General features: G+C 67.9%; 55 protein-coding genes (2 of these 55 running past the window's edge). 22 read left to right on the forward strand and 33 right to left on the reverse strand.

What is annotated here, in order from left to right; all coding sequences use genetic code 11:
• From QTN24_RS03440 to purB, 5 genes are all read right to left on the reverse strand, one after another.
• Window positions 1–743 carry the 5' portion of a class I SAM-dependent methyltransferase gene (locus tag QTN24_RS03440; RefSeq protein ID WP_124683303.1) on the reverse strand. It extends 649 nt beyond the left edge of the window, so the window shows 743 of its 1,392 coding nt (coding positions 1–743); the start codon lies at window positions 741–743; its stop codon lies off the left edge, out of view.
• A 393-nt stretch (window positions 744–1,136) separates the two neighbouring features.
• Window positions 1,137–1,727, reverse strand: coding sequence for a YceI family protein (locus QTN24_RS03445; RefSeq protein WP_124683302.1), 591 nt, complete (start codon window positions 1,725–1,727; stop codon window positions 1,137–1,139).
• A gap of 78 nt (window positions 1,728–1,805) precedes the next feature.
• Window positions 1,806–2,381, reverse strand: coding sequence for a YceI family protein (locus QTN24_RS03450; RefSeq protein WP_313835304.1), 576 nt, complete (start codon window positions 2,379–2,381; stop codon window positions 1,806–1,808).
• A 73-nt stretch (window positions 2,382–2,454) separates the two neighbouring features.
• Window positions 2,455–3,018 (reverse strand): cytochrome b, encoded by a 564-nt coding sequence (locus QTN24_RS03455; RefSeq protein ID WP_313835305.1) that lies wholly within the window; start codon window positions 3,016–3,018, stop codon window positions 2,455–2,457.
• A gap of 295 nt (window positions 3,019–3,313) precedes the next feature.
• Window positions 3,314–4,690: an adenylosuccinate lyase gene (purB, locus tag QTN24_RS03460; RefSeq protein ID WP_313835306.1), complete on the reverse strand. Its 1,377-nt coding sequence runs from the start codon at window positions 4,688–4,690 to the stop codon at window positions 3,314–3,316.
• Between the two features lie 355 nt (window positions 4,691–5,045).
• Between purB and QTN24_RS03465 the strand changes: the two genes are divergently transcribed.
• A complete protein-coding gene (locus QTN24_RS03465; protein WP_124683298.1) occupies window positions 5,046–5,660 on the forward strand; it encodes a glutathione S-transferase C-terminal domain-containing protein in 615 nt (204 codons plus the stop codon).
• A gap of 55 nt (window positions 5,661–5,715) precedes the next feature.
• Here QTN24_RS03465 and mnmA read toward each other — a convergent pair whose 3' ends face one another.
• The 5 genes from mnmA to QTN24_RS03490 form a co-directional block, all read right to left on the reverse strand.
• Window positions 5,716–6,795 (reverse strand): tRNA 2-thiouridine(34) synthase MnmA, encoded by a 1,080-nt coding sequence (gene mnmA, locus QTN24_RS03470; protein ID WP_313835307.1) that lies wholly within the window; start codon window positions 6,793–6,795, stop codon window positions 5,716–5,718.
• A complete protein-coding gene (locus tag QTN24_RS03475; protein WP_124683296.1) occupies window positions 6,792–7,322 on the reverse strand; it encodes an NUDIX hydrolase in 531 nt (176 codons plus the stop codon). Before QTN24_RS03475 ends, mnmA begins: the two co-directional genes overlap by 4 nt.
• Before the next feature lie 58 nt (window positions 7,323–7,380).
• Window positions 7,381–8,289 carry a 4-hydroxy-tetrahydrodipicolinate synthase gene (gene dapA, locus QTN24_RS03480; RefSeq protein WP_313835308.1) on the reverse strand — a complete coding sequence of 303 codons (909 nt, stop codon included), beginning with the start codon at window positions 8,287–8,289 and terminating at the stop codon, window positions 7,381–7,383.
• Window positions 8,276–8,539, reverse strand: coding sequence for a hypothetical protein (locus QTN24_RS03485; RefSeq protein WP_253699999.1), 264 nt, complete (start codon window positions 8,537–8,539; stop codon window positions 8,276–8,278). The genes dapA and QTN24_RS03485 overlap by 14 nt, the downstream gene beginning before the upstream one ends.
• Before the next feature lie 187 nt (window positions 8,540–8,726).
• Entirely contained in the window at window positions 8,727–9,530 is an 804-nt protein-coding gene (locus QTN24_RS03490) for a TorF family putative porin (RefSeq protein ID WP_313835309.1), read from the reverse strand.
• 331 nt (window positions 9,531–9,861) lie between these two features.
• Here QTN24_RS03490 and QTN24_RS03495 point away from each other — a divergent pair, with 331 nt between their 5' ends.
• The 4 genes from QTN24_RS03495 (at window position 9,862) to QTN24_RS03510 (ending at window position 14,212) form a co-directional block, all read left to right on the forward strand.
• Complete coding sequence (locus tag QTN24_RS03495) at window positions 9,862–10,986, forward strand: Re/Si-specific NAD(P)(+) transhydrogenase subunit alpha (protein WP_124683292.1); 1,125 nt, start codon at window positions 9,862–9,864, stop codon at window positions 10,984–10,986.
• Between the two features lie 157 nt (window positions 10,987–11,143).
• Window positions 11,144–11,476: an NAD(P) transhydrogenase subunit alpha gene (locus tag QTN24_RS03500; RefSeq protein WP_124683291.1), complete on the forward strand. Its 333-nt coding sequence runs from the start codon at window positions 11,144–11,146 to the stop codon at window positions 11,474–11,476.
• Window positions 11,476–12,948, forward strand: a complete 1,473-nt coding sequence (locus QTN24_RS03505) for an NAD(P)(+) transhydrogenase (Re/Si-specific) subunit beta (protein ID WP_409558969.1) — start codon at window positions 11,476–11,478, stop codon at window positions 12,946–12,948. Before QTN24_RS03500 ends, QTN24_RS03505 begins: the two co-directional genes overlap by 1 nt.
• Before the next feature lie 214 nt (window positions 12,949–13,162).
• Window positions 13,163–14,212 (forward strand): two-component system response regulator, encoded by a 1,050-nt coding sequence (locus tag QTN24_RS03510; protein ID WP_313835310.1) that lies wholly within the window; start codon window positions 13,163–13,165, stop codon window positions 14,210–14,212.
• Window positions 14,213–14,265: 53 nt separating this feature from the next.
• Here QTN24_RS03510 and QTN24_RS03515 read toward each other — a convergent pair whose 3' ends face one another.
• The 9 genes from QTN24_RS03515 to QTN24_RS03555 all read right to left on the reverse strand — a co-directional run bounded on the left by QTN24_RS03515 (window position 14,266) and on the right by QTN24_RS03555 (window position 24,004).
• Complete coding sequence (locus QTN24_RS03515) at window positions 14,266–15,528, reverse strand: class I SAM-dependent RNA methyltransferase (protein ID WP_313835311.1); 1,263 nt, start codon at window positions 15,526–15,528, stop codon at window positions 14,266–14,268.
• Between the two features lie 68 nt (window positions 15,529–15,596).
• A complete protein-coding gene (locus QTN24_RS03520) occupies window positions 15,597–16,202 on the reverse strand; it encodes a 2-hydroxychromene-2-carboxylate isomerase (protein ID WP_313835312.1) in 606 nt (201 codons plus the stop codon).
• A gap of 35 nt (window positions 16,203–16,237) precedes the next feature.
• The gene (locus tag QTN24_RS03525) at window positions 16,238–16,660 is read right to left on the reverse strand and encodes a CopD family protein (RefSeq protein ID WP_313835313.1); all 423 of its coding nucleotides are present in this window, start codon (window positions 16,658–16,660) and stop codon (window positions 16,238–16,240) included.
• Window positions 16,661–16,679: 19 nt separating this feature from the next.
• Window positions 16,680–17,960: a glutamate-5-semialdehyde dehydrogenase gene (locus QTN24_RS03530; RefSeq protein WP_313835314.1), complete on the reverse strand. Its 1,281-nt coding sequence runs from the start codon at window positions 17,958–17,960 to the stop codon at window positions 16,680–16,682.
• 100 nt (window positions 17,961–18,060) lie between these two features.
• Complete coding sequence (gene holA, locus QTN24_RS03535) at window positions 18,061–19,131, reverse strand: DNA polymerase III subunit delta (RefSeq protein WP_313835315.1); 1,071 nt, start codon at window positions 19,129–19,131, stop codon at window positions 18,061–18,063.
• A gap of 16 nt (window positions 19,132–19,147) precedes the next feature.
• Complete coding sequence (gene lptE / locus QTN24_RS03540) at window positions 19,148–19,663, reverse strand: LPS assembly lipoprotein LptE (RefSeq protein ID WP_124685036.1); 516 nt, start codon at window positions 19,661–19,663, stop codon at window positions 19,148–19,150.
• 26 nt (window positions 19,664–19,689) lie between these two features.
• Window positions 19,690–22,311 carry a leucine--tRNA ligase gene (leuS, locus tag QTN24_RS03545; protein ID WP_313835316.1) on the reverse strand — a complete coding sequence of 874 codons (2,622 nt, stop codon included), beginning with the start codon at window positions 22,309–22,311 and terminating at the stop codon, window positions 19,690–19,692.
• Window positions 22,312–22,494: 183 nt separating this feature from the next.
• A complete protein-coding gene (dapB, locus tag QTN24_RS03550) occupies window positions 22,495–23,292 on the reverse strand; it encodes a 4-hydroxy-tetrahydrodipicolinate reductase (RefSeq protein ID WP_313835317.1) in 798 nt (265 codons plus the stop codon).
• Between the two features lie 91 nt (window positions 23,293–23,383).
• Window positions 23,384–24,004 carry an outer membrane protein assembly factor BamE gene (locus tag QTN24_RS03555; RefSeq protein WP_124683281.1) on the reverse strand — a complete coding sequence of 207 codons (621 nt, stop codon included), beginning with the start codon at window positions 24,002–24,004 and terminating at the stop codon, window positions 23,384–23,386.
• A 200-nt stretch (window positions 24,005–24,204) separates the two neighbouring features.
• Between QTN24_RS03555 and fur the strand changes: the two genes are divergently transcribed.
• Window positions 24,205–24,636, forward strand: coding sequence for a ferric iron uptake transcriptional regulator (gene fur / locus QTN24_RS03560; RefSeq protein WP_066732268.1), 432 nt, complete (start codon window positions 24,205–24,207; stop codon window positions 24,634–24,636).
• 100 nt (window positions 24,637–24,736) lie between these two features.
• Here the strand turns inward: fur and QTN24_RS03565 are convergent, their stop codons facing one another.
• The 3 genes from QTN24_RS03565 to tkt form a co-directional block, all read right to left on the reverse strand.
• A complete protein-coding gene (locus QTN24_RS03565; RefSeq protein ID WP_313835318.1) occupies window positions 24,737–25,741 on the reverse strand; it encodes a LysR family transcriptional regulator in 1,005 nt (334 codons plus the stop codon).
• Window positions 25,742–26,108: 367 nt separating this feature from the next.
• Window positions 26,109–27,107 carry a type I glyceraldehyde-3-phosphate dehydrogenase gene (gene gap / locus QTN24_RS03570; RefSeq protein WP_124683279.1) on the reverse strand — a complete coding sequence of 333 codons (999 nt, stop codon included), beginning with the start codon at window positions 27,105–27,107 and terminating at the stop codon, window positions 26,109–26,111.
• A gap of 85 nt (window positions 27,108–27,192) precedes the next feature.
• On the reverse strand, window positions 27,193–29,280 hold the full coding sequence (tkt, locus tag QTN24_RS03575) for a transketolase (protein WP_409558970.1): 2,088 nt from the start codon (window positions 29,278–29,280) through the stop codon (window positions 27,193–27,195).
• A gap of 64 nt (window positions 29,281–29,344) precedes the next feature.
• On the opposite strand from tkt, the gene QTN24_RS03580 reads away from it, so the two are divergent.
• The 4 genes from QTN24_RS03580 to QTN24_RS03595 are packed head-to-tail and all read left to right on the forward strand — an operon-like array spanning window position 29,345 to window position 32,086.
• Window positions 29,345–30,202: a spermidine synthase gene (locus tag QTN24_RS03580; RefSeq protein WP_313835320.1), complete on the forward strand. Its 858-nt coding sequence runs from the start codon at window positions 29,345–29,347 to the stop codon at window positions 30,200–30,202.
• A 60-nt stretch (window positions 30,203–30,262) separates the two neighbouring features.
• Window positions 30,263–30,697 (forward strand): VOC family protein, encoded by a 435-nt coding sequence (locus QTN24_RS03585; RefSeq protein ID WP_313835321.1) that lies wholly within the window; start codon window positions 30,263–30,265, stop codon window positions 30,695–30,697.
• On the forward strand, window positions 30,697–31,440 hold the full coding sequence (locus QTN24_RS03590; RefSeq protein ID WP_313835322.1) for a 16S rRNA (uracil(1498)-N(3))-methyltransferase: 744 nt from the start codon (window positions 30,697–30,699) through the stop codon (window positions 31,438–31,440). The genes QTN24_RS03585 and QTN24_RS03590 overlap by 1 nt, the downstream gene beginning before the upstream one ends.
• Window positions 31,441–31,453: 13 nt before the next feature.
• Window positions 31,454–32,086 (forward strand): YidB family protein, encoded by a 633-nt coding sequence (locus QTN24_RS03595; RefSeq protein WP_313835323.1) that lies wholly within the window; start codon window positions 31,454–31,456, stop codon window positions 32,084–32,086.
• Window positions 32,087–32,176: 90 nt separating this feature from the next.
• Here QTN24_RS03595 and QTN24_RS03600 read toward each other — a convergent pair whose 3' ends face one another.
• The 3 genes from QTN24_RS03600 to QTN24_RS03610 all read right to left on the reverse strand — a co-directional run bounded on the left by QTN24_RS03600 (window position 32,177) and on the right by QTN24_RS03610 (window position 35,887).
• Complete coding sequence (locus QTN24_RS03600) at window positions 32,177–32,785, reverse strand: barstar family protein (protein ID WP_313835324.1); 609 nt, start codon at window positions 32,783–32,785, stop codon at window positions 32,177–32,179.
• The gene (locus QTN24_RS03605; protein WP_124683272.1) at window positions 32,782–33,132 is read right to left on the reverse strand and encodes a ribonuclease domain-containing protein; all 351 of its coding nucleotides are present in this window, start codon (window positions 33,130–33,132) and stop codon (window positions 32,782–32,784) included. Before QTN24_RS03605 ends, QTN24_RS03600 begins: the two co-directional genes overlap by 4 nt.
• A gap of 430 nt (window positions 33,133–33,562) precedes the next feature.
• Entirely contained in the window at window positions 33,563–35,887 is a 2,325-nt protein-coding gene (locus tag QTN24_RS03610) for an NADP-dependent malic enzyme (protein WP_124683271.1), read from the reverse strand.
• Between the two features lie 221 nt (window positions 35,888–36,108).
• Here QTN24_RS03610 and thiL point away from each other — a divergent pair, with 221 nt between their 5' ends.
• From thiL to QTN24_RS03625, 3 genes are all read left to right on the forward strand, one after another.
• Window positions 36,109–37,104 (forward strand): thiamine-phosphate kinase, encoded by a 996-nt coding sequence (gene thiL, locus QTN24_RS03615; protein ID WP_409558971.1) that lies wholly within the window; start codon window positions 36,109–36,111, stop codon window positions 37,102–37,104.
• A 103-nt stretch (window positions 37,105–37,207) separates the two neighbouring features.
• Window positions 37,208–37,789 (forward strand): phosphatidylglycerophosphatase A, encoded by a 582-nt coding sequence (locus QTN24_RS03620; protein ID WP_124683270.1) that lies wholly within the window; start codon window positions 37,208–37,210, stop codon window positions 37,787–37,789.
• Window positions 37,790–37,831: 42 nt separating this feature from the next.
• Window positions 37,832–38,329, forward strand: a complete 498-nt coding sequence (locus QTN24_RS03625) for a CinA family protein (RefSeq protein WP_124683269.1) — start codon at window positions 37,832–37,834, stop codon at window positions 38,327–38,329.
• A 161-nt stretch (window positions 38,330–38,490) separates the two neighbouring features.
• Here the strand turns inward: QTN24_RS03625 and pyrF are convergent, their stop codons facing one another.
• Window positions 38,491–39,309 carry an orotidine-5'-phosphate decarboxylase gene (gene pyrF / locus QTN24_RS03630; RefSeq protein ID WP_124683268.1) on the reverse strand — a complete coding sequence of 273 codons (819 nt, stop codon included), beginning with the start codon at window positions 39,307–39,309 and terminating at the stop codon, window positions 38,491–38,493.
• Between the two features lie 220 nt (window positions 39,310–39,529).
• On the opposite strand from pyrF, the gene QTN24_RS03635 reads away from it, so the two are divergent.
• Entirely contained in the window at window positions 39,530–40,414 is an 885-nt protein-coding gene (locus QTN24_RS03635) for a DMT family transporter (protein ID WP_313835325.1), read from the forward strand.
• 470 nt (window positions 40,415–40,884) lie between these two features.
• Window positions 40,885–41,847: a magnesium/cobalt transporter CorA gene (gene corA, locus QTN24_RS03640; protein WP_124683266.1), complete on the forward strand. Its 963-nt coding sequence runs from the start codon at window positions 40,885–40,887 to the stop codon at window positions 41,845–41,847.
• A gap of 52 nt (window positions 41,848–41,899) precedes the next feature.
• On the opposite strand, the gene mtgA is transcribed toward corA, so the two are convergent.
• The 7 genes from mtgA to mpl form a co-directional block, all read right to left on the reverse strand.
• Window positions 41,900–42,601 (reverse strand): monofunctional biosynthetic peptidoglycan transglycosylase, encoded by a 702-nt coding sequence (gene mtgA / locus QTN24_RS03645; protein ID WP_124685034.1) that lies wholly within the window; start codon window positions 42,599–42,601, stop codon window positions 41,900–41,902.
• Between the two features lie 79 nt (window positions 42,602–42,680).
• Window positions 42,681–43,562: a shikimate dehydrogenase gene (aroE, locus tag QTN24_RS03650; protein WP_124683265.1), complete on the reverse strand. Its 882-nt coding sequence runs from the start codon at window positions 43,560–43,562 to the stop codon at window positions 42,681–42,683.
• Window positions 43,562–44,497: an energy transducer TonB gene (locus QTN24_RS03655; protein ID WP_124683264.1), complete on the reverse strand. Its 936-nt coding sequence runs from the start codon at window positions 44,495–44,497 to the stop codon at window positions 43,562–43,564. The genes aroE and QTN24_RS03655 overlap by 1 nt, the downstream gene beginning before the upstream one ends.
• Window positions 44,498–44,623: 126 nt before the next feature.
• A complete protein-coding gene (locus tag QTN24_RS03660) occupies window positions 44,624–46,768 on the reverse strand; it encodes a ribonuclease catalytic domain-containing protein (RefSeq protein ID WP_313835326.1) in 2,145 nt (714 codons plus the stop codon).
• Between the two features lie 229 nt (window positions 46,769–46,997).
• Window positions 46,998–47,657 carry a chorismate--pyruvate lyase family protein gene (locus QTN24_RS03665; RefSeq protein WP_124683262.1) on the reverse strand — a complete coding sequence of 220 codons (660 nt, stop codon included), beginning with the start codon at window positions 47,655–47,657 and terminating at the stop codon, window positions 46,998–47,000.
• Window positions 47,654–48,262 (reverse strand): YqiA/YcfP family alpha/beta fold hydrolase, encoded by a 609-nt coding sequence (locus QTN24_RS03670; RefSeq protein WP_313835327.1) that lies wholly within the window; start codon window positions 48,260–48,262, stop codon window positions 47,654–47,656. The genes QTN24_RS03665 and QTN24_RS03670 overlap by 4 nt, the downstream gene beginning before the upstream one ends.
• 32 nt (window positions 48,263–48,294) lie before the next feature.
• Window positions 48,295–49,674 carry a UDP-N-acetylmuramate:L-alanyl-gamma-D-glutamyl-meso-diaminopimelate ligase gene (gene mpl / locus QTN24_RS03675; RefSeq protein ID WP_124683260.1) on the reverse strand — a complete coding sequence of 460 codons (1,380 nt, stop codon included), beginning with the start codon at window positions 49,672–49,674 and terminating at the stop codon, window positions 48,295–48,297.
• A gap of 168 nt (window positions 49,675–49,842) precedes the next feature.
• Between mpl and QTN24_RS03680 the strand changes: the two genes are divergently transcribed.
• The 7 genes from QTN24_RS03680 to QTN24_RS03710 form a co-directional block, all read left to right on the forward strand.
• Complete coding sequence (locus tag QTN24_RS03680) at window positions 49,843–50,550, forward strand: UDP-N-acetylmuramate--alanine ligase (RefSeq protein ID WP_313835328.1); 708 nt, start codon at window positions 49,843–49,845, stop codon at window positions 50,548–50,550.
• Between the two features lie 23 nt (window positions 50,551–50,573).
• Window positions 50,574–51,128: a TlpA disulfide reductase family protein gene (locus QTN24_RS03685; RefSeq protein ID WP_313835329.1), complete on the forward strand. Its 555-nt coding sequence runs from the start codon at window positions 50,574–50,576 to the stop codon at window positions 51,126–51,128.
• Between the two features lie 240 nt (window positions 51,129–51,368).
• On the forward strand, window positions 51,369–51,857 hold the full coding sequence (gene aroQ / locus QTN24_RS03690; RefSeq protein WP_124683257.1) for a type II 3-dehydroquinate dehydratase: 489 nt from the start codon (window positions 51,369–51,371) through the stop codon (window positions 51,855–51,857).
• 135 nt (window positions 51,858–51,992) lie between these two features.
• The gene (gene accB, locus QTN24_RS03695) at window positions 51,993–52,457 is read left to right on the forward strand and encodes an acetyl-CoA carboxylase biotin carboxyl carrier protein (protein WP_313835330.1); all 465 of its coding nucleotides are present in this window, start codon (window positions 51,993–51,995) and stop codon (window positions 52,455–52,457) included.
• A gap of 112 nt (window positions 52,458–52,569) precedes the next feature.
• Window positions 52,570–53,937, forward strand: coding sequence for an acetyl-CoA carboxylase biotin carboxylase subunit (accC, locus tag QTN24_RS03700; protein WP_124683255.1), 1,368 nt, complete (start codon window positions 52,570–52,572; stop codon window positions 53,935–53,937).
• 38 nt (window positions 53,938–53,975) lie between these two features.
• Complete coding sequence (gene prmA / locus QTN24_RS03705) at window positions 53,976–54,893, forward strand: 50S ribosomal protein L11 methyltransferase (protein ID WP_124683254.1); 918 nt, start codon at window positions 53,976–53,978, stop codon at window positions 54,891–54,893.
• Window positions 54,894–54,902: 9 nt separating this feature from the next.
• Window positions 54,903–55,744, forward strand: partial view of a DUF3426 domain-containing protein gene (locus QTN24_RS03710; RefSeq protein WP_313835331.1) — the 5' portion only. The gene runs 868 nt beyond the window's last position; only the first 842 of its 1,710 coding nucleotides appear in the window; its start codon is at window positions 54,903–54,905; its stop codon lies beyond the right edge, outside the window.

Below are 55,744 nucleotides of genomic sequence, written 5' to 3' on the forward strand. Positions count from 1 at the left end.
ACGATCTGGAAGTAGGTGGTGGGACCCTGCTGCGGATCGCTCAGGATCTGGTTCACCATCTCGTAGTCGCCCGCGTAGCCAAGCGGCTTGGTGAACGTGCGGTAGACGAACGGCGCGCGCAGCAGCAGCGGGTGCAGCGCCGCCTGGGCGTAGGTACGGTGCACGGGCGCCAGTTCCTGGTCCACCCGCTTGGCCTCGTCCTCCAGCCAGTCGAGGTAAGTCTTCACCTTGCCCATCAGCGGCGTGGCCAGTTCGTAGAACACGTCCTCGCGCAGCCGGCCTTCCTTCTTGGGCAGCGATTCGGTCAGGTCCACCTGTTCCACCCAGCGCGAGACTTCGGACAGGAACGCCCGCATCTCGTTGACCACGATCTGGTAGTCGCGCCGGATGTTGAAGCGGGTGTCCCAGTCCTGGACGAACAGCTCGGCCTCACGCGCGACCGATTTCGGTGCATCGTTGACGTCTGTCAGTTCGCGCCACTCGTCGATCAGTGTCAGCGACACCACCGCGGTCAGGCCGGTGTTCACCAGGCTCATGACCACGGCCTTGCCCAGGTAGGCGTTCTTCGCGCCCATCCGCACGCTCAGCTCGCTCAATACTTCGCTGACCTGGACAATCGAGTAGGGATTGTAGATTTCCATCACCAGCGACTTGCGCTGGAGATTGATGATCGTGCCCCGCACCTGCTCGCCCTGCGAGTTGCGGAAGCTAACTACCGGATCGATTTGCGTTTTGGAGTACACGGTATCGCGCCAGGGAAATCCGAGAAACGCTGCGGGACACGGCGCCAGCAGGCGTCGGCCGGGTACAGCTCAAGGCAAGGGTCTTGCGGCGAAACTACCTGTCAGGGAATGCAGCCAATGCTCATATCGATGCGCGTGACCAGTTGCGGGGCGCGCGCCGCCAGGGGTGTTTCGGGGACGGAGCGACGCCGCCCCAGAGGGTGGGACTGCGGCGACCCATTGTACTGTGGCAATTCTTCACCGCACAACAGTGCACCTGCTGCATGAAGTGGGGTATGCAAAGCGCAAAAAAAATGAGCCAACAGGATAGTTGGCTCATTTTTCTACTTTGTATTGGAGAAATAACATTTCTCCATGACGGCATCCGCCGGCGGCGGATGCGTCGCGGCATGATCAATCGGCCTTGACCGCTTCCACCTGAATGGCCAGGCTCACGTCCTGCTTGAAGCCGTACTTCACGCCGTAGTCGATGCCGAAGTCGGCGCGGTTGAAGTGGGCCACGGCGTCGGCGCCGCAGGCTTCACGCTTGAGCATCGGGTGCTGCATGCACTTGAATTCCTTGATCTCCAGCTTCACCGGCTTCGACACGCCCTTCAGCGTCAGCACGCCGTCCACTTCGGTCGGCACGTCGCCCTTGAACTTCGAGAACTTGCCCTTGTACGTGGCATCCGGGAATGCCTGCACGTCGAACATTTCCGGGCCCTTGGCGTGCTCGTTGAGCTTGCCGTTGCCGAAGTCGATCGACGCGGCGTCGATCTTGATGTCGACCGTGCCGGCCTTGCCAGCGCGGTCCAGCGTCACCACGCCGCTGGACTTGTCGAACTTGCCGCGCCACTTGGACAGGCCGCCCATGTGGTCGGCCTCGAAGCTCGGGTACGTGTGGGTCGGGTCGATGTTGTACGTCGTGGCGGTCGCCATGGCGGCGCCGGCGGCGAACGTGGCGGAGGCAGCCGCGGCGGCGGCGATCAGGGTGCGCATCTTCATGTTGAGTCTCCCGTCAAAAAGTTGGAGAGGAAGGTCAGGAATAACGGCCAAGGAGCGTCGAGCGGGACAGTGCCCGCCTCAGCCCTTCTTCGCCGGGGTCACGAGGTGGAACTTGATCTGGACGTCGTCGGCCACGACGGAAGTATCCTTCCATTCGCCGTCGCCGATGTTGAACGTGGTGCGCTTGATGGGCAGCACGCCGTCGAACACCTGGGCGGCGCCGTCCTGGCGGTACGTGGCCGGGACGGTCACGTCCACGGTCTTGCCCTTGATGGTCAGCTTGCCGGCCACTTCGTACTTGCCGGCCGCGCCGGCCTTGATGCTGGTCGACTGGAACACCGCCTTCGGATACTTGGCGGCGTCGAACCAGTCGCGGCCCTTGACCTCCTTGGTGGTCTCGGCGTCGCCGATCTCGAACGACGACACGTCGATCTCGACCTTGGCCGACGACGTGGCCAGCTTGGCCGGATCGAAGTCCAGCGTGGCGTCGAACTTCCTGAACTTGCCTTCCATCGGCACGCCGATCTGCTTGGCGGTGGCCGTGACCGTGCTCTTGGCGGCGTCGATCTGCGCCCAGGCAAGGTTGGCGGCCAGTGCGGTGGCTGCCAGGGTGGCCGCCACGATCATCGTGCCGGGACGGGTCATGCGTTTCATCTGAGACTCCAGTGGTGGCTGGCCATCGCGGCCGGTTGGTCAGGCGGAAAGCAGGCAAACGGTGCGCTGCCGCTCAGCGCAGGAACGGGATCATGCGGCCCAGCGTGCCATCGCGGTCCACGATCTGGTGCTTGACGGCCGCGGCCGCGTGCACCACGACGATGGCCGCCATGCTGTAGTTCAGCCAGATATGCACCTGCTTCAGGATGGGCTTGAGCGTGTCGCTGGCGTCGATCAGCGCCGGCAGTTTCCACAGACCCAGGTACACCACCGGCACGCCGGCGGCCGAGCTGTAGAGGTAGCCGGTGATCGGCACGATCAGGATCAGCAGATAGAGCAGATGGTGCGCGGCGGCGGCGGCGCGGGCCTGCCAGGCCGGCGTGCCGGGCGCCACGGGCGGCGCGACGTGGGTGGCGCGCCAGATCACGCGCAGCACGGCCACGGCGAAGATCGTCACGCCCAGCCACTTGTGCCACGAGAACAGCTTGAGCTTGGTCGGCGTCAGCCCCGGGATGCTGGTCATGTACAGGCCCAGGCCGAACGCCGCGAAGATGCCGAATGCAATCAGCCAGTGCAGCCCGATGGCGGTGGCGGTGTACTGCGCCTGGCCCCCCGGCCCGGTTCCTTGGTAGCCCATCTCGGTGAATCCCTTCGATCCTTGTTGTTGATGCGGTCTGCTGGCGTCGCAGCGCGGTCTCGTCCCGGACCGGTCCCTCACGCGCCAGCAATTCTCGCATTATTGAGTGAGCGGCAGCGGCTGGGAAGGGTCGAAGTTCATGAAGTTATTCAAATGATTTGATGTGGTGACGTGTCGCACCCTGCGCCCGGGAACCCACGCGATGCCAGGCCAGCCCGCGCAAACGAAAAGGGCCGACCCGAAGGTCAGCCCTGTTGTCTGGCCGCCACGGCAACCGTGGCGCGGCAAGACGGCGTCAGATGCGGTTGGCCAGTTCCACGGCCTTGCCGATGTAGCTGGCCGGCGTCATCGCCAGCAGCAGCTGCTTGGCATCGTCGGGAATCGCCAGGCCCTGGACGAACGTCTGCAGCGCCTCGCGCGAGATACCCTTGCCGCGCGTCAGCTCCTTGAGCTGCTCGTACGGGTTGGGCACGCCGAAGCGGCGCATCACGGTCTGCACCGGCTCGGCCAGCACTTCCCAGCAGTTGTCCAGGTCTTCGTCCAGGCGTTCCGGATTGGTTTCCAGCTTGCCCAGGCCGCGCAGGCAGGCCTCGTAGGCCAGCAGGCTGTAGCCGAATGCCACGCCCATGTTGCGCAGCACGGTGGAATCGGTCAGGTCGCGCTGCCAGCGCGAGACGGGCAGCTTTTCCGACAGGTGGCGCAGCACGGCGTTGGCCAGGCCCACGTTGCCTTCGGAGTTCTCGAAGTCGATCGGGTTGACCTTGTGCGGCATCGTCGAAGAGCCAATTTCGCCGGCCTTGGTCTTCTGCTTGAAGTAGCCCAGCGCGATGTAGCCCCAGACGTCGCGGTTCAGGTCCAGCAGGATCGTGTTGGCACGGGCAATGGCGTCGAACAGCTCGGCCATGTAGTCATGCGGTTCGATCTGGATCGTGTACGGGTTGAACGTCAGGCCCAGGCGCTGCTCGATCACCTGTTTCGAGAACGACTCCCAGTCGAACGACGGGTAGGCCGACAGGTGCGCGTTGTAGTTGCCCACCGCGCCGTTCATCTTGCCCAGCAGTTCCACCCGCTGCACGCGCTCGATGGCACGGGCCAGACGGGCCGCCACGTTGGCGATTTCCTTGCCCAGCGTGGTCGGGCTGGCCGGCTGGCCGTGGGTGCGCGACAGCATCGGCTGGGTGGCGTTGAGCTTGGCCAGTTCCACCAGGCGGCCGTGCACGCGCTGCAGTGCCGGCACGATCACGCCGTCGCGGGCGCCCTTGAGCATCATGCCGTGCGACGTGTTGTTGATGTCTTCCGACGTGCAGGCGAAGTGGATGAACTCGCTTGCCGCTTCCAGCTCGGCGTTGCCCTTGACCTGCTCCTTGAGCCAGTACTCCACGGCCTTCACGTCGTGGTTCGTGACCGCCTCGATCTCCTTGATGCGGGCGGCATCGGCCTCGGTGAAGTTGTCGACCAGGGCCTGCAGGCGGGCTTCGGAATCGGCCGAGAACTTCGGCACGTCGGGCAGGCCGGCCTGGGCCAGCGCGATCAGCCAGTTGACCTCGACCTTGACGCGGTTGCGCATGAAGGCCGCTTCCGACAGCCACTCGCGCAGCGCGTCGGCCTTGGCGGCATAACGGCCATCGATGGGAGACAGGGCGGTGAGCGGCGAAAGGGACGACGTGGACATGCTGGCAACCGGAGAAAAGAGGATTCGGGGGGCTTGTGCGGGGGCGCGGAAAAGCGGCGGATGCGCCGCCCGGCACTGCCGTGCAGAAGCCGACAGGCAGCCGATGCAAGACGGCCGCCGAACGCGCAACGCGGGATTTTACCATCGCCCCCGGCCCCGTGCGCGCTCGCGGCGCGCCGGCGTTGGGCAGCGTGCGCAAGCCCGCATTGGCGCCGCAATCCCGGCACTCCGCATGTATACTCGCGCTCGCTCATCCGTTAGCCTGTTATGAAGTCCATCGGGCACGCCGACGCGCCTGCCAGCGCCACCGTGCCACGAGCGCCGATGCACTTCATAACAAGCTCAAGGGGAGAACATGAAGCTGTATGCGTCCCACACCAGCCCGTACGCGCGCAAGGTGCGTGTGGTGCTGGCCGAGAAGAAGATCGACTACCAGATGATCGAGGAAAACGTCTGGTCGCCCGACACCACCATCGGTCAGTTCAATCCGCTCGGCAAGGTCCCGTGCCTGATCATGGAAGACGGCGGCGCGGTCTTCGATTCCCGCGTGATCGCGGAATATGCCGATACCCTGTCGCCCGTCAGCCGCCTGATCCCGCAGGGCGGCCGTGAACGCCTGGAAGTGCGCTGCTGGGAAGCACTGGCCGACGGCCTGCTGGACGCCGCGCTGCTGGTGCGGCTGGAAGTCACGCAGCGCGAACCGTCCGAACGCAGCGAAAGCTGGGTGGCCCGCCAGCGCGGCAAGATCGACGCCGCCCTGGCCGCCATGTCGAAGGGCCTGGCCGACAAGCCGTGGTGCACCGGCATCCACTACACGCTGGCCGACGTGGCCGTGGGCTGCGCGCTGGCCTACCTCGATTTCCGCTTCCCGGACATCGCCTGGCGCGACCAGTACGAGAACCTTGTCGCCTTCCAGGACAAGATCGAAAAGCGCCAGTCGTTCATCGACACCGCGCCGCCGCAGGGCTGACCGCCCCGCCGCACCATGAGAAAAGGGGCCGTCTGGCCCCTTTTTTCCATCGCAGCTACTGGATGATGCCCCCGCCCAGGCATATCTCGCCGTCGTACAGCACGGCCGACTGCCCGGGCGTCACGGCCCATTGCGCCTCGGGGAACGACAGACGCAGCGCATCGCCCTCCGCCTTCACCACCGTGCACGCCGAATCGCTCTGGCGATAGCGGGTCTTGGCGGCCATCGTCGCGCCGGCGGCGGGCGGCTCGCCGGCCACCCAGGACAGGTCCGCGGCATCCAGCTCCGGCTGGAGCAGCCACGGATGGTCGTGCCCCTGCACCACGTACAGCGTGTTGGCCGCCATGTCCTTGCGCGCCACGTACCACGCATCGCCGTTGCCATCCCGGCTGCCGCCCAGGCCGATGCCCTTGCGCTGGCCCAGCGTGTAGAACGCCAGGCCGATGTGTTCGCCGACGACCTTGCCTTCGTCGGTCAGCATCGGGCCCGGTCTGGTCGGCAGGTAGCGGTTCAGGAAGTCCCGGAACGGCCGTTCGCCGATGAAGCAGATGCCGGTCGAATCCTTCTTGCGCGCGTTCGGCAGGCCGATCTCGGCGGCAATCTCGCGCACGCGGGTCTTCGGCATCTCGCCCAGCGGGAACATGGTGCGCGACAACTGCGCCTGGTTCAGCCGGTGCAGGAAGTAGCTCTGGTCCTTGGTGTGGTCGAACGCCTTCAGCAGCTCGAACCTGCCGCTGGCGGCCTGGCGCACGCGCGCGTAGTGGCCCGTGGCGATCAGGTCGGCGCCCAGCGACATCGCGTGGTCCAGGAACGCCTTGAACTTGATCTCGGCGTTGCACAGCACGTCGGGGTTCGGCGTGCGGCCGGCCGAGTACTCGCGCAGGAAATCGGCGAACACGCGGTCCTTGTATTCGGCGGCAAAGTTCACGGCCTCCACATCCACGCCGATCACGTCGGCCACGGACGCCACGTCCAGCCAGTCCTGCCGCGTGGAGCAGTACTCGCTGTCGTCGTCATCCTCCCAGTTCTTCATGAACAGGCCGATGACCTCGTAGCCCTGCTGCTTGAGCAGCCATGCCGTGACCGACGAATCGACGCCGCCCGACATGCCCACCACTACCCGCTTGCCGCTCACGATGCCACCTCCGGCGCCGCGCCCGTGGCCGTGGCGGCCGGCGTGGCGATGGCCGTGGGATGCGCATGCAGCACATCGAGCGCAAAGCGCTTGCCGGCCAGGTAGTCGTCGACCACGACCATCACCAGCGGCGAGCGGTGCTGGCTGGCGCACGCGCGGATTTCCTCGGCGGTCATCCAGACCGTGCGGACGATGCCGGTATCGAGCTGCCGGCCGGCGTCGAGCGCGCCCAGGTCGCCCGTGAAGGCAAAGCGGATGTAGGTGGTGTCGCCGCCGTCGCGCGACGAGCGGCCCCGACTCATGTAGCAGCCGATCAGCGCGCGCGGCTCGAACGTGTGGGCCGTCTCTTCGAGCGTTTCGCGGATCACGGCGCGCACCAGGCTCTCGCCCGGTTCCAAGTGGCCGGCCGGCTGGTTGAAGCGCAGGCCGTCCGCCGTTTCTTCTTCCACCAGCAGGAAGCGGCCGCCCCGTTCGATCACGGCCGCAACCGTGACGCTGGCATTCCATTCACGTGACATGATGCACATTTTTTAAGCAATCCGGCATTCTACCGGTTGCCGTCGGAACGTGCATGGCCGGACGGGCTCAGGCGGCCGCGGCGTCGACCATTGGCGGCAACTGGGCCAGTACCGCGTCGATCTGGGCGACCAGGGCCTGCGACGCCGGCATCAGCGGCCGGCGCACCTCGGCCGTGGTCAGGCCGATCCGCTGCAGCGCGGCCTTGACCGGCGCGGGATTGGGCTCGGCAAACATCAGCGCGATCAGCGGCGACAACTGCTCGAACAGCGCGCGGGCCGCCGCCTCGCGCCCGCCGCGCGCATCGTGCAGCAGGCGCACGAACAGGTCCGGCCGCACATGGGCCGCCGCCGGCACGATGCCCTGCCCACCCCGCAGCAGGTGGTCGAGCATCGACGCGTCGTCGCCACAGAACACGTCGATGCGGTCCTGCAGCGCCAGCGTGCGCAGGCCCGACGGCTCGCACTCCTTGATCGCGACGATCTGGGGATGGGCGGCCAGCCGCCACGCCAGATCGGGCGAGATCGTGCAGCCGGTGCGGCGCGGCACGTTGTAGAGCATCAGCGGCTTGCCGGTGCGCGCGGCCACGCTGCGCAGGTGCCAGGCGATGCCTTCGTCGGACACGCGCAGGTAGTACGGCGGCGGCACCAGGAATCCGCCCAGCGGCAGGCGGTCCAGGCGGCGCACCTGCTCGCACACCGCGTGCGTGGCCACGCCGCCGACGCCGGCCATCACCGGCAGCCGGCCCCCGGCTGCCTCGCACACGGCGGCGGCCAGCATGAAGCGCTCGGCATCGGTCAGCAGGCCGCCCTCGCCCGTCGTGCCGAGCACGATCAGGCCGTCCACGCCGGCGGCGGCGTAGTGGGCCGCCAGCCGCTGCGCGGCGTCGAGGTCGATCTGGTCGTCGCGCAGCGGCGTCACCATCGGCAGCCAGAGCCCGTCCGCGATGGCGCCGCGCCGGGCGTCAGTGCGTGCCATGGTCGTCCCCGAGGATCGACGCCACGCCGAACTGGGCCGCCGGCAGCGCCTGCATGATCGCGTGCATGGCGGCGTCGCGCTCGGCGCGTTCCACCTCCACATGCAGCGTGGTCTCGCCATGGCGATGATCGACCTCGACCACGTAGATGCGCGCCATGCCCCCGATGGCCCGATGCAGCGTCTGGCGCAGCGCGAACACCTGCGCGGAAGACACGGCCAGGCGCAGGCGGATCCATGCCTCCTGGGGCACGGCGCGGCGCCGCGGGACCGAGGCAAACGCCACGGCGAGACTCGATGACTGTCGCATGAAGCGCGGACCCGCGCGGGGCGGGTCGTCTGTTGGAGATGGGTTCATGCTAGGGAGACCGGCGTCAATTTGATGCAGCGTTTGGGCCGGCGGGCATCAACAACGCATCAAAATGGCCGGCCGGCGCGGGTCAGAACGTCTTGGTGATCGACGCAAACGCGGTGGCCTTGCCCAGGTAGCGTCCGCGCGTGTTGGTGTACGCGGTGCGGCTGGCATTGGTGTCGAGATAGGCCACGGCCAGCGCGAACCCGTTGCCCAGGTCCTTCGTCACGCCGATCTTCCAGTCGGTGTAGGACGCGTCGCCAAAGTGCCGCACGCCCTGGTAGCCGACGTGGGCGTTCAGCGTCAGGCCCCAGACGTTCAGCGGCACGTTGGCGGTCAGGTCGACGTAGTAGCTGTTGCGGCTGTCGGCAAACCCGAACAGGTTGGTCAGCGCGTGCGAGTACTTCAGCGACAGCGGGCCCCAGCCCACGCCGGCATAGATTTCGGTCGTGTACGGGCGCGTGGCCGTGTAGCCGCCCGGGTAGTAGTACTCCAGCACGCCGACGTCGTAGCTGATGTCCTGCCCGCCGAGCCGGACCGCGTTGCGGAAGCCGCCGTAGAAGTCCATCTCGACCGGCGCCGAGACCGATGCGTCGGCATCGCCCAGCCAGCTGATGCTGGAATTCCAGTTGCCCAGATAGAAGCCGCTGGCATGGGCGTAGTCGAAGCCGCCCTGCACGGCCGGCCGCAGGTTGGTCTGGCTGATGCCGCGGTAGCGATAGTCGGATACCACGGACACGTTGGCGGTGAAGCTGTGCGGCGACGCGGGCGCGGCGGCGTCGGCCGCATCGGCGGGCGCCTGCTGGGCGAAGGCTTGGGAAAACGGTGCGGCAAGCAGGATGGCGGCGGCCAGCGTGGCCGGCGCCGAGGTCATCAGGCGGGTTGCGATCATGAGTGGGAATCGTGGAAAAGGACGCCTCGAATGAGACGTTGGCGCCACGATACGCAGCCGGCCGTCAAATCGGCATCAAGATTGGCGGCCTCGCTGAAGCCTTCCGATAAAGACGACTCGCGGCGTCAATTCGATGTGCATCAAAAGCGCCATTTCATGAGCCGCAAAAATAAGTCGCGCCCCCCGCAAAAACACTGACCGCCCGGTCACCATCGAACGTAAGTTTCGGGTAAGCTGCGCAAAAATTGGTGCAGTCTTTTGCATTGCACCAACGGGCGAGGACGTTGGCCCGACCACGATTACGAACGACGCCAGACAGGAGAAATTGACGATGCATATCGGTATCCCGCTCGAGACGCGGGCAGGTGAGACGCGTGTCGCCGCCACCCCGGAGACCGTCAAGAAGTATGTCGCCCAGGGCCATCAGGTTACGGTGCAGGCGGGCGCAGGGGTACGCGCCAGCATTCCCGATGCGGCATTCGAGGCGGCCGGCGCCCGTATCGGCGGCCCGGCCGACGCGCTGGGTGCCGAACTCGTCCTCAAGGTCCGCGCCCCCGACGACGCCGAACGCGCCCAGTTCAGGCCCGGCGCGGTGCTGGTGGGCATGCTCAACCCGTTCGATATCGAGAACAACGCCCGCATGGCCAGCGCCGCGATCACCGCGTTCGCGCTGGAAGCCGCGCCGCGCACCACGCGCGCGCAGAGCATGGACGTGCTGTCGTCGCAGGCCAACATCGCCGGCTACAAGGCCGTGCTGGTGGCCGCCCATCATTACCAGCGCTTCATGCCGATGCTGATGACCGCCGCGGGCACCGTCAAGGCGGCGCGCGTGCTGATCCTGGGCGCCGGCGTGGCCGGGCTGCAGGCCATCGCCACGGCCAAGCGGCTGGGCGCCGTGATCGAGGCGTCAGACGTGCGCCCGGCCGTGAAGGAGCAGATCGAATCGCTGGGCGCCAAGTTCCTGGACGTGCCGTTCGTGACCGACGAGGAGCGCGAGATTGCCCAGGGCGTGGGTGGCTACGCCCGCCCGATGCCGCCCGACTGGATGCGCCGCCAGGCCGAACTCGTGCACCAGCGCGCCATCCAGGCCGACATCGTCATCACCACCGCGCTGATCCCGGGCCGCCGGGCCCCCGTGCTGCTGGCCGAGGACACCGTCAAGCAGATGAAACCCGGCTCGGTCGTGGTGGACCTGGCCGCCGCGCAAGGCGGCAACTGCCCGCTGACCGTGGCCGACGAGGTGGTGGAACGCCATGGCGTGACGCTGATCGGTCACACCAACCTGGCCAGCATGGTGGCCGCCGATGCGTCGGCACTCTACGCGCGCAACGTGCTGGACTTCCTGAAGCTGATCGTCGACAAGGACGGCCGCTACACGCTGAACCTGGAAGACGACATCGTCGCCGCCTGTCTGATGTGCAAGGACGGCCAAGTCGTCAGGCAGCAGGCCGCCTGACATCCCGCCCCAACAGTGTCCGTGACGCGGCCCGAGCCGGCCGCGCCACGGCGGCCGCATCCCGGCGTGCCCGATCCCGCAGTGCTGAAACTTGCAGTTCCCTGGACAGCCGGGCGCACCGCAGCGCAAGTATTCAAAAGCAACGGAGGAGAAGTCGATGGAGATGGTGAACCACACGGTGATCAACCTGATCATCTTCGTGCTGGCAATCTACGTGGGGTACCACGTGGTGTGGACGGTCACGCCCGCGCTGCACACCCCGCTGATGGCCGTGACCAATGCGATCTCGGCCATCATCATCGTCGGCGCCATGCTGGCGGCCGGCCTGACCGAAGGCGGCGTGGGCCGCGTGATGGGCACGCTGGCCGTGGCGCTGGCCGCGGTGAACGTGTTCGGGGGCTTCCTGGTAACCCAGCGCATGCTGGAGATGTTCAAGAAGAAGGAGCCGCGCGCCAAGGCCGGCGCTGAAGCCGCCAGGGAGGGTGCGTGATGGAAGCCATCAGCATGAACCTCGTGACGCTGCTGTACCTGGTGGCGTCGGTCTGCTTCATCCAGGCGCTCAAGGGCCTGTCGCACCCGGCATCGGCCCGCAAGGGCAATGCGTTCGGCATGATCGGCATGGCGGTGGCCGTGGTGACCACGCTGGTGCTGATCGTCAAGCTCAAGAACGAGTTCCTGGCGGTGGGCGCGGCGCAGTCGTCGGTCGGCACCGGGCTGGCGCTGATCTTCGGCGCGCTGGTGGTGGGCGGCGGCATTGGCGCCTACGTGGCGCGCAAGGTCGAGATGACCAAGATGCCCGAGCTGGTGGCGGCCATGCACTCGCTGATCGGCCTGGCGGCGGTGTTCATCGCCGTGGCGGCCGTGGCGGAGCCGGCGGCGTTCGGCATCACGCCGGCCGGGTCGCACGCGATTCCGGTGGGCAACCGCATCGAACTGTTCATCGGGTGCTTTGTCGGGGCCATCACGTTCTCTGGCTCGGTCATCGCGTTCGGCAAGCTGTCCGGCCGCTACAAGTTCCGGCTGTTCCAGGGCGCCCCGGTGGTGTTTGCCGGCCAGCACTGGCTGAACCTGCTGCTGGCCATCGCCATGATCGGCTTCGGCATCATCTTCTTCCTGTCGCAGGCGTGGCTGCCGTTCCTGATCATGCTGGCCATCGCGTTCGTGCTGGGCGTGCTGATCATCATCCCGATCGGCGGCGCCGACATGCCCGTGGTGGTGTCGATGCTGAACTCGTACTCGGGCTGGGCGGCGGCGGGCATCGGCTTCTCGCTGAACAATCCCATGCTGATCATCGCCGGCTCGCTCGTGGGGTCGTCGGGTGCCATCCTGTCGTACATCATGTGCAAGGCGATGAACCGGTCGTTCTTCAACGTGATCCTGGGCGGCTTTGGCGCCGACGCCTCGGCCGGCGCAGCCGCCGGAGAGCAGGCGCAGCGCAACGTGAAGTCCGGCTCAGCCGACGACGCCGCGTTCGTGATGAGCAACGCCGAGACGGTCATCATCGTGCCCGGCTACGGCCTGGCCGTGGCCCGCGCGCAGCATGCACTGAAGGAGTTGACGGAGAAGCTCACCGAGCACGGCGTGACCGTGAAGTACGCGATCCACCCCGTGGCGGGCCGCATGCCGGGGCACATGAACGTGCTGCTGGCCGAGGCCGAGGTGCCGTACGACCAGGTCTTCGAGATGGAGGACATCAACAGCGAATTCGGGCAGGCCGACGTGGTGCTGGTGCTGGGCGCCAACGACGTGGTCAACCCGGCCGCCAAGACCGATCCGAAATCGCCCATCGCCGGCATGCCGATCCTGGAAGCGTACAAGGCCAAGACCATCATCGTGAACAAGCGCTCGATGGCGGCCGGCTACGCGGGCCTGGACAACGAGCTGTTCTACATGGACAAGACCATGATGGTGTTCGGCGACGCCAAGAAGGTGGTGGAAGACATGTTCAAGGCCGTCGACTAATCTGCCGTTAATCTTCGCGACCGTCACGGTGCCATTCTGGCCGCGTGAATAAAGCAACGCGCAGACCTGTCATCAACGAAATCGAACGACTGCGGCCAGCAACCAACGCTGGCCGCGTCCTTTTTGGCCGTCGGGTTGCGCGCGCAGGCTCAGGCGCTATACTGGCTTGCCCCGTTCTTTTTCCCCTGCGGCAGCGGCCAGATTCGATCGCACCATGACCTTCCCCGCGCATGACCGGAACCTGTCGGTTTTCCATCACCCCGTCCTGACGGTGCTGGTGGACGATAGCAAATCGTTTATCGACAGCCTGGCTTTCCAGATGGATGCATCGCGCGCGGTGGTCAGCTTCACCGATCCGCGCGACGCGCTGGCGTGGATTCGCGATGCCTATGCCACGCGGCACCCCGCCTTCCTGCCCGTGCGCGTGACGCACGACGACCTGACCTTCCTGTCCGAGCGCCGCACGGTGCAGCTGGACGTCGACCGCATCCACCGCCAGATCCATGACGTCCACCGCTTTCTGCAGCCGGGCGTGATCGTGGTGGATTACTCGATGCCGCAGATGGACGGCCTGGAGTTCTGCCAGGCGCTGGAAGACCTGCCGTGCAAGACCATCCTGCTGACCGGCACGGCCGACGAGAACATCGCCGTGCAGGGCTTCAACCACGGGCTGATCGACCGCTACGTGAAGAAGCACGACCCCAACATGGTGGCGCGCCTGAACGACGAGATCGACGCGCTGCAGCAGCAGTACTTCGCGGCCATCTCGCGCACGCTGCGCGACCTGCTGACCCGCCATTCGTACGCGTTCCTGTCGGACCCGGTCATGGCCGACCGCGTGCGCCAGACGGCGGCGCGCTACGGCTTTGTCGAGTTCTACCTGTTCCCCAACCCGGTGGGCATGCTGCTGCTGACCGCGCAGGGCCACGCCACGCTGATGGTCATCGAGACCCGCGCCGGGCTGATGAGCCAGGTGGAATCGGCCGAAGCCTACGAGGCCCCGGCAGCGCTGATCGAGGGGCTGCGCGAGGGCCGCATCGTGCCGTTCTTCTGGCCCGGCAACGGCATGTACACGCCGGCCTGCGTCGACTGGGAACAGTACTGCCTGCCCGCCGAACGCTGCGAGGGCAACGAGGAATACTTCTACGCGCTGTTCGACCTGCCGCGCCACATGCTGGAGGAGCCGGTGGTCAGCCTGCAGAGCTTCCTGTCGGAATTCTCGCGCAACGCCGATGCCATGACTGGGCGGAACAAGCTGGCTTGAGCTTCGGAGCTTCGGAGCTTCGGAGCTTCGGAGCTTTGGGCCTCGCGCCGGCCTTACTCCTTCCTGCCTGCCTCCCGATTCCCCCCGCGCACCATGTCGAACCGGAACAGCCGGCATTCGATATTGCCGTTGAACAGCGGCGTGCGGCGCGATTCCTTGAGGCGCAGGCGCTTGGGAAAGCCCAGGTCGCCCGTGAACACCCAGGCCTGCCAGCCGGCAAAATGCTGCTTCAGCGTCGTGGCAAACGCGCTGGCGAACTGGTTGGCGGCGGCCTCCTCGGCTTCGTCGCGCGGGGCGTCCATGGGCGCGTCGCGGCGGCTGCCGCGCACCGCGATCCGCTCGCCGTAGGGCGGATTCATCATCAGCAGGCCAGCCTCGGCAAACGGTGGCTGCACGAAGCGCGCGTCCACCTGCTTGAGCTGCGCGTCGCCCGGCAGCCCGGCGCGCTGCCAGTTGGCATCGGCCATCGACAGCATGTCCGTCGAGATGTCCGAACCGGCGATCTGCAGCGTGGCGCTACGGCTCGCGGCCGACTCGCGGGCGCGCTGGGCGTCGGCGCGCAGCGCCTGCCAGGCCTTCGTGTCGGCGCCCTTGAGCCATTCGAACGCGAACGTGCGACCCACGCCCGGCGCGATGCCCAGCGCCACCTGCGCCGCTTCCACCAGGAACGTGCCGCTGCCGCACATCGGGTCGAAGAACGGCCGGCTGGTGTTGCCCGGCGTCCAGCCAGCCAGCCGCAGGATGCCGGCCGCCAGGTTTTCCTTGAGCGGCGCCTCGCCCTTCTCCATGCGCCAGCCGCGCTTGAACAGCGGCTCGCCGGTGGTGTCCAGGTAGAGCGTGCAGTCGGTCTCGCTCAGGTGCGCGTAGATGCGGACGTCGGGGCTGACCGTGTCGACGCTGGGCCGGGCGCCCAGCCGCTCGCGCATTGCGTCGCAGACGCCGTCCTTGACCCGCAGCGCCGTGAAATTCAGGCTGCGCAGCGGCGACTTGTGCGACGTGATATCGATCCGCAGGCTCTCGTCGGGCGAGAACCACTGCTCCCAGCGCTGCTGCCGCGCCAGCGTGTAGATGTCGTCCTCGTGCCGGTAGCCGCGCTGCGCCACGCGCAGCAGCACGCGGCTGGCGATGCGCGAATGCAGGTTGACCGCATAGGCGGCCGACATGCCGCCCGAGAAGCTCACGCCGCCCGGCAACTCGCGGTGCACCTCGAACGGTGCCGCGGCCGCCACGGCCGGATACTGCGCGATCTCGCGCAGCTCCTCGGCCAGTGCCGATTCGAGGCCACGCGGGCAGGGAGCAAAGAAGGCTTGGGTCATGGCGAGGGATTCCTGAAAACAAAAACGTCCGCGACGGCGGACGGGTCAAGCGGGGGTCCGGGTGCCGATCAGCCTGCCGCGAGCGCGCGGTCCAGGAAATCGAGCCGGTCCTGGCCCCAGTACGGCTGGCCGTCATGGATGAACCACGGCGCGCCGAACACGTTGGCCGAGATCGCGTCTTGGGTATTCTGGGCGTAGGCCGCCTGCACGGCCTGCGCCTCGCTGGCCTTCAGCAGGCCGGCGCCGTCCAGCCCGTTCTCGTCGGCGATCTGTGCCAGCGTGGCCGCGTCGGCGATGTTGCGCTGCTCGGCCCAGACCGCGCGCGTGATGGCGCCGGTCAGCGTCAGCGCGCGCGCCGTGCCATGGGCAAGCTGTGCCGCGATGATCAGCCGCGCGGCGGCATCGCCGGACACCGGGAAGAACGTCGGATGCAGGTTCAGCGGGATGTCCAGGAAGCGGCTCCAGCGCTCCAGTTCCACCAGCCGGTACGCCTGGCGCTGCGGCGGACGCTGGGCCAGCGGCAGCCCGCCGGACACCGAGAACACGCGGCCCAGGTCCGCCGGCTTCAGCAGCACCTGCGCCTGGTGGCGGTTGGCGATCTCCATGAAGCGGGCGTGGCCCAGGTAGACGAACGGTGACTGGGGCGCCAGGAAATACTCGACCTGCTTGCTCATCACGACCTCATCGAAAACAGTTGGGATCCGACAGATTAGAACGGCTTTACGACAACCAGAATCACGATGGCCAGCAACACCAGCACCGGCAGCTCGTTGAACCAGCGGTAGAACGTGTGCGACCGGGCATTGGCGCCACGCTCGAACTTGCGCAGCAGCACGCCGCAGCCGTGGTGATAGCCGATCAGCACCAGCACCAGCGCCAGCTTGGCATGCATCCAGCCCTGCCCCGTGCCGCGCCCGATGCCGTAGCCCAGGTAGAGCCACAGCCCGAACACCACCGCCGGCACGGCCAGCATGGTCATGAAGCGGAACAGCTTGCGCGCCATCAGCAGCAGCCGCTGCACGGCGGCCGGCTCGGTCTCCATCGCCAGGTTGACGAAGATGCGCGGCAGGTAGAACAGCCCCGCGAACCACGACACGACAAACAGGATATGGAAGGCTTTGACCCAGAGCATCTACGTTCCCCGCCGTTGATCAGGTGCGCACTTCGCCGTGGCCGAAGACCACGTACTTCAGCGACGTCAGCCCTTCCAGCCCCACCGGGCCGCGGGCGTGCAGCTTGTCGTTCGAAATGCCGATCTCGGCGCCCAGGCCGTACTCGAAGCCGTCGGCAAAGCGCGTGGACGCGTTGATCATCACGCTGGCCGAATCCACCTCGCGCAGGAAGCGCATGCCGGTGCTGTAGTTCTCGGTGATGATCGAGTCGGTGTGGGCCGAGCCGTAGGTGTTGATGTGAGCGATGGCGGCGTCCAGGCCGTCCACGGTGCGGATGGCCAGCACCGGCGCCAGGTATTCGGTGTGCCAGTCCTGCTCGGTGGCGTCCACCAGGTTCGTGAACCCGGCCGCCTCCAGCGTGGCGCGGGTGTCGGCGCAGACGCGCAGTTCCACGCCCTTGTCCTGGTAGATGCGGCACAGCGGCGGCAGCACGGCCGGGGCGATGCGGCGCGACACCAGCAGCGTCTCCATCGTGTTGCAGGGCGCGTAGCGCTGGGTCTTGGCGTTGTCGCAGACGCGCACGGCCTTTTCCACGTCGGCATCGTCGTCGACGTAGACGTGGCAGATGCCGTCCAGGTGCTTGATCATCGGCACGCGGCCTTCCTCGATCAGGCGCGCGATCAGGCTCTTGCCACCGCGCGGCACGATCACGTCCACGTACTCGGTCATCGTTATCAGCCGGCCCACGGCGGCGCGGTCGGTGGTCTCGATGACCTGCACGGCCTCGGCCGGCAGCCCGGCGCTGGCCAGCCCCTCGGCCACCAGCGCGGCCAGCGCCGTGTTCGATTCGATGGCTTCGGACCCGCCGCGCAGGATCGTGGCGTTGCCCGACTTCAGGCACAGCGCCGCGGCGTCGATCGTCACGTTCGGGCGCGACTCGTAGATGATGCCGATCACGCCCAGCGGCACGCGCATCTGGCCCACCTGGATGCCGGTGGGGCGAAACTTCATGTTGCTGATCTCGCCGATCGGGTCCGGCAGCGCGGCAATCTGCTCCAGCCCGGCGGCCATCGTGTCGATCGCCTTGTCGGACAGCGTCAGGCGGTCCACGAACGCGGCGTCCTGGCCGTTGGCGCGGGCGCGCTCCACGTCGCGCGCGTTGATGGCCTTGAGCTTGCCGGCGTCGCGGCGGATGGCGGCGGCAATCGTCAGCAGCGCGCGGTTCTTGTCGGCCGTGGAGGCCCGCGCCATGGCGCGCGACGCCGCGCGGGCCTGCTGGCCGACGCGGGACATGTAAGCGTGGAGATCGAACTCGGTCATGATGGTGTCCGGGCCGTGCCCGGTCTGCTGTGGGTGCCGCGATGTCGAGGCGCCGGCGCGGCTGCCGGCTGTGTTCGGTTTGGCTGGCGTGGCCGGCGCGTCAGGCTGGCCGCGCGATCCGCAGCGCCAGTTGCAGCAGCCCGTCCCATGGTTCGGCCGGCAGGCTGCCCGCCGCGCCACCCGCGCCTGGCAGGTCCGACAGGCCCTTGACCTGCCGGTCCAGCCGCGCGGCCATGGCCAGCGCGGCCTCCAGCTGCGGCATCGACAGCCGCTGCGCGGCCTGCGGCACCAGCCGTTCGCGCGGGCCCCAGACGCGCAGCTCGCGCATCAGCACGCCCGCCGGCTTGCCGGCCGCCAGCCCTTGCCGGACCTTGGATAATACGCGAATTTCCTCGGTCAGCGCCCACAGCACCAGCACCGTGGCCTCGCCCTCGCCGCGCAGCCCTTCGAGCATCCGGGTCAGGCGCGGCACGTCGCCGCCCAGCATGGCCTCAGACAGCTTGAAGACGTCGTAGCGGGCCACGTTCAGCACCGCGTCGTGCACTGCATCGAAGGTCAGCACGCCCGGCGGGTACAACAGGCCGAGCTTCTGGATTTCCTGGTGCGCGGCCAGCAGGTTGCCTTCCACCTTGTCGGCGATGAACTGCAGCGCACGCCGGCCGGCCTCGCCCGGCTCCACCCGCTGCTGCTGCAGCGCCAGCCGGTCGCCCACCCAGGCCGGCAACCGCGTGCGGTCCACCGCGTCGACCTTGATCGACACGCCGGCCGATTCCAGCGCCTGGAACCAGGCCGACTTGGACGCGGCGAAGTCCAGCCGCGGCAGCGTCACCAGCATCACCACGTCGGGCGACGGCTGGGCCGCCACGGCCCGCAGCGCCTCGCCGCCGTCCTTGCCGGGCTTGCCCGACGGCACGCGCAGTTCCACGATCTTGCGGTCGCCGAACAGCGACATCGACTGCTGGGCCTCGGTCAGCTGGCTCCAGTGGAACCCGCGTTCGGCCACCAGCACCTCGCGCTCGGTGTAGCCGGCCTCGCGCGCGGCGCGGCGCAGGCGGTCCACCGCCTCCAGCACCAGCAGGTGCTCGTCGCCATGCACCACGTAGAGCGGCGCCAGGCCCCTGGCCTGGGCCTGCCTCAGGTGGCCTTCGAGTCCGTCGAGCTTGAGCTGCATCCCGGCCCTGGCCGCCTCAGATCGTCTTGACCGCGGCCAGCCGGCGCATCAGTTGCTGCACGATGTCCTTCTGCATGTCGCGGTAGAGCTGCTGCTCTTCGTACGTCTTGGCCAGCGTGTTGGCTTCGTTGTAGGTCAGGTCGCGCGTCAGCAGCAGCGTGGACGGCGCGATCAGTTCCTTGCCGGCCGCGTCGCGCAGCCGGAAGGTGAAGCGCTGCGTCAGCCGGTATTCGCGCACCACGCCCTGGGCCGTGATCGACAGGATCGAGCGGTACTGCGCGTCCTGCAGCACGTCCAGCAGCGCGTCGGCCTGCGCCTGGTCCTCGACGATCAGCGTGTCGGAGCCGTTGCGGATGTTGCGGCGCAGGTCCGCGCCCATCAGCGAATTGGCCGGCAGCCCGATGTAGAGCTTCTTGAACGCGAAGTCCGCGCTGCCGCGCATGTGAAAGCCGCAACCGGCCAGCAGGCCGGCCGCCACCGTCGCCGCACCGAGGGCGAGAAATCCGCGGCGTCCCATGTCCGGTCGATCCATTGCCATGTCTTCCTGGTTAAGGGGTCTCAGAGCACCACGTTGACGAGCCGGCCCGGCACGACCACGATCTTCTTGGGCGCGCCGCCGTTGGCAAACTTCGCCACGATGTCGCTGCCGGCGGCCGCGGCCTCGATGGCGGCGCGGTCGGCGTCGGCCGGCACCGTCAGGCTGCCCCGGACCTTGCCGTTGACCTGCAGCACCAGTTCGATCTCGCTGCGCACCAGCGCGGCCTCGTCCACCTGCGGCCAGGCGGCGTCGAGGATGTCGCCGGCCTCGGCCGCGTAGCCCAGCTCGGCCCACAGGCCGTGGGCGATGTGCGGCACCACCGGGTACAGCACGCGCAGCAGGATGCTGAAGCCCTCGCGGCGCGCGGCCGGCGACGCGCCCTTGGCGTCTTCCAGCGCGTTCAGCATCTTCATCGTGGCCGACACGACGGTGTTGTACTGGATCCGCTCGTAGTCGTAGTTGGCCTGCTTGAGCACCGTATGCAACTCGCGGCGCAGGTCGGCATCGGCGGCGGCCGGCTGGCTGCCCGCGCCGTCGCGGATTGCCGCGGCGTTGGCGTAGCCATAGTTCCACACGCGGCGCAGGAAGCGCGACGCGCCTTCCACGCCCGATCCGCTCCATTCAAGCTGCTGCTCGGGCGGCGCGGCGAACATCACGAACAGGCGCGCGGTGTCGGCGCCGTACTGGTCGATCAGGGCCTGCGGGTCGATGCCGTTGTTCTTGGACTTCGACATCTTCTCGACCCCGCCGATCACCACCGGCTGGCCGTCGGCCTGCAGCGTGGCGCCGGACGGGCGGCCGCGCTCGTCGGTCTGCACGTCGACCTCGGCCGGGTTGTACCAGGTCTTCTTGCCGCTGGCGTCCTCGCGGAAGTACGTCTCGTTGAGCACCATGCCCTGCGTCAGCAGGTTGGTGAACGGCTCGTCGAACTTGACCAGGCCCAGGTCGCGCATGACCTTGGTCCAGAAGCGCGCGTACAGCAGGTGCAGGATTGCGTGCTCGATGCCGCCGATGTACTGGTCCATCGGCATCCAGTAGTCGTTGCGGGCATCGACCATCGTGGCGGCGTCCGGGCACGTGTAGCGCATGTAGTACCAGCACGAGTCGATGAACGTGTCCATCGTGTCGGTCTCGCGGCGCGCCGGCTTGCCGCACGACGGGCAGGTGCATTCCAGGAAGCGTGCGTCCTTGTTCAGCGGGTTGCCCGTGCCGTCCGGCACCAGGTCTTCGGGCAGCACCACGGGCAGGTCCTGCTCGGGCACCGGCACCACGCCGCAGGCGTCGCAGTGGATCAGCGGGATCGGCGTGCCCCAGTAGCGCTGGCGCGAGATGCCCCAGTCGCGCAGGCGCCAGGTCACCTTCTTCTCGCCCAGGCCCTTGGCGGCCAGGTCCGCGGCGATGGCGTCCACGGCCGCCTTGTAGGCCAGGCCGTCGTACTTGCCGCTGTCGATGCAGACGCCCTGCTCCTTGTCGCCGTACCACTCCTGCCAGGCGTCGGTCGAATACGGCTGGCCCTTGACGTCGATGACCTGGCGGATCGGCAGGCCGTACTTGTTGGCAAACGCGAAGTCGCGCTCGTCGTGCGCCGGCACGCCCATGACCGCGCCGTCGCCGTAGCTCATCAGCACGTAGTTGCCCACCCAGACGTCCACCTGCTGGCCGGTCAGCGGGTGCGTGACCTGCAGGCCGGTGGGCATGCCCTTCTTCTCCATGGTCGCCATGTCGGCTTCCATGACCGAGCCGTGCTTGCATTCGTCGATGAAGGCAGCCAGTTCGGGGTTGGTGGCGGCGGCGTGCGTGGCCAGCGGGTGCTCGGCGGCCACGGCGCAGAACGTCACGCCCATGATCGTGTCGGCGCGCGTGGTGAACACGTAGAGCTTGCCGTCCTGGATCGGCTGGCCGGCGGCGTCGCGGATGTCATGCGGGAACGCAAAGCGCACGCCCTCGCTGCGGCCGATCCAGTTCTGCTGCATGATCTTGACGCGCTCGGGCCAGCCCAGGCCGTCCAGGTCGCCCAGCAGTTCCTGCGCGTAGTCGGTGATGCGCAGGTAGTACATCGGGATCTCGCGCTTTTCCACCACGGCGCCCGATCGCCAGCCACGGCCGTCGATCACCTGCTCGTTGGCCAGCACGGTCTGGTCCACCGGGTCCCAGTTCACGGTGCCGGTCTTGCGGTAGGCAATGCCGCGCTCCAGCATCTTCAGGAACAGCCACTGGTTCCAGCGGTAGTAGTCGGGGCTGCACGTGGCCACCTCGCGCGACCAGTCGATCGCCAGGCCCATCGACTGCATCTGCTTCTTCATGTAAGCGATGTTGTCGTAGGTCCAGGCGGCCGGCGCCACCTTGTTGTTCAGCGCGGCGTTCTCGGCGGGCATGCCGAACGCGTCCCAGCCCATCGGCATCAGCACGTTGCGGCCGTTCATGCGCAGGTAGCGCGCCATCACGTCGTTGATCGTGTAGTTGCGCACGTGGCCCATGTGCAGCTTGCCCGACGGGTACGGCAGCATCGAGCAGGCGTAGAACTTGGCTTTTTCCTTGCCGTCCGGTCCGACCGCGTGCTCCGATACCCGGTAGGCATCGATGGCTTGCCAATGCTGCTGGGCGGCTTGTTCAACGGCGGACGGAAGATATTTGTCTTGCATGGTCGGGACGACGGGTCTGGACAACGGGCTCGCGCGGCAACGGGCGCGCCGGGCGGCCGGGGGGATCGGAATGCGAAAGCAGCGATTATAACCGTGGCCGGCCCCGAATCCGGGCCGCCACGGGGCGCTGCAAGTCTGCGGAAAGCCGGCGCCTGGCCGCCCCGAGGCGGCGCGCCGGACGGATTACTTCAGGCCCAGCACGTCCTGCATGTCGAACATGCCGGCCGGCTTGTCCGCGAGGAAGCGGGCGGCACGCACGGCACCATCGGCATACGACTGGCGGCTCGACGACTTGTGGCTGATCTCGATCCGCTCGCCGATGCCGGCGAACATCACGGTGTGATCGCCGACGATGTCACCGCCGCGCACCGTGGCAAAGCCGATGCTGTTGGCGTCGCGCGGACCCGTGTGGCCTTCGCGGGCATAGACGGCGCAGTCGTCAAGGTTGCGACCGAGTGCATTGGCAATCACTTCACCCATCGTCAGCGCGGTGCCGGACGGAGCATCGACCTTGTGGCGATGGTGCGCCTCGATGACCTCGATGTCGTAGCCGGTGGACAGCAGCCGGGCGGCCACGTCGAGCAGCTTGAACGTGGCATTCACGCCCACGCTGAAGTTTGACGCGAACACCACGCCGATGGACTTGGCGGCGTCGGCCAGCGCCTGCTTGCCCGCCGCGTCGAAGCCCGTGGTGCCGACGACGATCTTCTTGCCCAGCCGGCGGGCCGCCTCCAGGTGCACGAGCGTGCCTTCCGGGCGTGTGAAGTCGATCAGGCAGTCGGCGGCGGCCATGACGGCGTCGATGTCGGCCGTGATCGGCAGCCCGGTGTTGCGGCCCAGGAACAGCCCGGCGTCCTGGCCCAGCGCGGGCGAGGCGGCATGTTCGAGCGCCCCGGCCAGCGTCACGCCGTCGGTGTTCAGCACGGTTTCGATCAGCATGCGGCCCATGCGGCCGGAAGCCCCTGCGATGGCGATTTTCATGATGGGTATCGGGGAGACGGACGCCCGGCGGATCTGCCGGGCGCGGGGTGCGATGAGATGCCGGCCGGAACGGGCCGGCGGCCGTGGCCGGTCAGCTGGCCGGTTTGTCCTGGGCGGCGCTGGTGGCCGGGGCCTGAGCGGCTGGCTCGGACGCCGGCGGCGTGCCCACCGCCGCATCGGCAGCCGGGGTCGCCGGTGCAGCCGGGGCCGCCTGGGCGGCGGATGCGGCCGGGGCGGACGAAGAGGACGACGAGGACGACGACCCGACACCGATCTTCTGGTTGCGCTGGGCGGCCTTCATGCCGTCGATTTCGGCGATCAGTTCGTATTCCGACGGCAGGTCGTCACCCTGCCACTTGGTCAGCGTGTCGCCATCGAAGAACACCGTGAACTTGCGCGACTGGACCACCGGCGTGGCGCCCCGGCGGAACGAGAAGTAGTAGTCCCAGCGGTTGCCGTGGAACACGTCCTGCAGCAGCGGCGTGCCCAGCAGGAAGCGCACCTGGTCGCGCGTCATGCCTTCGCGCAGTTGCGCCGCCGCCTCGCGCGAGACGAAGTTGCCCTGGACGATGTTGATGCGATAAGGCGTGATGGCTTCTGCCACCTTGCGCGACGTGCTGTCGTAGGCCGAGCAGGCACCGGCCAGCAGCGCGGCGGCCAGCAGGGATGAAACCAGCGCCGGGCGCATGGCGGACGAACGGAATGAACGCATGTATCTCGCTTCCAGACGGGAATGGTTCTGTGCCGGAACCGGCGCACCGCGCGAGAGCGGCGGCGTCCGGCACGGCCAGGCGCATCGCGGGTACGCCACCCTGCGGGCGGCGTCCGGGCGCCATGGCACCGGGGCGACTTTTGTCGCCAAAACCCTTATGATTCAACTATCCAGACATTGTACTCTAGGGAGTCACGCCCATGCCGAGTCCGGCGGACCTCAAAAACATCGGCCTCAAGGCGACCGTCCCCCGCCTGAAGATTCTTGAAATCTTCCAGACCAGCGAACAGCGCCATCTCAGCGCGGAAGACGTCTACCGGATCCTGCTCAACGAGCATATGGATATCGGCCTCGCCACGGTCTATCGCGTCCTGACCCAGTTCGAACAGGCGGGCCTGCTGTCCCGCAACAACTTCGAATCGGGCAAGGCCATCTTCGAACTCAACGAAGGCAAGCACCACGACCACCTGGTGTGCCTGGACTGCGGTCGTGTCGAGGAATTCTTCGACGGCGACATCGAGCAGCGCCAGCAGAGCATCGCGCGCGAGCGCGGCTTCGCCTTGCAGGAACATGCGTTGTCGCTGTACGGCAACTGCACCAAGAACGACTGTCCCCACCGACCCAAACGATAAGCCGCGCCGGCACTGCCCTATGCCAGGCCGAGCCCGCAGACAAAGGAAAACCGGCGCCGAGGCGCCGGTTTTTTCATGGTCCAGGCCGTCCGCCGGCGGGTTATTCCTGCGGCAGGTCGTCCGGCGCGGCTTCGGTCACCACGCGCAGGTTGCGCACGGTGGAAGCCGGCGGCAGCCCCACGAACTCGCCGACGACCTGGCGGAACAGGTTGCGGGCCCAGACCAGCATCGGATGGGTATTGCGGCTGCGGTGCCAGAACATGTTCAGGCCCAGCGTCGTATTGAGCTCGGCCGGCAGCGGGAACGCCTTGAGGCCGTAGGTCTCGCACGCCATGTCCTTGGTCAGCGCGCTGACGGTGAAGATCATGTCGGTCTGGGCGGCCAGTTCGGCCTGGGCGCGCCAGGAATGGACGGTCAGCGTGGCATTGCGCTTGAGGCCGCGCTGCTGCAGCGCGTAGTCCAGCGGGATCAGCGCCGTGGCCGGCCGGCCCGTGCCGCCCGAGTGCGCCATGAAGATATGGCTGCAGTCGAGATACTGTTCCAGCGTGCAATCGTTCTTCAGGACCGGATGGTTCTTGCGTGCGCAAACCCAGAGGTTCAACGACGTGACCATTTCCTCGACGATTTCCGGGTGGCGCGTGGGAAATGGCGAAAATGCCAGGTCGAGTTCGTTGGCGCGCATCGACGCCACGTCACTTTCCCACGAATGCGACTCCACCAGCCGGATATGCAGGTCGGGCGCCAGTTGCTTGATACGCAGCACGAAGCGGTTGAAGACCGTATCGCCCAGTTCGGCCGCAAAGCCGATGCTCAGCGTGCCGGTGGCGACGGCCGGATCGAAATTGTCGGCGTCGCCCTCGTTGATCGACGACCAGAGGTCCAGCATGTCGCGGATCTTCGGGCCGAGTTCGAGCGCGCGGGGCGTCGGTGTCAGGCCGTGCGGCACACGGATAAAAAGAGGGTCGTCGAAGATTTCGCGCAGGCGGCCAAGCGAGTGCGAGACGGCAGGCGCCGTCATGTGCATTTTCTCGGCCACATAAGTGGCGTTTCGCTTGCTCAGCAGCTCGGTGAAAATCACCAGCAGCTTGGTATCCACGTTCACCATGATCAGGCCCGGTTGGAAAGTCTCACGCGTCGACGGCCCACCACTTTCACTGGCTGCACATCAGATTTCAACAGATTCTTCCGAGTGTAAGAGAAAAAATCGGCAGCGGAAAGCAAATTCAGCATTTCTCGCACTACTTCAAATGCAGATAAGCGGATTTTTGACGACTTCGGGACAGATAATGTCAAAAAACCACGGCATCACGCGCCGACGGCCCGCCATATTGATCGATGTGGGCCGATTCCTGCCTTGCGCAGACGCATATTCTTAAGAATTTTCGGGTTTTTTAATAGCTCCCGGCCGCCAGCGCCCACAAAAAAACGCGCCCGAAGGCGCGTTTTCCGTGAAGCGGGGTCGATTCGGCCGATTACTTGGCCACGACGCGTGCCATTTCCAGGCACTTGTTCGAATAACCCCACTCGTTGTCGTACCAGCTCACGACCTTGATGAACGTGCCGTCCAGCGCGATACCGGCTTCGGCGTCGAAAATCGAGGTGCGCGCGTCGCCGCGGAAGTCCGTGGCCACGACCTTGTCTTCCGTGTAGCCCAGCACGCCCTTCAGCGCGCCCTGGCTCTGGGCCTTCATCTCGGCGCAGATTTCCTCGTACTTGGCCGGCTTTTCCAGCTCGACGGTCAGGTCGACCACCGACACATCCGAGGTCGGCACGCGGAACGACATGCCGGTCAGCTTCTTGTTCAACTGCGGAATCACCACGCCCACGGCCTTGGCGGCGCCGGTCGACGACGGGATGATGTTTTCCAGGATGCCGCGGCCACCGCGCCAGTCCTTGTTCGACGGGCCGTCGACGGTCTTCTGCGTCGCCGTGGCGGCGTGCACGGTCGTCATCAGGCCGCGCTTGATGCCCCACTTGTCGTTCAGCACCTTGGCCACCGGGGCCAGGCAGTTCGTGGTGCAGCTGGCGTTCGAGATGATCGCCTCGCCCTTGTACGAGTCGTGGTTCACGCCGTACACGAACATCGGGGTGTCGTCCTTCGACGGGGCCGACATGATCACCTTCTTGGCGCCCGCGTCGATGTGCTTCTGCGCGCCTTCCTTGGTCAGGAAGATGCCGGTCGACTCGATCACCACGTCCACGCCAGCCTCGCCCCACTTCAGCTCGGCCGGATCCTTGACGGCGGTCAGGCGAATCTTCTTGCCGTTCACGACCAGCGTGTTGCCGTCCACCGACACTTCGCCGTCGAAGCGGCCATGCACCGAGTCGTACTGGAGCATGTAGGCCAGGTAGTCCGGTTCGAGCAGGTCGTTGATGGCGACGACTTCCACGTCCTTGAAGTTCGCCACGGCGGCGCGGAACACCATGCGTCCGATGCGGCCGAAGCCGTTGATGCCGATCTTGATGGTCATGTCTATCTCCTAGAGTGCAATCGATGAAGCCGGTAGCGCGCGCCGGTTGCCGGCGCATCGCACCGGCCAACCGCGCGGGCGAGATTTACTGGGCCAGCGTGGCGCGGACGGTGTCCGCCACGTTTTCCACGGTGAAGCCGAAATGCTTGAACAGCACGCCGGCCGGGGCCGACTCGCCGAAGGTGTCGATGCCGACGACGGCCTGCACCTGGTACTTCCACCAGAAGTCCGTCACGCCGGCTTCCACGGCCACGCGCGGCACGCCGGCCGGCAGCACGCTGGCCTTGTAGGCGGCGTCCTGCTTGTCGAACACGGTCGTGGCCGGCACCGAGACCACGCGCACGTACACGCCATCGGCGGCCAGCGCGTCGGCCGCGCCCACGGCCAGGCCCACTTCCGAGCCCGTGGCCAGGATCACGGCGTCCGGACGCTTGGTGCGCGGGTTCCTGGCGTCGCGCAGCACGTAGCCGCCGCGGGCGATGTTGGCGCGCGTGGCGTCGTCACGCTGCTGGAACGGCAGGTTCTGGCGGCTGAAGATCAGGCAGCTCGGGCCGTTCTCGCGGCGGATCGCCTGGGCCCAGGCCACGGCGGTCTCGGTGGTGTCGGCGGTACGCCAGACGTCCATGTTCGGGATCAGGCGCAGGCTGGCCACGTGCTCGATCGACTGGTGCGTCGGGCCGTCCTCGCCCAGGCCGATCGAATCGTGCGTGAACACGAACAGCGAGCGGATCTTCATCAGCGCGGCCATGCGCAGCGCGTTGCGGCTGTAGTCCGAGAACGTCAGGAACGTGGCGCCGTAGGGCACGTAGCCGCCATGCAGCGCGATGCCGTTCATGATGGCGCTCATGCCGAACTCGCGCACGCCGTAGTTGATGTGGTTGCCCCAGGCGTCCACGCGCACCGGCTGCGTGCCCGACCAGTTGGTCAGGTTCGAGCCGGTCAGGTCGGCCGAGCCGCCCAGGAATTCGGGCAGCACCGGCGCGAACGCCTCGATCGTGTTCTGGCTGGCCTTGCGCGTGGCGATGGTCTCGGCCTTTTCCTCGCACTTGGCGATGAAGGCGTCCACGGCGGCGTCGAACGCGGCCGGCAGTTCGCCACGCATGCGGCGCTTGAATTCGCCGGCCTCGTTCGGATGCAGTTCGGCGTAGGCGTCGAACAGTGCGTCCCAGGCCTTTTCCAGCGCCGCGCCGGTGGTCTTGGCATTCCAGGCCGCGTAGACGTCCTCGGGCAGTTCGAACGGGGCGTGCGCCCAGCCCAGCGCCTCGCGCGTGGCCAGCACTTCGGCGCCGCCCAGCGGGGCGCCGTGCACGTCGTGGCCGCCGGCCTTGTTCGGCGCGCCCTTGCCGATGATCGTGCGGCAGCAGATCAGCGTCGGCTTGTCGCTGGCCTTGGCCTGGGCGATGGCGTTGTCCACGGCCACCACGTCATGGCCGTCCACGGCGCGGATCACGTTCCAGCCATAGGCCTCGAAGCGCTTGGGCGTGTCGTCGGCAAACCAGTGCACCACGTCGCCGTCGATCGAGATGCCGTTGTCGTCCCAGAACGCGATCAGCTTGTTCAGCTTCAGCGTGCCGGCCAGCGAGCAGGCCTCGTGGCTGATGCCTTCCATCAGGCAGCCGTCGCCCATGAACACGTACGTGTGGTGGTTGACGATGTCGAAGCCCGGGCGGTTGAATTCCTCGGCCAGCAGGCGTTCCGCCAGCGCCATGCCCACCGCGTTGGTGATGCCCTGGCCCAGCGGGCCGGTCGTGGTTTCCACGCCCGGCGTGATGCCGTACTCGGGGTGGCCCGCCGTCTTGCTGTGCAGCTGGCGGAAGTTGCGCAGCTCTTCCACGGGCAGGTCGTAGCCGGTCAGGTGCAGCAGGGCATAAATCAGCATCGATCCGTGGCCGTTAGACAGCACGAAGCGGTCGCGGTCGGCCCACTGCGGATTGACCGGGTTATGCTTCAGGTGCCGTCCCCATAGTGCCACGGCGATGTCCGCCATTCCCATCGGCGCGCCGGGGTGGCCGGAGTTGGCCTGCTGGACGGCGTCCATGGCGAGCACGCGGATGGCATCGGCCATCAGCTTGACGGGTTGGTTGGCGAAAGGACTGGTGGCGGGATGGGCGAGGGCAGACATGCGGGAACCTGACGGCGGGAAAACCGCAATTTTAGCAGAAGCAGGCGGCATTTCCGGGCGTCCGGACACGTCCCGAAGGGGGTCTCAGACGTGGACCGAATGGCTGGCGCCCGGCGTGGGCACCACGCTGGGCGAGATCGCCGTGCTGGCGGCCTCGCGCACGCCCCACCAGCAGGTGGAAATTGGCGAGAACGCGCGCTTTGGCCGGATTTTCCGGCTCGATGGCCGCGTGATGAGCACCGAAGCCGACGCCTTCATCCAGCACGAACTGATGACCGTACCGATGGCGGCAGTGCACGGTTCGCCACGTAGCGCGCTTGTCGTGGGCGGCGGCGACGGCGGCTCGGCCTTCGAACTGCTGCGGATTCCCACGATGCGGGAAGTCGTGGTGGCCGAACTGGATGCCGAAGTCGTGCGGTTGGCGCGCACGTGGCTGGCCGGCATCCACCGGGGCGCGCTCGACGAGCCCGGCGATGCGCGCCTGCACATCGCCATCGGCGACGGCCTGGGGCTGATGGAAGCCTTTGCGCGGGCCGGACGCCAGTTCGACCTGATCGTCTATGACCTCACCGAGGCCGACGACGGCAGCCCCGCCGCCGCCCTTTTCTCCCCGCACGGCATGCAGACCGCGCGCCGCTGCCTGACACCGGGCGGCGCGATCTCGATGCATCTCGGACCGCCGTGGCACCGGCCCGATGCCAGCCGCCTGCTGCTGGCCCGGCTGCGCCAGGTGTTCCGGCACGTGGCGCCGCTGACCACGTTCATCCCCGCGTATGGCGCGCTGTGGGGCATCGCACTGGCCAGCGACGCGCTCGACATCGCCACCCATCCGCCCGCGCGCATTGCCGACCGGCTGCGCCAGTGGCAGCTCGACGGCGCCCTGCGCGCCTACCGCGCCGAGCTGCATCCGGCGCTGTTCGATCACCCGCGCCACCTCCAGGCGATCTTCGACAGCGCTGGCCGTCCCGCGTAACATGCACGGACGCCCCGCCGCGCCGTGCGGCCGGGCGCTTGTGCCATCCGGGAGACCCTCATGTCCAGACCGCCCAATACGCCCTGGCTGACGCCCTATCTCACGGTCGCCAGCGGACGCGCCGCCATCGATTTCTACCAGCGGGCCTTCGGCTTCGAAGCCGGCCACGTGGTCGACGAAAACGGCGTGCCCACCCATGCCGAAATGCATTACCGGGGCCAGCTCGTCATCATGTTCGCGCCCGAGGGCGCCTGGGGCAGCACGGCCCGCACGCCCCGCTCCATGGGCGTGGAAGCGCCCCAGACGTTCTACGTCTACTGCGACGACGTGGACGCGCTGTACGCGCGCGCCATCGCTGCCGGCGCCACCAGCATCGCGCCGCCAGCCGACCAGTTCTGGGGCGACCGCTACTGCATGGTCGAGGACCCCGATGGATACCGATGGGGCTTCGCCGCGCGGCTGACCGCATCCCCCGACGCCACCCCCAACGCTTGATGCCACCGAGATTCTTTGTCGATACGGCGCTCGCCGCCGATGCCGTGCTGCCGTTGCCCGAACCCGTCGTCCGCCACGTGCAGGTGCTGCGCCTGGCCACCGGCGACGCCATCACGCTGTTCAACGGCCAGGGCGGCAGCCACGCCGCCACGCTGGGCGAGATCGGCAAGCGGCACGCGGTGGCCCGCGTGGGCGCCCATGACGCCGCCGAGGCCGAAACGCCATTCGCCGTCACGCTGGCCCAGGGGCTGGCCGGCGGCGACAAGATGGACTGGCTGATCGAGAAAGCCGTGGAACTGGGAGTCACGGCGATCCAGCCGCTGCAGGCCAGCCGCTCGGTCGTGCGGCTGTCTGGCGACCGCGCGGCCAAGCGCCAGGCGCACTGGCAGGCGCTGGTGCAGGCCGCGTGCGAACAATGCGGACGCAATCGCTTGCCGGCCGTGGCGCCGGTCGCTACCTTGGAAGCGTGGCTGGCCAGCGCACCGGCCTCGGGCGCCCGGCTGCTGCTGTCGCCGCGCGCGTCCGGGTCGCTGGCGGACCTGGCCGCGACGCACCGTGACGCATGGCGTGCCACGGGCGTCACGCTGCTGATCGGGCCCGAAGGCGGCTTGTCCGCCGACGAGGAAGACGCCGCGCGCCGCGCCGGTTTCATCGGCGTGACGCTGGGGCCGCGCATCCTGCGCACGGAAACCGCCGGGCTGGCATGCCTGGCAACGCTGAACGCCATCCTTGGCGGATTTTGATAAGGAGTCTGAGATGGGACTACTCGATAGCGTGCTGGGTGGCGTGCTGGGCCAGCGGGGCGGCCAGCCGGGCCAGTCCGGCGGCGTCAATCCGAAGCTGATCATGGCCCTTGGCCTGCTGGCGATGCTGGCCATGCGCAACAAGCACCAGGGCGCCGACGGCAGCGTGGCGCCGGCCGAGCCCGCCGACGCGGGCGCGGCGGGCGGCGGGCTGGGCGGACTCGGGGGTCTGGGTGGCCTGGGTGGCCTGGGCGGGATGCTCGGCGGCATGCTGGGCGGCGGCAGCGCGCCGGCGCCGGGCGGTCTCGACCTCGGATCGCTGCTGGGCGGCCTGCTGGGCGGCCAGGGCGAAGCCGGCGGATCGGCACAGGCGATGGGCGCGGCGGCCGGCGGCATCGGCGCGTTGCGCGACATCCTGGGCCAGGCCGGGCTGGGGCATCAGGTGGATTCCTGGATCGGCACCGGCGCCAACGAGGCGGTCAGCCCGGCCGACCTGTCGTCGGCGCTGGGCGACACCGGCGCGCTGCAGTCGCTGGCGGAAACCACCGGCATGTCGTCCGACGACGTGGCCGCGAGCCTCAGCGAAGGCCTGCCGGAACTGATCGACCGGCTCACGCCGAACGGGCAGGTCCCGCCGGCGGCCTGAACGCCCGCGCCACGGCGCTTGCCCAAACAAAAAGCCCGCTGGCAGCAGCGGGCTTTTTTTCATCATGCCGGCGCGGAGCCGGCGCGGCGCTCAGGCGAACGAGTAGAACACCCGGAACTGCACCTTGCGCTCGCTCCAGAACTCGGCGGCGTCACGGAATACGTCGAGCAGCACCTCGCGCGCTTCCTTGTCGAACTTCTGCGCGATCGGCAGACCTTCCAGCACGATCACGAAACCGGGCTGCGGGCCCGACTTGTGGATCATGTCGGTCAGGCAGTCGGACAGGGCGTCGAAATTCTTGCCGAAATGCTTCGGGAACGTGAATTCCGTGGCAATCCGCTCCAGGATTTCCGCCTTGCTCGCGCAATCGGCGCAGTTGGCGTACAGGAAATGCTGGTTCAGCGCGGCGGCGGCCTGGGACAGCTCGGGCACCCGGAACGCGCGGATCGACTGGACGATGTTGGGACGCACCGTCTTGAACAGATTCATGGCTCCCTCGTTGGTGCCGTCGTCAGCCCACGTGACCATGACTGGCGCACAGGCGGGCGGAAGTCGGTGCGTCAGATCCTGGCGGGGCATCATCAGCACGTTGTCATATAGGTTCTGGGCGTGATGGTGAGCCCTTTGCCAGCCATCTCCGGCGCCGCGCTCCTCGCGGGCGGCAAGGGCGTCGCCCAGTCCGAAAATGTCAGTCATCATTTGGTTATCCGTTTGAAACTGTTGTAGTGGTCTTCCGTGTAATAGCAGTCGTTGGCGGCGCGTTGGTCACCACCGCACACGATCCGCCTAGCTCCCCGATTCCGGCTCTTGCTGTTCTTGACGGTGTATTCGCGGTAATACCCGCGAGGCTGCTGCGGCAGGATGCGTTCGTAGTTGCCGAACCGCGAACCATCCTTGTCATACGGGAACGGCCCGCCGGCCTGTATCAGCTCCAGCGTCTGCTGCGCCTCGTTGGGCAACTGCGGGGCCGCGATGGTTCCCACCATCCCGGCCAGGTCGGGCGACTGCCTTGCCATCGCACCCTGCGGCGCCAGGGACAGCGCCATCGTCAGCGCCGCGCCGGCCAACACGTGGCCCAGGCTCCGTACCAGGCTCAGGGACTGCCGACTTGACTGCCGCTGCGACTGGCTTTGCGAATTCCGGGAACCCACGATGGTGAATGAATCGTTGGCGAAGGTTGGTGGCGGGTCATTCCGGCGCCACGCAGAAAGGCCTGCGACGGCTCCGGCACGCCCAGGCGAGCGTCCGCATTCAAAGGCGTAAGGTTACGCGCAAGTCCACCATTAATCAATCCCCGCGCCGTGGCAGGCGGAATTTCTTCAATTGTTTCAATATGTTATTGATATGTGTGCGCATACTAACCTCACAAGGGGCGCCGGGCGCGGACATGAAAAAAAGCCGGGCGGACCCGGCTTCTGCATCACATGCGGACGATGGCCCGGCGGGCCGGTGCCAGCCCGCGGGCTTTTACGGCGATCAACCCTTGGCGGCGGCGTCCACCACGACCAGCGCGGTCATGTTGACGATACGGCGCACGGTGGCCGACGGCGTCAGGATATGCACCGGCGCCTTCACGCCCAGCAGGATCGGGCCGATGGCCACGTTGTTGCCGGCCGCCACCTTGAGCAGGTTGTACGAGATATTGGCCGCGTCGATGTTCGGGCAGACCAGCAGGTTGGCTTCGCCCTTGAGCGAGCCGTCCGGCACCAGCGAATCGCGCAGCTTCTCGTCCAGCGCGCTGTCGCCGTGCATTTCGCCATCGACTTCCAGGTCCGGCGCGCGGTCGCGCAGGATCTGCAGCGTATCGCGCATCTTGCGGGCCGACGGTGCCTCGGACGTGCCGAAGTTCGAATGCGACAGCAGCCCCACCTTCGGCTCGATGCCAAAGCGCTTCAGTTCCTCGGCCGCCATGATCGTGATCTCGGCCAGTTCCTCGGCGGTCGGGTCGACGTTCACGTGCGTGTCCACCAGGAAGATCTGGCGGCCCGGCAGCACCAGGCCGTTCATCGCGGCGTACACCTTGTTCGTGCCGCCGAGCACCTGGTCGATATAGCGCAGGTGGGCCGCCGTGGTGCTGACCGTGCCGCAGATCATGCCGTCGGCCTCGCCCTTCTTGACCAGCATCGCGCCGATCAGCGTGGTGCGGCGGCGCATTTCCAGCTTGGCGTACTGCTGGGTGACGCCCTCGCGGGCCATCATGCGGTAGTACGTATCCGAATAGTCGCGGAAGCGCTCGTCATGCTCGGGATTGACGACCGTGAAGTCCACGCCCATGCGCAGGCGCAGGCCAAAGCGCTCGATCCGGTGCGACAGCACGGCCGGACGGCCGATCAGGATCGGGTTGGCCAGCTTCTCGTCGACGATCACCTGCACGGCGCGCAGCACGCGTTCCTCTTCGCCCTCGGCAAAGACGATGCGCTTCTTTTCCATCTCCACCTTGCGCGCGGCCGCGTAGATCGGCTTCATCAGCGTGCCCGAGTGGTAGACGAACTGCTGCAGTTGCAGGCGATACGCGTCCATGTCCTCGATCGGCCGCGCGGCCACGCCGCTCTTGGCCGCCGCCTCGGCCACGGCCGGCGCGATCTTGACGATCAGGCGCGGGTCGAACGGCTTCGGGATCAGGTATTCGGGGCCGAACGACAGGTCCTGGATGCCATAGGCCGTGGCGACGATGTCGCTCTGTTCCTGGCGGGCCAGCTCTGCCACGGCGTTGGCCGCGGCAATCTCCATCTCGCGCGTGATCGTCGTCGCGCCGCAGTCCAGCGCGCCACGGAAGATGAACGGGAAGCAGAGGACGTTGTTGACCTGGTTCGGATAGTCGGTGCGGCCCGTGGCGATCACGGCGTCCGGACGCACTTCCTTGGCCAGTTCCGGCATGATTTCCGGGTTCGGGTTGGCCAGCGCCAGCACCAGCGGCTTGTCGGCCATCTTCTGCACCATTTCCGGCTTCAGCACGCCGGCGGCGGACAGGCCCAGGAAGATGTCGGCGCCGTCCATGACCTCGGCCAGCTTGCGCTTGTCGGTCTTCTGCGAGAAGCGCGCCTTTTCCGGGTCCATCAGCTCGGTGCGGCCCTCGTAGACCACGCCGGCCAGGTCCGTCACCCAGATGTTCTCGATCGGCAGGCCCATGTCGACCAGCAGGTCCAGGCAGGCCAGCGCGGCCGCGCCGGCGCCCGAGGCCACCAGCTTCACCTTCGAGATGTCCTTGCCGACGACCTTCAGCCCGTTGATGACCGCCGCGCCCACCACGATGGCGGTGCCGTGCTGGTCGTCGTGGAAGACGGGAATCTTCATCCGCTCGCGCAGCTTGCGCTCCACGTAGAAGCACTCCGGCGCCTTGATGTCTTCAAGATTGATGCCGCCGAACGTGGGCTCCAGCGACGCGATGATGTCCACCAGCTTCTCGGGGTCCTTCTCGTCGATCTCGATGTCGAAGACATCGATGCCGGCAAACTTCTTGAACAGCCCGCCCTTGCCTTCCATGACCGGCTTCGACGCCGCGGCGCCAATGTCGCCCAGGCCCAGCACGGCGGTACCGTTGGTAATCACGGCCACCAGGTTGCCACGGGCGGTATAGCGGAAGGAATTGGCCTGGTCGGCGACGATTTCCTCGCACGCGGCGGCCACGCCCGGCGAGTAGGCCAGGGCCAGGTCACGCTGGTTCGACAGCGGCTTGGTGGGGGTGACGGAAATCTTGCCGGGGGTCGGAAACTCGTGGTATTCGAGTGCGGCCTTGCGCAGCGCCTCACGCTGCTGCTGTTTCAGATCGTCTTGGGACGGGGACTGCTGAGGGCTTGTCATCTGCGCATCTTCCGATCAGTGGAGCCGCATGAATAACGCTGGGAATGAGCACGGGCCGGCTCCACGAACCCGCTGTCTCCGCTTTCACAGGCGCTTAGGCTGCTGCCTTGGAAATGGCGCATTTTATATTGTGAAAAACTATTTCACAATGGGCGTTTTGCGCGGGGCACCTTTGCGTTTCGGTACAATATGCCGCATGCCGCTGGGCTTGACCAGCCGGTATGCCCCCCACCTTCATGCCAGATCCCAGCGCCGTCTCCCTTTCCGAATTCGACCTGATTCGCCGCTTCTTCACGCGCCCGGTGCACAAGGCGGCGCTCGGCGTGGGCGATGACTGCGCGCTGATCGACCCGCGCCCGGGCCACCAGCTGGCCATCAGCTCCGACATGCTGGTCAGCGGCCGCCATTTCTTTCCCGATGTCCCGCCGCGCGCACTGGGCCACAAGGCGCTGGCCGTGAACCTGTCGGACCTGGCCGCGATGGGCGCCGAGCCGCGCGCGTTCACGCTGGCGCTGGCGCTGCCGGAGGCCGATCCCGCGTGGCTGGAAGCCTTTGCCGGCGGCCTGCTGGCCTTGGCCGACGACCACGGCTGCGAGCTGATCGGCGGCGACACCACCAAGGGCCCCCTGACGCTGTCCATCACCGTGTTCGGCGACGTGCCGCTGCGCCAGGCGCTGCGCCGCGACGCCGCCCGGCCCGGCGACGACATCTGGATCTCGGGCACGCTCGGCGACGCCCGGCTGGCACTGGGCGACTGCCGCGGCGAATGGCTGCTGCCCGAGCCCGATTTCAGCGAGGTGCGGCCGCGCATGGACACCCCGACGCCGCGCGTGGCGCTGGGCATGGCGCTGCGCGGCGTGGCGCACGCGGCGCTGGACATTTCCGACGGCCTGATCGGCGACCTGGGCCACATCCTCGCCCGCTCGTCGGTCGGCGCCATCGTCGACGTCGACGCCCTGCCCCGCTCGGCCATCCTGGGCGCGCAGCCGATCAACTGCCAGCGCGACTGCGTGCTGGCCGGCGGCGACGACTACGAACTGTGCTTCACCGCCCCGGTGGGTCAGCGCGAGGCCATCGCCGCCATCGGCCAGCAACTGGGCCTGCCGCTCACGCGTGTCGGATCGATCACTCCGGAGGCCGGGCTGCGGCTGGTCGACCGCCATGGCGACCCGTACACGTACGCGGGCGCGTCGTTCGATCATTTCACCGCGCCGTGACACACCGCCGCCAAGCCGTGTCATGATGCCGGGCATGCGCGCAACAGGGAGAGCCGTGCGCTTGCGCGCCATATACCACTAGAAAAGTCGAGCCAGGTTCTTGATGTCCGCCTATCCCCCCGGGGCCGCGCCGCGCGACCCCGCCCATCCTGCCGAGCCCGTCACGCTGGAGGCCGGCCAGACGTCCCGCATCACGCGCCCCACCGCGCGCTTCATGCTTGGCCATCCGGCCCGGCTGCTGGCGCTCGGCTTTGGCTCCGGCCTGTCGCCGGTCAGCCCCGGCACGGTCGGCACGCTCTACGGCTGGCTGTCGTTCGTCGTGATCTCGATGTGGATCGAGCCGACCACGTGGCTGTGGATCATCGCCGGGGGCTTCGTGCTCGGCATCTGGGCGTGCCTGCGCACCGCGCGCGACATGGGCGTCTACGACCACGGCAGCATGGTCTGGGACGAGATCGTGGCGTTCTGGCTGGTGCTGGTCTTCGTCACGCCCACCGGGTTCTGGGGCCAGTTCGCGGCCTTCCTGTGGTTCCGGCTGTTCGACATCGCCAAGCCGGCGCCGATCCGCTACTACGACCGCACGCTCAAGGGCCCCGGCTTCACGGGCGCCTTCGGCGTGATGTTCGACGATATCTTCGCGGCGTTCTACACGCTGCTCGTGTTCGCCCTGTGGCGCTCGTTCTGAGCGCCGCGCCCTTTCTGCACCAGGATTCGGGGAATCGCCGCCATGTCCGTCAGCCGCCTGCTTGACCAGCTAGCCATCCAGGCCGGAGCCGCCCTCGCGGAACGCTCGCTCATGCTCGCCACCGCGGAATCCTGCACGGGCGGGCTCGTGGCGGCGGCCATCACCGATATCTCAGGGTCGTCCGGCTGGTTCGAGCGCGGCTTCGTGACTTATTCGAACGAGGCCAAGACGACCATGATCGGCGTGCCCGCGAAGCTGATCCGCGACCACGGCGCGGTCAGCGAGGAAGTGGCCCACGCCATGGCCGAGGGCGCCCTGCTGAACAGCCGCGCCCAGGTGTCGCTGTCGATCACCGGCGTGGCCGGCCCCACCGGCGGCACCCCGGACAAGCCGGTCGGCATGGTCTGCTTTGGCTGGAGCAACCGCATCACCACCCGCACCGAAACCCAGCGCTTCAAGGGCGACCGCGCCCAGATCCGCCGCCAGGCGGCCGAGCACGCGATGCGCGGACTGATCGAGCTGATTCGGAACGAGGCGTAAGAATCCGCTGGTTGACTCCCCTCTCCCGCACGGCGGGAGAGGGGTCGGGGGAGAGGGCGTTGAGGCGCAAGTCGCGACACCTCGCGGATTGAACCGCCGGCCCTCTCCCCCAGCCCCTCTCCCGCACGCGGGAGAGGGGAGCCACCCGGCGCCAACCGGGCTCAGCCGTGCCGGAACCGGTTGATCGTCTCGCGCGTCTGCAGCGCCACGTTGCGGGCGGCGGCGGCGAAGTTCTTGTCGCGGCTGGCGTACAGGATGGCGCGCGACGAGTTGATCATCATGCCGGTGCCGTCGGCCGTGCGGCCGGCCTTCACGGTGGCCTCGATGTCGCCGCCCTGGGCGCCGATGCCCGGGATCAGCAGCGGCATGTCGCCGACGATCTGGCGCACCCGGGCAATCTCGTTCGGGAACGTGGCGCCCACCACCAGGCCCATCTGGCCGTTCGTATTCCAGCGTTCGCGCGCGGCCTCGGCCACCACCTGGTACAGCGGCTTGCCGTCGACCTGCAGGAACTGCACGTCCGAGCCGCCCGGGTTAGACGTGCGGCACAGCACGATCACGCCCTTGCCCGGATGCGCCAGGTACGGCGACATCGAATCGAAACCCATGTACGGGCTGACGGTCACCGCGTCGGCCTTGTAGCGGTCGAACGCCTCGATCGCGTAGTGCTCGGCCGTGGAGCCGATGTCGCCGCGCTTGGCGTCCAGGATCACGGGGATCCCCGGGTGGGCGTCGTGGATGTATTCGATCAGCTGTTCTAGCTGGTCCTCGGCGCGCTGGGAATGGAAATAGGCAATCTGCGGCTTGAAGGCGCAGACCAGGTCGGCGGTGGCGTCGACGATTTCGCGGCAGAACGAGAAGATCGCCCCGCCCGTGCCGGTCATCGACAGCGGCAGCTTGGCCGGGTCCGGATCGAGCCCGACGCACAGCAGGGAATCGTTTCGCTGCCAGGCGCTGGACAGCAGCTCGGTAAAGGTCATGGGAGGCTCGGAGAAGTCGGGCGGGGCTGGCGTCCCGCCCGGGTTCGACAGTATGCACAGCATAACGCGCGCGGCGGCCGGGCGGTTGGCCGCCGGCAGGGCGCGACGGGCGTCGCGCGGCGCGCCATGGTGGCGTCGGCGGCATTCTACCTGCTGGCATGCTATTGTCTGGAGCTTCCGCTTAAAAAGAGCGACCGCCACGTCGCCATCCCGCCAATCCATGCAACTCGACCGCCGCGGCGTGCTCCTGCTCGTCATCCTGACCCTTGCCTGGGGCCTGAACTGGCCGATCATGAAGCTTGGCGTGGCGCATTTCCCGGCTATGGGGTTCCGGCTGCTGTGCATGGCCGGCGGGCTCGTGGCGCTGGGGCTGGCGCTCAAGGTGCGCGGCGAATCGCTGCGCGTGCCGCGCCAGGCGTGGGGCACCGTGGTGCGGCTGGCCATCCCGAACATGGTCATCTGGCACCTGTTCGCGATCTGCGCGGTCAAGCTGCTGTCGTCGGGCCGCGCGGCCATCCTGGGCTACACCATGCCGATCTGGGCCGTGATCTGGGGGCTGGTGATCTTCCGCGAGCGGATTGCGCTGTCGGCCTGGATCGGCATCGGCTGCGCGCTGGCCGGCACGGTGCTGCTGCTGTCCGGCGAGATCGCCGCGCTGACCGGCAGCCCGGCCGGCACCGTGCTGATGCTGGTGGCGGCGGCCGGCTGGGGCTTTGGCACCCAGTTGATGAAACGCACGCCCATCGACGTCTCCATCGGCGCGCTGACGTTCTGGATGCTGGCCGTCACGCTGCCGTTCCTGGCCATCGGCTCGGCGCTGTTCGAGACCGGCTGGCGCATGCCGACGGCCGTGGAATGGGCCGCCATCGGCTACAACGCCGTGGTGGTCTTTGCCTACTGCCACCTGGTCTGGTTCGCGCTGGCGCGCAGCCTGCCGCCGGTGGTGTCGAGCCTGTCGATCATGTTCATTCCGGTGGTGGGCGTGTTCTCGGGCATGTGGCTGCTGGGCGAGACGCCGCACTGGCAGGACTACGCGGCCATCGTGCTGATGTTCGCGGCGCTGTCGTCGGTCATGCTGGCGCCGCTGCTGCGCCGGCGCCTCTGAGCAACACCAGAGATTTCACTTAACAAGCCCCCTCCCGTTGGATTACACTCGCGGCCATCAGAATCCCGGAGAAACTACGTGGGCAGTAGCATCGGGTGTTCGGGCTGCCGCGGCCGTGCCGCGTCATCGCCGGATGCCATGTCACTGCGGGCTGCGTAACGCCGATCCGCGCGGGGCCATCGCCCTGCTCGTCGCCGTGCTTGCCCGCAGACACCTGCGGGTGAGTGTGTCCTTCCGATTCCCGCGCGGTGCGTCTTGCTGACCGCCGCGTCGCGCACCGGATCTTCCCTCCCCCGGCTTGCCAGCCAGATACAGGCAACAGGCAAACGTCATCGCCTTGCCCCCGGACGCGGTTCCGCGCCCGCCGGCAGCGCGATCACGCTTGCCGGCCGCCTCATGGTCGCCTTGCTGGCCAAGCCTTGCCTGCGCACGTCTCCGACCCGCGCAATCAGTCACAAGGAATCCCAGGGATGATCAACCTGTTCGTCCTGCAGAAAGGCCGGCTTGCCCAGGAGCAGGTCGACGAGCGCAACGAGCTGCTGCAGCACAAGCCCATCTGGATCGACGTGGTCAGCCCCGACGACGAGGAGCTGGCGTGGATCAAGGAAGCCTACAACGTGGTCCTGCCCGAGCTGGAGGACCTGGGCGACCTGGAGGCGTCGGCGCGCTACTTCGAGGGCGAGGACGAGAATATCCACATCCGCACCGACTTCCTGCTCGACGAGGACGAGGCGTCGCGCAACGTGCGCGTGGCCTTCGTGCTCACGCGCGACGTCCTGTTCTCGATCCACGACGAAGACCTGCCCGTGTTCCGCCTGGTGCGGCTGCGCGCCCGCATGCGTCCGGGGTCCGTGCGCAACGCCAAGGACGTGCTGATGGACCTCTACGCGACCGACGCCGAGTACTCGGCCGATTCGATCGAGGAGATCTACGAGCGCCTGGAGGAAGCCAGCCGCCGCGTGCTGGCCGAGAACGTGACCGATGCCGCCGCCGCCGACGTGCTGGAAACCATCGCCCGCGAGGAAGACCTGAACGGCCGCATCCGCCGCAACGTCATGGATACGCGCCGCGCCGTGTCGTTCCTGATGCGCAGCCAGCTGCTGTCGGCCGAGCAGCAGGACGAGGCGCGCCAGATCCTGCGCGACATCGACTCGATCGAGAACCACACCGCGTTCCTGTTCGACAAGATCAACTTCCTGATGGACGCCACGGTCGGTTTCATCAACATCAACCAGAACAAGATCATCAAGCTGTTCTCGGTGGTGTCGGTGGCGCTGATGCCGCCCACGCTGATCGCCAGCATCTACGGCATGAACTTCAAGCTGATGCCGGAACTGGACTGGGCCATCGGCTACCCGTGGGCCATCGCGCTGATGGCGGTATCGGCGGCGATTCCGCTGGTGTATTTCCGCCGGAAGGGCTGGCTGAGCTAGCAGGCTGGCCCCGGCTCCCCTATCCCGCGAAGTGGGAGAACGGAGCCCTCTCTCAATCCGGCAGCGTTGCCGCCCCCATGCGCCGGGCGATGATCGATGCCTTGGTGCGGAAGTTCACGCGGACGTTGGCGCAGTACTCCTTCTTGTCGAAGCACTTGGGCGCCGGCAGCGCGGCAGCCAGCCGGGCGGCCTGGCCGACGGTCAGCCGGGACGCCGACGTGTGGAAGTAGTGCTGCGCGGCGGCCTCCACGCCGAACACGCCCTCGCCCCACTCCACCGAGTTCAGGTAGATCTCGAAGATGCGCTGCTTGTCCAGCCAGAATTCGAGCATCCACGTGATGGCCAGCTCCTGGCCCTTGCGCACGTAGTATTGCTCCGAGGACAGGAACAGGTTCTTGGCAAGCTGCTGGGTGATCGTCGACCCGCCGCGCACGATGTGTCCGCGCTTCTTGTTGCGCTCCCAGGCGTCCAGCATGGCATCCAGCTCGTAGCCCGGGTGGTTCACGAAGTCGGCGTCCTCGCTGGCGATCACCGCGCGCTTGATGTTGCGCGACATCTCGCCATAGCCCACCCACTTGCGGTCCACCGAGCAACTCCAGACATTCAGCCCGCACAGCCGCCAGCGCTCGGCGCGCATGAACGACGTGGACGACGGGTCCAGGTATTGCCAGGCCGCGATCTGCAGGAAGAAGTACACCTGCAGCGCCAGCACGCCGACGATCAGGCATTCGCCCAGATAGCCAATCCAGCGCAGCGGATTGGCCGCGCCCGACGCTCTGGCGGGCGCGCGTGCGGCGGCGGTGCGCTGGCGAGCCAAGGCAGATGACGGGCGGTTAGCGCGCGGCTTCCGCCTGCAGCGCGGCGCGCAGCTCGGCCAGCACCGGGGTGGTCCCCGGGCGCACGCCGCGCCAGTTGTAGAACGCCTCGGCGGCCTGCTCCACGAGCATGCCCAGGCCATCGGCCGTGCGCGCGCCGCACCTGGCCGCGTAGGCCAGGAACACGGTCGGCCGGGCGCCGTACATCATGTCGTAGGCCAGCACGCCTTCGCCCAGCAGGTGCTCGGGCACCGGCGGCAGCTCGCCCTGCAGGCTGCTGGCCGATGCGTTGATGACCACGTCGCAGCCTTCGTCCTCGGACAGCGCGCCCAGCGCGTCCAGCCCGCCGGCCCACAACTCCACGCCGTACTGGTCGGCCGCCTCGACGAACGCCTCGACCATGTCGCTGGCCTTCTGCGCCGTGCGGTTGGCCACCACGATGCGGGCCGGCCGACATTCGATCAGCGGCAGCATCGCGCCCATCGCCGCGCCGCCGGCGCCCAGCACCAGGATGCGCTTGTCTTCCAGCAGCACGTCGAGGTTGTCCTGGATGTCGCGCACCAGCCCGACGCCGTCGGTGTTGTCGCCATGGATCAGCCCGTCCTCGATCCACATCGTGTTGACCGCCCCGGCAGCCTCGGCGCGCGGCGTCAGGCGGTCGGACAGGTCGTAGGCTTCCAGCTTGAACGGCGTGGTCACGTTGCAGCCGTGGCCGCCCTCGGCCAGAAAGCGGCGCACGGTGTCAGCAAAGCCGTCCAGCGGCGCCTCCAGGCGGTCGTACTGCACGGCCTCGCCGGTCTGGCGCGCAAACGCGGCGTGGATGGCCGGCGAGCGGCTGTGCGAGACGGGGTTGCCGACCACGACGTAGCGGTCGGCGGGGGAAGACTGTTCTGCGGTCATCAGCGTCCTTGCAGGCGGACGTCGAGCCCGCTGCGGGTGAACTTGAAAGTGGAAATGACTTCGAGGATGTCCTGCTTCGACTGCATCTCGGCCGTGAACGGCCCGAACGGCGCCGCCGCGCGGACAATCGCCACGGCCTGGCGGTCCAGCGCCGGGTCGCCAGAGCTCTTGGCCACGTCGATCGCGTCGATGTTGTAGCCGTCGCGGTTATAGCCGAGCTTGCCCTGGCGGTTCACGTTGATCACCAGGATCAGTTGCCCATAGAGCGGCTTGCCGTTCTTCTGCGGGAAATCGCTCGTGCCGCGCGCCTCGATCCGGCGGCGCAGGCGGTCGTAATACTGCGCGTACTCCACGCCCTGCGCGCTGGTGGCCGTAAGCTGCATGCGCTTGGGGCGCTTGGCGTAGTGTTCGAGATTGCGGCCGATCTCGGCCTCCAGCTTGGCCATCTCGTCGGTCGACGTGCGGTCGTCCTGGCCGCGCAGCGGGGTGTCCAGGCGCTGCTCGCCCGGCTTCATGGGCTGGCTGCGCACGGCCGGCGCCGCCTCGCGGGCCTGCGTCATCAGCCGGCGCTGCTCTTCTTCCAGCTGCTCGATGCGGCGCTGGGTCAGGCGCACGAGGTCGCCGTCCTTCGATTCGGTCTGCGCCGGCAGCGGCGTGGTGGCGCGCTGGGCGTCATGGTCGCCGCCGCCGTCCAGGTTGGCCTGGGCCAGCACGGTCGGGTTGCGCGGCTTTTCGGCCGATTTCGCGTTGACCAGCACCACGTCGAGCTGGGGATCGGACCGCTTGATCTCGAACACCTCCGGCGCGGCAATGCGCACCATCAGCAGCGCCGCATGGATGGCGACCGACACGGCCAGCGCCTTGGCCAGCGTGCTGCTGGATCGCCACCAGTCGCGCGGATGCGAGGGGCGGAAAGCGGGAAGAACGGCGTTCACGATGGGTCAGGGACCAGGCGGTCGGCGTGGGAGGGCAATCGTTTGGCAAACCGGCCATCCCCCCCTGCAGGGGGATGGCCGGAACGGACTTCGATTGTACGGGAGCCGCCCGGTTTACCGAAGGACTCAGGCGGGGGGGTTGGCGCCGGTGTCGCGTGGCGCCGACGCATCGTCCGGGGCCGTCTCGGCCGGGGCCTCGGCGGCGCCTTCGGTGCCACCTTCCGTGCCACCTTCCGTGCCACCTTCCGCTGCGGCTTCGGCGGCATCCTCGGCCGCCGCCTCGGCGGCTGCCTCGGCGGAAACCTCCGCCATCTCGTCCTCGGTGTCGCCTTCCAGTTCCTCTTCCGGCAGTTCGCCCTCGCCGGCAAAGATCTCCAGCACGCGGCACGACACTTCCAGCGAGATCTCGTCGGTCGACGCAATCTCCAGCAGCACCTGCGTGCCGCGCACGGCCTGCGCCAGTTCCGGCACCCGCGTCACCAGCGGGATCTCGGCAAAGCGCACCGCGCCGTCCTTGAGCACCGTGGCCATCAGCTTGCCGCGGTTTTCCTGCGCGATCCAGCGCAGGCACCAGTAGCGCTCCATGGTCGACTGGTGGTCGGCATAGGCCGCGTAGGTGCCTTCGAAGTCCGCCACGGCGGCCAGCAGGTCGGCGTCCTTGGGCTTGAACGGCGCCACCAGCTTGGCGGTCACGCCATGCTGGGCCACCGCCAGGATCTGCCACTGGTTGACCAGGTCAACGTAGCGGCGCAGCGGCGACGTGCTCCACGCGTACTGCGCCACGCCCAGCCCCTCGTGCGGCGCCGGGTAGGTCTGCATGCGCGTGCGGTGCATGCCCCACGCCTTCTGGGTGCGGTAGATGCCTGGCACGCCGTGGTCGGCCAGCAGCTTGCCCCACGTGCTGTTGGCCAGGATCATCAGTTCGGCCACGATCTTGTCCAGCGGCGATCCACGCCGGCGCTGCTCGATCCGCACGCGCTCGCCGCCGCTGTCCACCGGATCGATATAGAAGTTGAAGTCCGCGCGGTTGTGCGCCTCCGGGCGCAGGCCGCTGGCCAGACGCGCCTTCTGGCGCTCGTCGTGCAGGTGGTTGGCCAGCCGGAACAGCTCGCCAAGCTGCTCGCGGAACGGATAGTCGCCGGTGCCGCTGGCCAGCGCGGCCTCGGTGACCACGTCTTCCAGCAGGTTGTGGCGCAGGTTGGCGGCAATCGGCACCAGTTCGGCGCGCGTCTCGCTGCCGACGATGGCCAGGCCGTCCGGCGTGTCCGGGTCCACCTTCACGTACAGCGACAGCGCCGGGCAGGTGCGGCCTTCCTGCAGCGTGTAGCGTTCCACCACGCTGTCGGGCAGCATCGTGATCTTGTCGCCGGGGAAATAGACCGTGGACAGGCGCTGGCGGGCAATGGCGTCGAGCGGCTCGCCGCGCGTGAAGCCCAGGCCCGGCGCGGCGATGTGGATGCCCACGCGCAGCTTGCCGTCGGCCAGGCGCGTCACCGACAGCGCATCGTCGATCTCGGTCGTCGTGACGTCGTCGATCGAGAACGCCTCCACGTCGGCCACGGGCAGGCTGCCCGACGGGTCCGGCACGGCCACGTCCGGGAAGCCGGTGCCCTTCGGGAAGCAGTCGGCCAGGAACTTGGCCTCGTGCAGCGCGCGCGGGCTTTCCACGCCGCCCACGGCCACCATCAGGCGCATCGGCGTCATGCCCAGCGCCGTGCATGCGGCGTCCATGGCCTTGAATTCGAGACTGTTCTTGTCGGGCTTGAACAGCAGTTGCAGCACCTTGCCGCGGAACGCGTCGGGCAACTGGTGCGCCTTGAGCTGGGCCTCGTACTCGGCCTGCACCAGCAACTGCTGCTTCTTGCGCTCCACGGCGGCCAGGGCGGCCTTGAGCTGGTCTTCGGGCGCGCGCAGGTAGCGGCCGCGGCCCTTGCGGCGGAAATAGACGGGATTGCCATGCAGCGCCATCGCAAGTGCAGCCTGCTGCACTGCGCCGGCATCGGCCCCGTAGTATTCGGCAGCCAGGTCGGCAAAGCCGAATTCCTCGGCCGGCGCGCATTCCCAGAGGAAGTCGAGGTCGATCTCGGCGGTCAGCTCGCCGGTTTGCCGCACCATTTCACTGGCCGACGGCTGGGCAAACTGCAGCAGCACGTCCTTTGCCTTGACCTTGGTGCGCTTGCCCGCAGGCAATTCCACCTGGTAGGCCTCGCCCTGTTGGGCAAGGACGGTGCCGGCGCGGATTTCGCCGCCTTCTTCGAACAGCAACTGCATGGATCGGTACTTTCGGAAAGGGCCGGGACACGCCGCCACGGTGCGCGCACAAGCGCGCGGTCGAGCCGGCCCGTCCGGGCGGATATTCGACCCGGGATGATACCGCACCCAGCGTTGGCGCCGGCGGGCATCCCAGGGGCAGGGAATCAGAGCGACATGCCGCCGCCGGGCCCGGCGGCCTCGGCGACATCGCGGATCGCGCGCTCGATGGCGACCCGTCCTTCCAGTTTCATGCGGGTCTCGCTTCCTTGTGGTGGGTGTCGATCCGGCGGGGCAGCCGGGTGCCACCGGCGCCGATGTTGGGCGGCGCCGCCCGCGTGAGCAGGTCTGGCAGGAAGACCTCGGTCACAAGCATGGCGCCACCGCCGCGCCGGAACACCGAGCGCCGCGCGGGCAGCATCGGCACCGATGCAAACGCCGGCAGCACCCGCTGCAGCGCCTGGCGCAGCGGGTGATGGACGGTCAGCCGCGCGAACTGGAACGGCTCGCGCCGCACGCGCGGATCGACGAACAGCGCGCCGCCCAGCGGCCGGTTGCCCAGCCCGCGCAGAAACGGCCAGTCGCGCCGCGCGCGGTACGGATCGACAATCGTGTGCGCAAAGACCGCGGGCACGTCGTCGCAGATCAGCAGCACTTCGCGCGTGATGGCCGGCACGGGCCGGATCAGGCCCAGCGCGCGCCATTCATCGGCAAACGGCGGCCGTGGCGACTGGTTGATCCGCGTCACGCGGAACCGGCTGGACGCCGACATCAGCCGGGCCGTCAGCGAGCCCTCCCCGGCAATCCAGCGGCGCTGGTTCAGCGGGATGGCGGCGTCGTACGGCAGGTGGGCGTGCCACGCGGCGCGCAGGCCGCTCGGGCCATTCTGGCCGGGAACCGCCGCCGTCATGCCGGGCGGGCTGGCTGGCGTCCGTCGGGCCGATAGCCGCAGAAGGCGAGCACTTCGTCGACATAGGCGTCGAATTCGCTGATGCCGTGGTCGCTGCCCTCGATCACGCGGATGTGGGCACCGGGGCACGCCGCGACCATCTCGCGGTAGTCCAGCACCTCGTCGCCGGTGGTCGCCAGCAGGAAATAGCGCTCCGGGCGCGTGATGGTATCCACGCGCAGCGCCAGCAGTTCGTCCAGATGTTCGCGCTTGACCTCGACCGAGCCGCCGCCGTGGTACAGCGGCTGCTCGCCAAGATATTTCTCAAGGTCGGTCCAGGGATGGATGGCCGGATTCAGCAGCACGGCGCGGCAGCCGTGGCGCTCGGCCAGCCAGCGCGCGTAGAAGCCACCCAGCGACGAGCCGACGATGGCGATGTCGGTCTCGCCGCCGGCCCGGGCGCCCCGGATGGCCGCCTCGGCCTGGGCAATCGCCTGGGACGGCGACACATTGAGCACCGGGCAGGCGAAATATTTCTCCAGCCCCCAGGCGCGCATCCGTTCCTGCACGAGCCGCGACTTCATCGACTGCGGCGAGGAACGGAAGCCGTGCAGGTACAGCAGCATGGGATTCCCTGTGTGAAAGTGGCCGGCGGCCGTCAGCCCTTGGCGCCGATGGCGTCCAGCAGCTTCTGGTGGATGCCGCCGAAGCCGCCGTTGCTCATCACCAGCACGTGGTCGCCGGGGCGGGCGGCGGCGGTCACGGCCTGCACCAGTTCGCCCAGGTCCTGGAACGCGGCGGCCTTGTCGCCGATAGGTGCCAGCGCGTCGCCCAGATTCCAGCCCAGCGCGTCCTTGCCGGACGGTGCGCCGTAGCCGAACACCAGATCGGCAGCTTCCAGGCTGGCCGGCAGTTGGGCCGCCATCACGCCCAGCTTCATCGTGTTCGAGCGCGGCTCCAGCACGGCGAGGATGCGGGCGTCGCCCACGCGGCGGCGCAGGCCGTCGAGCGTGGTCTGGATGGCCGTCGGATGGTGCGCGAAATCGTCATAGACCGTCACGCCGCTGGCCACGCCGCGCACCTCCATGCGTCGCTTGACGTTGGCAAAGCGGCCCAGCGACTCGATGGCCTGCGCCGGCGGCACGCCCACGTGGCGGGCGGCCGCGATGGCGGCAATCGCGTTCATGCGGTTGTGCGTGCCCTGCAGGTCCCAGACCACGGTGCCCTGCAACGCCTCCTGGAAGTACACGTCGAACGCGTCCTTGCCGGCCGGCGCCTCGGTGCGGGCGTCGCCTTCGCGCCAGTCGCCCATGCCGAACTGCTCCACCTCGCTCCAGCACCCGCGTTCCAGCACGCGCGCCAGCGCGGGCTCCAGCCCGTTCACGACGAGCCGGCCCTGGCCGGGCACCGTGCGTACCAGATGATGGAATTGGGTCTCGATCGCGGCCAGATCGGGGAAGATGTCGGCGTGATCGTATTCAAGGTTGTTCAGAATGGCCGTGCGCGGGCGGTAGTGCACGAACTTGCTGCGCTTGTCGAAGAAAGCGGTGTCGTATTCGTCGGCCTCGATGACAAAGAAGTCCGATTCTGTCAGCCGCGCCGAGATACCAAAGTTCTGCGGCACGCCGCCGACCAGGAAGCCGGGGTTGTAGCCGGCGTCCTGCAGCACCCAGGCCAGCATCGACGTGGTGGTGGTCTTGCCATGCGTGCCGGCCACGGCCAGCGTCCACTTGCCGTTCAGCACGTGCTCGCCCAGCCATTGCGGGCCGGACACGTACGGCAGGTTGCGGTCCAGGATGGCTTCCATCAGCGGATTGCCGCGCGACACCACGTTGCCGATCACGTACAGGTCGGGGTTCAGCGATAGCTGCTGCGGGTCGAAGCCCTCGATCAGGTCGATGCCCTGGGCTTCCAGCTGGGTGCTCATCGGCGGGTAGACGTTGGCGTCGCAGCCGGTGACCCGGTGGCCCGCCTGCCGCGCCAGGACCGCGAGGCCCCCCATGAACGTACCGCAGATGCCAAGGATGTGAATATGCATGGGAGCTTCGGGAATGCGTGGGAATGCGTTGGGCCGCGCGGACGGGCCGGCGGCGCAGAAGTGAAGGGTCTGATTGTACCCGCATGCGTCCGGTTCCCGACCCGCTCCCGGCCCCGCCGCGCGCCTGTGCCGCATGCCGGGCCCCGGCCGTGCGGGTATCATCGACCCATGTCCCGACGCACCCCCTCCGACCCCGCCCGCCTGCGCGAGGAAATTGCCCAGGCCGCGGCGCGCATGATTGCCGAAGACGGCGCCGACTACGCCACCGCCAAGCGCAAGGCCGCCCGCCAGTTGCTGGGCGACGTCCGCGTGGCCGGCGAATGGCTGCCCGACAACGAACTGATCGAGGAGGAAGTGCGCGCCTACCAGGCGCTGTTCCAGGGCGAGCACCAGCCGCGCATCCTGGCCCTGCTGCGGCAACTGGCCGTGCTGGCCATGGACGATCTGGCCGGCTTCCGCCCCTATCTGGTCGGCGCCGTGCTCAACGGCACGGCCACCGAGCATTCCGACGTCTATATCCAGTGCTTCTGCGACAGCCCCAAGGACGTGGCGCTGCACCTGATCAACGCCGGCGTGGATTTCGAGACCAGCGAGAGCCGGCACTTCGCGGGCCGGGGCGACGTGGAGACGCTCAGCTTTCTGTGGCGCGGCCAGTGGCCGGCCGGCCGCGAGGCGCGCCTGCTGGCCGGCGAGGTGCGCGAGACGCTGGGCGCCCCGGTGGGGGTCCACATCGCGCTGTATGATGCCGTCGACGAACGGGGCGCGGCGCGCGCCGACGCCAGCGGCCGTGTGGCCCGGGCCGACATCGACGCCGTCCGCGAGCTGATGGACGAGGCGGCAGGCGCGCCCGACCAGCCGCCGCCCCTATCTATATAGAACTGTCTTCTTCCGCCCCGAACATGACCGCTTCCACCCCCGACGCCAAGCCGGCCCGCCGCTCGTCCCTGGTCCTCTGGATCGTCGTCGCCCTGCTGGCGGCCGTGGCCGGCGCCGTGGCCGCCCATTTTGCCCTCGCGCCCAAGCCGGCATCGGACCAGGCCGTCGAATCGCTGTTCCAGGCCAGGATGCCCGACCCAACCGGCGCGGAGCTGGACCTGTCCAGGTATCGCGGCAAGACGCTGGTCGTGAACTTCTGGGCGCCGTGGTGCGGCCCGTGCGTCGAGGAAATGCCGGAGCTGACCGCGCTGCACGGCGAGTACGCGCAGCGCAATGTCGAATTCATCGGCATCGGCATCGATTCGGCCGGCAACATTCAGGAATTTCTCAAGAAAGTCCCCGTGAAATATCCGCTGGCCGTGGCCGGGTTCGCCGGCACCGAACTGGCCAAGAGTTTCGGCAACGCCCAGGGCGGGCTGCCCTACACGGTGGTCATCACGCCCGACGGCGACGTGAAGTACCGCAAGATGGGGCGTGTCCACGCCGACGAACTGCGTAAGGAGTTGCCGGACGCCTGACGGGCCGGGCTGCCAACTCCGTGGGAAATTTCCCGTAAATGCGCGCTTCTGCCCCCAAATGACGCAGAAGTGACGATGGAAGGACCGCCAGATCCGTTGGTTTTCGGAAAATGTGATCTGTAAGGCGTGAGGCCCGTCTCATATGCCTTGGAGGCGACTTCGGCCTTGTATCGCGTGCTAGACAAATCCCTCTAAGCTACGGTAATCTCCGCGCAATTTCGTTGAACTGGTCGAGTCGCCGTGTCGTCTACCCCCACCGTCAGCCGCGCCGCCCGCTATCGCAAAGTGCTGGTTCTGCATGGTCCGAACCTCAATTTGCTCGGGACCCGCGAGCCGCAGGTGTATGGGCATACCACGCTGGCCGATATCGACGCCGCGCTGGCCAAACATGCCGCCGCGGCCGGGGTCGATCTGCAGACCTTCCAGTCCAACCACGAGGGCGCCCTCGTGGATCGCGTCCAGGCCGCCCGTACCGAGGGGGTGGACTTCGTGATCATCAATCCCGCGGCGTTCACGCATACCAGCGTGGCCCTGCGGGACGCCCTGGCCGGCGTGGCGATTCCGTTCGTCGAGGTGCACCTGTCCAACGTGCATCGCCGCGAGCCGTTCCGCCATCACTCGTATTTCTCCGATCAGGCGATCGGGGTGATCTGCGGGCTGGGCTGGCGGGGTTACCTGCTGGCCCTGGACTACGCGCTGGCGCAGGAGCAGGACGCCCCGGGCAGCTAGCCCTTCCTGGTAGGCAACCGAGACAACCGCGGCCTGTCGCGCCTGGCGAGGCGGGCCAACATCAATGACTGACCGCCGCCGTCCCCTTCCCTGACCCGAAGGTGACCGGACAACCCGATTCTGGAGGATAAGAAGATGGACCTGCGCAAGCTGAAGACGCTGATCGACCTGGTGGCCGAATCCGGCATTTCGGAGCTCGAAGTGACCGAGGGCGACGGCAAGGTTCGCATCGTCAAGCAACCCCCGCAGGTCGTGGCCGCCCCGGTTGCCATGCCCCAGCTCCAGGCCCTGCCCATGGCTGGCGCCGCACCGGCCGCCGCCGCGCCGGCTGCCGCCCCCGCCGACGCCGCCCCGCAACTGCCGGCCGGCCACATCGTCACGTCGCCGATGGTCGGCACGTTCTACCGCGCCCCGTCGCCGGGCGCCGCCCCGTTCGTGAACGTGGGCGACACCGTCAAGGAAGGCCAGACCGTCTGCATCATCGAAGCCATGAAGCTGCTCAACGAGATCGAGTGCGACAAGGCCGGCGTGATCAAGGAAATCCTCGTCGAAAACGGCCAGGCCGTGGAGTACGGCCAGCCGCTGTTCGTGATCGGCTGAAGCCAGCCGCCGGCTGACGCGGCACAGCGGCCCGTGGCCCTGCCGCCAAGCGTTGGCCCGGCGCGCCATTCCGGCGTGCGCGGGCCCGCCCCTGTTCTCGCAGAGAGAGACCATGTTTGAAAAAATTCTGATCGCGAACCGCGGCGAGATCGCCCTTCGCATCCAGCGCGCCTGCCGCGAGCTGGGCATCAAGACCGTGGTGGTGTACTCGGAGGCCGACAAGGAAGCCAAGTACGTGAAGCTGGCCGACGAAGCCGTCTGCATCGGCCCGGCCCCCTCGCCGCTGTCGTACCTGAACATGCCGGCCATCATCTCGGCCGCCGAAGTCACCGACGCCCAGGCCATCCACCCGGGCTACGGCTTCCTGTCGGAGAACGCCGACTTTGCCGAGCGCGTGGAGAAATCCGGCTTCGTGTTCATCGGCCCGACGTCCGACAGCATCCGCCTGATGGGCGACAAGGTGTCGGCCAAGCAGGCGATGATCAAGTCCGGCGTGCCGTGCGTGCCGGGCTCGGACGGCGCACTGCCCGACGACCCCAAGGAAATCCTGGCCACCGCGCGCCGCGTGGGCTATCCCGTGATCATCAAGGCCGCCGGCGGCGGCGGTGGCCGCGGCATGCGCGTGGTGCACACCGAGGCCGCGCTGATCAACGCCGTCAACATGACGCGCGAGGAAGCGGGCCGTGCCTTCGGCAACCCCGAGGTCTACATGGAGAAGTTCCTTGAGAACCCGCGCCATGTGGAAATCCAGATCCTGGCCGACCAGCACAAGCAGGCCATCTGGCTGGGCGAGCGCGACTGCTCGATGCAGCGCCGCCACCAGAAGGTGATCGAGGAAGCGCCCGCGCCGCACATTCCGCGCCGCCTGATCGAGCGTATCGGCGACCGCTGCGCCGATGCATGCAAGAAGATCGGCTACCGGGGCGCCGGCACGTTCGAGTTCCTGTACGAGAACAACGAGTTCTACTTCATCGAGATGAACACCCGCGTGCAGGTGGAGCATCCGGTGACCGAGATGATCACCGGCATCGACATCGTGCAGGAGCAGATCCGCATCGCCTTTGGCGAGAAGCTGCGCTTCCGCCAGAAGGACGTGGAACTGCGCGGCCACGCCATCGAGTGCCGCATCAACGCCGAGGACCCGTTCAAGTTCACGCCGTCGCCGGGCCGCATCACCGCCTGGCACATGCCCGGCGGCCCCGGTGTCCGCGTGGACTCGCACGCGTATGATGGCTACTTCGTGCCGCCCAACTACGACTCGATGATCGGCAAGATCATCACGTACGGCGCCACGCGCGACCAGGCCATCGCCCGCATGCGCATCGCGCTGTCGGAAATGGTGGTGGACGGCATCCTGACCAACGTGCCGCTGCACCGCGACCTGATGCTCGACGCCAACTTCGTGGAAGGCGGCACCAGCATCCATTATCTTGAACACCGCCTGGCCCAGAAGGCCAACGCCCACGGCGAGAAAGCCTGAGGCGGGGCCCAGCGGCCGGCTTGCAGCAAAGGAACCCCGTGGCTTTCCAGGAATGTGTGATCGAAATTGCGCAGGATCAGGCCGAAGCCTGGTCCGATGCACTGTTCGACCTCGGCGCGCTGTCGGTATCGGTGGAAGACGCCGACGCCGACACGCCTGACGAGCAGCCGCTGTTCGGGGAGCCCGGGCTGGAGCCGACGCGGCTGGCGTGGAACCGGTCGCGCGTGGTGGCGCTGTTCGACGACGAGACCGATCCCGCGCTGGTGGTGACGGCCGCCGCCAACACGCTGGGCATCGACCCGGTGCCCGACTACACGCTGCGCCCGGTGGCCGACCAGGACTGGGTGCGGCTGACCCAGTCGCAGTTCGAGCCGATCCGCGTGGGCGAGCGCATCTGGGTGGTGCCGTCGTGGCACGACGCGCCCGACCCCGACGCCGTGATCCTGGAGCTTGATCCGGGCCTGGCTTTCGGCACGGGCAGCCATCCGACCACGCGGCTGTGCATGCAGTGGCTCGAACAGAACGTGCGGGCCGGCGAGACGGTGCTGGACTACGGCTGCGGCTCGGGCATCCTGGCCATCGTGGCCAAGAAGCTCGGCGCCGGCGACACGGTCGGCATCGACATCGATCCGAATGCCGTGGAGGCATCGCGCTACAACGCCGAGCGCAACCGCGTGGCGGCGACCTTCGCGCTGCCCGAGGCGGTGTCCGAGGCCACCCACGACCTGGTGGTGGCCAACATTCTTTCCAACCCGCTCAAGCTGATGGCCGCGATGCTGACCGCGCGCGTGCGTCCGGGCGGCCGGCTGATCCTGTCCGGCGTGCTCGAACGGCAGGCCGACGAGGTGGCGGCGGCCTACGCGCCGTGGATCGCCATGTCGGTCTGGCGCAGCGAGGAAGGCTGGGTGTGCCTGCATGGCACGCGCCCGGCCGCGGCATCCCCCAACCAATCCTGATTCCCGACCATGGCCGCTGCCAAGCTCGTCACGCGCTGTCCGGCCTGCCGCACCGCGTTCCGGCTGGTGGCGGACCAGTTGCGGCTGCGCCAGGGCCTGGTCCGCTGCGGCCAGTGCGACACCGTCTTTGATGCGCGCGAGCACCTGATCGAGGTGCCCACGCCGGGCGGTAGCGGTGCCGCTGGGGCTGCCAGCAGCGTCCCCGCCGGTACGCCGGCGGCCGCGCCGCCCTCCTCGTCCGTGTCGATGGCCGCCGCGCTGGCCCACGCCGAGCAGGCGCAGGCGGCGGCGCGCGCCCGCGAGGCCGACGCGCCGTTCGATCCCGGCTTCGATCCAGGTTACGAGGTGCCGGCGCTGGATTCGCCGACGACGATGATGTCCGAGGCGGAAGCCGAGGAAGTGGTCGGCGTGGCGCCGGAAGTGCCCAGGGAAGTGGCGCCTGAACGGTCACCTGAACCCGAACCCGCCGAGACGGGCGCGGTGGCCGATGCGGTACCTGAAGAGGCCGCCGCGCATTTCGACGAGGCTGCCGAGACCGACGCCGTGCTGCCGGACGAGGCCGCACCGCAAACCGCCCCGGAAGCCGACCCATCGCCCGAACCCGCCGAAACGCCGCTGACCGAGCCGCCCGTCCCGTGGCCGACGCTCGACCACGCCGCGTTCGACGACGCCCCGCCCCGCCCGGCGCCGACAGCCGCCGCGCCGGCGCCGCACTCGTCGCTCGATCCCGCCGCTGCGTTTGCATCGACGCGCCCCTCGGGCCTGCCGCCGTACGGCGCCTATAGCGCCAAGGCAAGCTGGCCGCCACTGCGACCGTCCGAAGGCCCGACCTCCCATCCCGCCGACCACGG

The sequence above is a fragment of the Cupriavidus sp. SZY C1 genome (assembly GCF_032190535.1).
Taxonomy (GTDB): Bacteria; Pseudomonadota; Gammaproteobacteria; order Burkholderiales; family Burkholderiaceae; genus Cupriavidus; species Cupriavidus pauculus_C.

Coding starts and splice junctions, on each gene's coding strand:
- QTN24_RS03665 (WP_124683262.1), bottom strand. CDS start 47,657: ATGACGGCGGCGGTTCCCGGCCAGAATGGCCCGAGCGGCCTGCGCGCC.
- QTN24_RS03490 (WP_313835309.1), bottom strand. CDS start 9,530: ATGATCGCAACCCGCCTGATGACCTCGGCGCCGGCCACGCTGGCCGCC.
- tkt (WP_409558970.1), bottom strand. CDS start 29,280: ATGCCGCCTGCTTCTGCTAAAATTGCGGTTTTCCCGCCGTCAGGTTCC.
- pyrF (WP_124683268.1), bottom strand. CDS start 39,309: ATGACCTTTACCGAGCTGCTGTCCAGCGCCTGGCAGCGAAACGATTCC.
- QTN24_RS03510 (WP_313835310.1), top strand. CDS start 13,163: ATGACCTTCCCCGCGCATGACCGGAACCTGTCGGTTTTCCATCACCCC.
- accB (WP_313835330.1), top strand. CDS start 51,993: ATGGACCTGCGCAAGCTGAAGACGCTGATCGACCTGGTGGCCGAATCC.
- QTN24_RS03475 (WP_124683296.1), bottom strand. CDS start 7,322: ATGTGCATCATGTCACGTGAATGGAATGCCAGCGTCACGGTTGCGGCC.
- QTN24_RS03635 (WP_313835325.1), top strand. CDS start 39,530: ATGCAACTCGACCGCCGCGGCGTGCTCCTGCTCGTCATCCTGACCCTT.
- QTN24_RS03600 (WP_313835324.1), bottom strand. CDS start 32,785: ATGATGACTGACATTTTCGGACTGGGCGACGCCCTTGCCGCCCGCGAG.
- QTN24_RS03595 (WP_313835323.1), top strand. CDS start 31,454: ATGGGACTACTCGATAGCGTGCTGGGTGGCGTGCTGGGCCAGCGGGGC.
- gap (WP_124683279.1), bottom strand. CDS start 27,107: ATGACCATCAAGATCGGCATCAACGGCTTCGGCCGCATCGGACGCATG.
- QTN24_RS03455 (WP_313835305.1), bottom strand. CDS start 3,018: ATGGGCTACCAAGGAACCGGGCCGGGGGGCCAGGCGCAGTACACCGCC.
- QTN24_RS03495 (WP_124683292.1), top strand. CDS start 9,862: ATGCATATCGGTATCCCGCTCGAGACGCGGGCAGGTGAGACGCGTGTC.
- QTN24_RS03620 (WP_124683270.1), top strand. CDS start 37,208: ATGTCCGCCTATCCCCCCGGGGCCGCGCCGCGCGACCCCGCCCATCCT.
- mpl (WP_124683260.1), bottom strand. CDS start 49,674: ATGCATATTCACATCCTTGGCATCTGCGGTACGTTCATGGGGGGCCTC.
- QTN24_RS03520 (WP_313835312.1), bottom strand. CDS start 16,202: ATGAGCAAGCAGGTCGAGTATTTCCTGGCGCCCCAGTCACCGTTCGTC.
- QTN24_RS03605 (WP_124683272.1), bottom strand. CDS start 33,132: ATGGCGCTGTCCCTGGCGCCGCAGGGTGCGATGGCAAGGCAGTCGCCC.
- QTN24_RS03610 (WP_124683271.1), bottom strand. CDS start 35,887: ATGACAAGCCCTCAGCAGTCCCCGTCCCAAGACGATCTGAAACAGCAG.
- QTN24_RS03525 (WP_313835313.1), bottom strand. CDS start 16,660: ATGCTCTGGGTCAAAGCCTTCCATATCCTGTTTGTCGTGTCGTGGTTC.
- aroE (WP_124683265.1), bottom strand. CDS start 43,562: ATGACCGCAGAACAGTCTTCCCCCGCCGACCGCTACGTCGTGGTCGGC.
- QTN24_RS03505 (WP_409558969.1), top strand. CDS start 11,476: ATGGAAGCCATCAGCATGAACCTCGTGACGCTGCTGTACCTGGTGGCG.
- QTN24_RS03585 (WP_313835321.1), top strand. CDS start 30,263: ATGTCCAGACCGCCCAATACGCCCTGGCTGACGCCCTATCTCACGGTC.
- QTN24_RS03590 (WP_313835322.1), top strand. CDS start 30,697: ATGCCACCGAGATTCTTTGTCGATACGGCGCTCGCCGCCGATGCCGTG.
- corA (WP_124683266.1), top strand. CDS start 40,885: ATGATCAACCTGTTCGTCCTGCAGAAAGGCCGGCTTGCCCAGGAGCAG.
- purB (WP_313835306.1), bottom strand. CDS start 4,690: ATGTCCACGTCGTCCCTTTCGCCGCTCACCGCCCTGTCTCCCATCGAT.
- QTN24_RS03555 (WP_124683281.1), bottom strand. CDS start 24,004: ATGCGTTCATTCCGTTCGTCCGCCATGCGCCCGGCGCTGGTTTCATCC.
- QTN24_RS03445 (WP_124683302.1), bottom strand. CDS start 1,727: ATGAAGATGCGCACCCTGATCGCCGCCGCCGCGGCTGCCTCCGCCACG.
- lptE (WP_124685036.1), bottom strand. CDS start 19,663: ATGGATCGACCGGACATGGGACGCCGCGGATTTCTCGCCCTCGGTGCG.
- QTN24_RS03565 (WP_313835318.1), bottom strand. CDS start 25,741: ATGGTGAACGTGGATACCAAGCTGCTGGTGATTTTCACCGAGCTGCTG.
- thiL (WP_409558971.1), top strand. CDS start 36,109: ATGCCCCCCACCTTCATGCCAGATCCCAGCGCCGTCTCCCTTTCCGAA.
- QTN24_RS03670 (WP_313835327.1), bottom strand. CDS start 48,262: ATGCTGCTGTACCTGCACGGCTTCCGTTCCTCGCCGCAGTCGATGAAG.
- QTN24_RS03500 (WP_124683291.1), top strand. CDS start 11,144: ATGGAGATGGTGAACCACACGGTGATCAACCTGATCATCTTCGTGCTG.
- holA (WP_313835315.1), bottom strand. CDS start 19,131: ATGCAGCTCAAGCTCGACGGACTCGAAGGCCACCTGAGGCAGGCCCAG.
- fur (WP_066732268.1), top strand. CDS start 24,205: ATGCCGAGTCCGGCGGACCTCAAAAACATCGGCCTCAAGGCGACCGTC.
- QTN24_RS03465 (WP_124683298.1), top strand. CDS start 5,046: ATGAAGCTGTATGCGTCCCACACCAGCCCGTACGCGCGCAAGGTGCGT.
- dapA (WP_313835308.1), bottom strand. CDS start 8,289: ATGGCACGCACTGACGCCCGGCGCGGCGCCATCGCGGACGGGCTCTGG.
- QTN24_RS03680 (WP_313835328.1), top strand. CDS start 49,843: ATGTCCCGACGCACCCCCTCCGACCCCGCCCGCCTGCGCGAGGAAATT.
- QTN24_RS03685 (WP_313835329.1), top strand. CDS start 50,574: ATGACCGCTTCCACCCCCGACGCCAAGCCGGCCCGCCGCTCGTCCCTG.
- dapB (WP_313835317.1), bottom strand. CDS start 23,292: ATGAAAATCGCCATCGCAGGGGCTTCCGGCCGCATGGGCCGCATGCTG.
- QTN24_RS03450 (WP_313835304.1), bottom strand. CDS start 2,381: ATGAAACGCATGACCCGTCCCGGCACGATGATCGTGGCGGCCACCCTG.
- QTN24_RS03530 (WP_313835314.1), bottom strand. CDS start 17,960: ATGACCGAGTTCGATCTCCACGCTTACATGTCCCGCGTCGGCCAGCAG.
- leuS (WP_313835316.1), bottom strand. CDS start 22,311: ATGCAAGACAAATATCTTCCGTCCGCCGTTGAACAAGCCGCCCAGCAG.
- QTN24_RS03660 (WP_313835326.1), bottom strand. CDS start 46,768: ATGCAGTTGCTGTTCGAAGAAGGCGGCGAAATCCGCGCCGGCACCGTC.
- QTN24_RS03625 (WP_124683269.1), top strand. CDS start 37,832: ATGTCCGTCAGCCGCCTGCTTGACCAGCTAGCCATCCAGGCCGGAGCC.
- accC (WP_124683255.1), top strand. CDS start 52,570: ATGTTTGAAAAAATTCTGATCGCGAACCGCGGCGAGATCGCCCTTCGC.
- QTN24_RS03515 (WP_313835311.1), bottom strand. CDS start 15,528: ATGACCCAAGCCTTCTTTGCTCCCTGCCCGCGTGGCCTCGAATCGGCA.